Source organism: Cellulomonas edaphi (assembly GCF_030362815.1).
GTDB lineage: Bacteria > Actinomycetota > Actinomycetes > Actinomycetales > Cellulomonadaceae > Cellulomonas > Cellulomonas edaphi.
In genome coordinates this window covers 1236486-1294156 of record NZ_JAUCGR010000001.1, presented here as the reverse complement: position 1 = coordinate 1294156, position 57671 = coordinate 1236486, and the positions used below count along the sequence as shown (strand labels likewise).

Here is a 57671-nt window from a genome sequence, read left to right as displayed (position 1 = left end):
GGATGCGGCCCGAGGCCGGAGCCGCGAGGTTGTAGGCCCGCGAGAGGCGCGTCAGCGAGTCGAGCAGCACCACGACGTCCTGGCCCAGCTCGACCAGGCGCTTGGCCCGCTCGATGGCCAGCTCCGCGACCATCGTGTGGTCGGAGGCCGGGCGGTCGAAGGTCGAGGCGATGACCTCGCCCTTGACGGTGCGCTCCATGTCCGTGACCTCTTCGGGGCGCTCGTCGACGAGCACGACCATGAGGTGGACCTCGGGGTTGTTGATCGCGATGGCGTTGGCGATCTGCTGCATGATGATCGTCTTGCCCGCCTTGGGCGGCGCGACGATGAGGCCGCGCTGGCCCTTGCCGATGGGCGCGACGATGTCGATCACGCGCGGCGTCAGGCGAGTGGCCTCGGTCTCGAGCCGCAGGCGCTCCTGCGGGTAGAGCGGGGTCAGCTTGCTGAACTCCGGGCGCGTGCGCGCCTGCTCGGGGTCCAGGCCGTTCACCGAGTCGAGGCGCACGAGCGCGTTGACCTTGCTGGGACGGTTGCCCTGCTGCGCGAGGTCGCCCTCGCGCGGCTGGCGCACGGCGCCGGTGATGGCGTCGCCGCGGCGCAGGCCGGACTTCTTGACCTGGTTCAGCGAGACGTAGACGTCACCCGGGCCGGGCAGGTAGCCCGTGGTCCGGACGAACGCGTAGCTCTCGAGGATGTCGAGGATGCCGGCGACGGGCAGCAGCACGTCGTCGTCGGTGACCTCGATGTCGTCGAGCCCGGACAGGTCCGGGGCGCCCGTGCGGCTGCGGCCGCGCTTGCGGTCACGGTCGCGGTAGCGGTCGCGCGAACGACGACGGCGGCCGCCGGACTCCTCGTCCAGCTCGCTCTGCGGGTTCTGGCCGTTCTGGCCCGCCGGGTTCTGCTGCCGGTTCTGCTGGCGACCGCCGGCCTGGTTGCCCTGGCCCTGCTCGCCGCCCTGCCGGGGCTGACCGCCCTGCTGACGCTGACCGTCCTGCTGGCGCTGCTCACCCGAGCGCTGCGCGTCACCCTGCTCGTCGCCGGTCTGCGGCGCGCCCGAGCCGCGACCCGAACGGCGCGAGCGGCGCTCGCCCGTCACGGCGCCCACGGCCTCGGCCGCGCGGGCAGCGCGGTCGTCCTCGGTGCGGTGCTCGGACGCGCGGTTGTCGTGCCCCAGCTTCGCGTCCAGCGCGGCCTCGAGGCCGGCGAGCGCGTCGGGCTGACGGGCCGTCACGGCACCGTCGACGGGCGGGTTCTGCGCGGGCACCGTCGGCGCCAGGGGCGCGGAGGCCGGCACTGCCTCGGCGGCGACGCGCGTGGCGCGGCGACGGGCGGGAGCGGCCGCGGCCTCGGGCTGCTCGGCGACGGCGACGGCCTGCTCACGGCGGCTGTCGAGCGCGCGCGTCCGGCTTCCGCCCTTGGCGGCGGCGATCGCCTCCACCAGATCGCCCTTGCGCATCTTGGAGGTGCCCTTGACGCCGAGGCCGGCGGCCATCGCCTGGAGCTCGGGAAGGCGCAGCGCCGAGATCGACGACTGCGTGGATCCGCCGGAGGTGCTCACGGCGGGATCGATGGTGTCTGTCACGAAGGACCTTTCCCCTCGTCGGTGGCCGCGACCCGCGGTGCGGGTGTCGGCCGGTGTCCGGTCGAGCGACCGAGACGGAGATGGAAGCCTCGCGTGCGACGTACGACGACGTCCGTGACGTCCTGTGCACGCGGGCTGGGGTGCTCCCGGGTGACCGGATCTCGCGTGAGTCCGGCCGGCTGTCCCGGCACGGCGGCCGGAGGATGCGATCCGGGGAACTCGCCGATCTTACCACTGTCGACCTGCGCACCGACCCGCATGACCCCCATGTCCGCACTTCACCCGCTCGGGACGCGCACCACCTGAACACCGTCGGTGTCGACCGGCAGGACGAGCACGCGCCACCCGCCCATGCTCGGGCCGAACGCGGTCGCGATGGCCTCGTCGGCATCGGTGCCCTGCGCGGTCCGGCGTGCCAGGGCGAGGACCGTGGGCCCCGCGCCCGAGACGACCGCGGCCACCCCTGCCGCCCGCAGCGCGTCCACGAGGGCCAGCGAGTGCGGCATCACCGATCGCCGGTAGTCCTGGTGCAGGCGGTCGGCGGTCGCGTCGAGCAGCAGGTCCGGCCGTCGGCCCAGCGCCTCGACCAGGAGGGCCGCCCGGCCCGCCTGGAAGGCCGCGTCCTGGTGGGGCACGGTCGCCGGCAGCACGCCGCGGGCCGACGACGTCGACAGGCGCGTCGGCGGGACGATGGCCACGGGGACGATGTCGGGGTGGACGGCCAGCGGCGCGGCACCGGTGCGGGCGCCCGCGGTCCAGGCCACCGTCGCTCCTCCGTAGATGGCCGGGGCGGCATTGTCCGGGTGCCCCTCCATCTGGCTCGCGAGCCCGAGCGCGACGTCGTCGGACAGCGCCTCGGCGTCCGCGACGAGCCCGCGTGCGGCGGCGATCCCCGCGACCACGGCCGCCGCCGACGAGCCGAGACCGCGGCCGTGCGGGATGCGGTTGTGGCACACCAGGTGCAGGCCGGCCTGCGAGGCACCGACCAGGTCGAGCGCCGCACGCAGGGCCTGGACGACGAGATGGCTCTCGTCGCCGGGCACGTCGTCCGCGCCCTCACCGGTGACGTCCACACGCACCTCGGACGAGCCCACCAGCCGCACGTCGAGCTCGTCGTAGAGCCCGAGCGCGAGGCCGAGCGCGTCGAACCCCGGCCCGAGATTGGCGCTGGTGGCGGGCACGCGCACGCGGACGCGGTCCGCACCGAGGCGCACCGGGTCAGTCCAGGCCGAGCGCGGTGGCGATGGACACCACGTCCGCGGTGACCCGCACGGGCTGCACCTCGTCGCCCGCGGGCGTGCGCAGCGCCCACTGCGGGTCCTTGAGCCCGTGGCCCGTCACCGTGATGACGATGCGCGCACCGGACGGCACGCGCCCGGCCTCGGACAGCGCGAGCAGGCCCGCGACGCCCGCCGCGGAGGCGGGCTCGACGAACACGCCGACGTCCGCGGACAGCACGCGGTGAGCCACCAGGATCTGCTCGTCCGTCACGGCCTCGATCAGGCCGCCCGACTCGTCGCGCGCGCGCTCGGCCTGCGGCCACGAGGCCGGGTTGCCGATGCGGATGGCGGTGGCGATGGTCTCCGGCTCGTCGATCGGGAAGCCGCGCACGATGGGCGCGGCGCCCGCGGCCTGGAAGCCCCACACCACCGGGGTCCTGGTGGCGAGCCCCGCGGCCGCGTACTCCGTGAAGCCCTTCCAGTACGCCGTGATGTTGCCGGCGTTCCCGACGGGCAGCACGAAGATGTCCGGAGCGTCACCGAGTGCGTCGACGATCTCGAAGGCGCCGGTCTTCTGCCCCTCGATGCGGTCCGGGTTCACCGAGTTGACCAGCTCGACCGGGTAGGCCTCGGCGAGCTTGCGCGCAGCCACGAGGCAGTCGTCGAAGTTGCCGTCGACCTGCAGCAGCGTGGCGCCGTGCGCCACGGCCTGGCTGAGCTTGCCCATCGCGATCTTGCCGTCCGGCACCAGCACCGCGCACACCATGCCCGCGCGCGTCGCGTAGGCGGCCGCGGAGGCCGAGGTGTTGCCCGTCGACGCGCAGACGACCGCCTTGGCGCCGCGCGCGGCGGCCGCGGAGATGGCGGCCGTCATGCCACGGTCCTTGAACGACCCCGTCGGGTTCATGCCCTCGACCTTGACGTAGACGTCGGCACCGACGCGCTGCGAGAGCGCGGGCGCGGGCACGAGCGGCGTACCGCCCTCGCCCAGGGTGACGACGTGCGTCGTGAGGTGCTCGGGCAGGAAGTCGGCGTACTCGGTGATGACACCGCGCCACTGGTGGGCCATCAGGCTCCCTCGACTCGCAGGACGGACACGACGGCGCGCACCACGTCGAGGCCACCGATGGCCTCGACCGTGCCCGCGAGCGCCTGCTCGCTGGCGGCGTGCGTCGTGATGAGCAGGCGCGCGACGTCCGCGTCGGGCGCTGCGGTCTGGCGGACGGCCTCGATGGACACGCCGTGCTCGGCCAGCTCGGCGGCGACCTGGGCCAGGACACCCGGCTGGTCGCGCACCTCGAGCCGCACCTGGTAGCGCGTCCGGGCTGCCGCCGCGGGCAGCACCGGCAGGTCGGCGTAGGACGACTCCACGGGCCCGCGGCCGCCGAGCACCCGATGGCGGGCCACGGAGACGACGTCGCCCAGGATCGCCGACGCGGTCGGGGCGCCGCCCGCGCCGCGGCCGTAGAACATGAGCTCGCCCGCGGCCTCGGCCTCGACGAAGACCGCGTTGAACGCGCCGTGCACGCCGGCGAGCGGGTGGTCCGCCGGCACGAGCGCCGGGTGCACGCGCACCTGGATGCCCTCGGTGCCGTCGTCGGCGGTGTTGCGCTCGGCGATCGCGAGGAGCTTGATCACGTGCCCGGTGCCGGCCGCCCACGCGACGTCGTCGGCGGTGAGCGACGTGATGCCCTCGCGCTGCACGTCGTCGATCGAGACCCGGGTGTGGAACGCGAGCGAGGCGAGGATCGCGGCCTTGGCGGCGGCGTCGAACCCCTCGACGTCGGCCGTCGGGTCGGCCTCGGCGTAGCCGAGCGCCTGGGCCTCCTTGACCGCCTGGTCGAGATCGAGGCCGTCGGTGGCCATCCTGTCGAGCACGTAGTTGGTGGTGCCGTTGACGATGCCCAGCACGCGGCGGACGGTGTCCCCCGCCAGCGACTCGCGCACCGGCCGCACGATCGGGATGGCGCCGGCGACGGCCGCCTCGAAGTACAGGTCGACGCCCGCCGCGTCGGCCGCCGCGTAGAGCGTGGGTCCGTCCTGGGCGAGCAGCGCCTTGTTGGCGGTGACCACGGACGCCCCGTGCTCGATGGCCCGCAGGATCAGGGAGCGCGCGGGCTCGATGCCACCCATGACCTCGACGACCACGTCCGCCCCGGCGACCAGCGCCTCGGCGTTGGTGGTCAGCAGCGCGGGGTCCACGCCCTCGCGCGGGACCGACAGGTCGCGGACCGCGACGCCCACGAGGTCGAGCGGGGCGCCGACGCGGGCGCCGAGGTCGTCGGCCTGCTCGGTGAGCAGCCGGGCGACCTGGGTGCCGACCACGCCGCAGCCCAGCAGCGCGACCTTCAGCTTGTCGGGCACGAGCGAGACCTCCACGGACGATCAGGGGTTGACTGAGCCACAGGATAGGGGCGCAACGGGCCGCCGAGCGCGGGTGTCCGCCGCCGTGCGTCCGGCAGCCTCCAGACGCGGAGCGGGGCGCCCCGGGATCACCCGGAGCGCCCCGCTCGTCACGACGGCATGCGGACTGGGGCCGCCCGCGCTCAGCGCAGGTTCAGCGTCCGCACGTCCGACCGCGAGGACCTGACGTCCTTGGTGCCGAGGTACGTCACGGACACCTTGTACGCACCGGGCACGATGCGCGGCAGCACGAGCTTCGCCCTGCCCCCCGTGAGGGTGGCCGCCACCGTGAGAGTCTTGGCGCCCTTGGCGACCGGGTCCACGACCAGCCGCACGGTGCCGGTCTCCGACACGCCGGCGACCGAGACCTTCACGAGCACGGAGCGCTGCGCGCCGAGGACGTAGGTGACCTTCGAGGCCGCCTTGGCGACCTTGACCGTCCTGCTCGCCGAGGCCGACGCGATCTGCGACGTGCCGAGGTAGACGGCCGTCAGCCTGTGCGAGCCCGCCGCCAGCTTCTTCGGCAGCACAGCCGTCGCGGCGCCGTTGACGAGGGTCACCCGCTTGAGCACCGTGGCGCCCTCCCGGATCTCCACCTTCCCGGTCGCCTTCAGGCCGTTCGCCGCCAAGACCTTGACCGAGACGGTCGCGGACCGGCCGTACGTGGCCGACGCCGGCCAGGTCGCCGCGATCGTGGCGGCAGCCTTGGCCACGACCAGCTTCGCCGTCGTGGTGGAGCCCGCGACCGACGTGGTCGACGGCGTGAAGCGCACCGTCACCGCGTGCGTGCCCGCCGTGAGCGCGGGCAGCGTGACCGACGCCTTGCCGGACGTCAGGGTCGCCGTGGCGAGGACGCGCGCGCCCTCGGTGACGGTGACCGTGCCGGCCGCCGAGGCGCCCGGGACGATGACCTGCACTGGCAGGTTGCCGCTCTTGTTCGCCGAGCCCGTGGCGTCGGGGGCGAACACGTACGACGCGTACGTCACCACCGGGGGTACGGGCTTGGCCGTCACGACGACCTGGGCCGTGGTCGTCGCCTCCGCGACCTGGGCGTTGCCGGCGTAGGCGATGTCCAGGGTGCGGGTCCCGAGCGGCAGGCCCGACACGGGGACGGTGACCTGGCCGTCGACGATCTCGCCCTGACCGACGACCGTCGCGCCGTCCGTGACGGTCACGTGTCCCGCGGTGGAGCCGGCACCCGGCGCCATCACGACGACCGGGAGGGCGAAGGTGTCGCCCTGCTGGACCGTGCCACCCACCGCCGCGAGGAGTCCGACGTACTTGACGACCTCGACCGTCATGGTCGCGGTCGACGGCTTCGTGGCGTCGTCGCCGGTGTAGCTCAGCGTGACCACGTGGCTGCCGGCAGGCAGCGACGACGGGACCGTGAGCGTGGCGCGACCGGCGACCAGGTCGGCCGACGCGGTCCACGCGCCGGTGACCGTGACGGCACCCGTCGGGATCGAGGCGCCACCGTCGACGTGCACGGCGAGCTCGCCGGCGGTGCCGACGCGCACGGCGGGAGCCGATGCGCTGATGCTGGACGTGGCCGCCGCGGTGAACGCGTGCGTGACGCCGCCGAACGTGGCGCTGGCGATGACCGTCGAGGCCTCGACCGCGTTGGTGTAGAGGAGGCGGACCTTGGAGACCTGCAGGCCGGGGTTCGCGGTCACGAAGTCGTCGAGCGTCGCGAAGGACGGGTACCAGCTGCTGTCCACACCGAAGTCGGACGTGCTCCACCACTTGCCGGCGTAGGACGCGTCCTTCTCGAACGTGATCTCGCCCTTCGCCGTCAGCACGTGGAGGCCCACGAACTGCTCGGAGCTCGCGGCGAAGTCCACGACGTCACCCAGCGAGGCCAGGTCGCCGTCGTAGTCGTGCTCGATCCACGCCTCGGCCCAGTCGCCCGGGACGGACAGCTTGACGCCGCCGTCGACGTACTCGACCTGGCCGGCACCACCGGCGACCCACCCGCGGGTGTTCCGCTCCGTGGCAACGTCGGCGCGCGTGATCGGCTCGAAGGCGGTCGGGTACTTCTGCGCGCTGAAGGTGTACGTCGTGCAGCCCGCGGTGATCGAGTGGATCGTCGCGTCGCCGATGGCGTTCGCGCCGAGCGAGTACCCGACGGCGATGACGCGGATCTCGTGCCCCTGCGACCCGGCAAGGATCTCGTCGAGCGTCCCGAAGGCCTTCTGGTAGCCCGGGTTGGGACCCGCGGGGACCCCGGGGATGGCCCGGGTGCCCCACCACCTGTCGAACAGGGGCTCGTAGACGAGGTTGCCGTTCCAGGCGCCGTCGAGCGAGATCGTCATCTGGAGACCGGGGCGCTCGCCCGAGTGGGACGTGTAGTCCATCGTCGGCACGCCGGCGTCCTTGAGCGCGAAGCTCGTGGCGACGTAGCCGGCGGCCTTGCTCTGGCTGCCCTGCGGCGCGACGGTGGCGACCCGCAACCCGTCCGCCACGTACGTGCTGGAGCCCCCGGTGCCGGACTGCGAGAAGTCCCAGCCACGCGGCGACTTCTCGGTGGACACCAGGGCCCGGGCCGTCGTCGTGCACGGCTGGGTCGTCGGCAGGCGGAAGGTGTAGTCCACGTTCGCGACCGAGATCTTGCTGATCACGGCGTCACCGACGACGCCGGAGCCGAGGCTGTAGCCGAAGCTCGTGACGACGGCGTCCGGGTTCGCGGCGCTGAACTGCGCGAGCGTCCCGAAGCTGGTGTAGCCGGCACCGGAAGCGATGCCGAAGCTCTTCGAGGACCACCAGTTGCCGTCGCCGTACGCCCACGGCTCGCCGACGACGTAGCCGTCCCAGGTGCCGTTGCCGTCCTTGTCGACGCCCAGCTGGATGCTCGGACGGACGCCGCTGTAGCTCGCGAAGTCGATCGACGGCTCACCGAGGTCGGCGAGCGGCACCGAGATGGCGCGGTACGCGGCCGCCTTGGACTGCTGGTTGCCGTTGTCGCTCGGGTCGGTCCAGACGTGCAGACCGGCGCCGACGAGGACGTTGTGGCCGGCGCTGCGGGTCTCGCCGAGGTACCAGGACGACAGCGACTCGGAGACCACGGAGGTCGTCTCGTCCGCCAGCGCCGGCATGGCCGACAGGGTGGTCGCGCCGAGCGCGACGACGATCGATGCGGCGACGGTCGCCGCACGGCGACGGCCGGTGGCCGTCCGAGGTGCATGCATGAAGGGGCCTCTCCAGGTGGGACGAAGGTCCTGCTCAGTTAGCGGGAGCAACCTAGGGACGGCGGATCTCGCCGCGTCGGCCGATTTGGTCGAACTCTGAGGAAAGCGCTGTGTGATCTGGGTCACATCCCTGCCGGGGTTGGCCGCATTACGGAAGGACTCGGCACATTCGGGCACGCGGGCGCCGCGACGCGGCCCGTCGGCTTCACTCGAAAGCGCGCGCAGTCTCGGCGGGTGAGATGCCCAAAACGGGCGGGGTCACCCGATCGGCGGCACGCGGACCCCGCGGGCACCGGTGACCGGGGTCGACGAAGGGACGCTGCGCGAGCGCAGAGGCGTTGCGGGAGGGGCGGTTGGCCCCGGGCCGAGGCCCGGCGGGTCAGCCCTGGTCGAGCGCGAGCAGGTCCTCGACGGTCTCCCGGCGCAGCAGCACGCGGGAGGCGCCCGCGTTCACGGCGACCACCGGCGGGCGCGGCACCTGATTGTAGTTGGAGGCCATCGACCGCCCGTAGGCGCCGGTCGCCGCGACGGCGAGCAGATCGCCGGCGCGCACGTCACCGGGGAGCTGGACCTCGTGCACCACGATGTCGCCCGACTCGCAGTGCTTGCCGACCACGCGGGCCAGCACGGGCTCCGCGTCCGAGCGTCGGCCGACGATCTCCGCGTGGTACTGCGCGCCGTACAGCGCGGGCCGGATGTTGTCGCTCATGCCGCCGTCCACCGACACGTAGGTGCGCGTGCGGCCGTCGTCGATCCGGACCGGCTTGACCGTGCCGACGGTGTAGAGCGTCATGCCCGCCGGGCCGACGATGGCGCGGCCCGGCTCGATCGAGAAGCGCGGCAGCGGGGTGCCGACATCGGCGGCGCTGGCCGCGACGGAGGCGGCCACGTCCTTGGCGATCCGGTCGGGGTCGAGCGCCACCTCGCCGGGCAGGTAGGCGATGCCGTAGCCGCCGCCCAGGTCCACCTCGTCGACGAGCACGCCGGTGCGCTCGGCCAGCTGTGCGCGCAGGGTGAGCACCACGCGGGCCGCGACCTCGAACCCGGTGGGGTCCAGGATCTGCGAGCCGATGTGCGAGTGGATGCCGAGCAGGTGCAGCTCGGGACGCTCGACGGCCCGCAGCAGCGCGGTCATCGCCGGGCTGTCGGGCAGCGCGTCGCGCGCACCGGCGCGCCCGGCGGGCCGCTCGTCCGGCGCGACGTCCGCGGGCAGCGTTGTTCCCGCCGAGCGGGCGGAAGGCTGCCCAGCGGCGACCGAGAGCCCGAACTTCTGGTCCTCGTGGGCGGTCGAGATGTACTCGTGGCCGCCCGCGTGCACGCCGGTGGTCACGCGGACCATGACGGGCGCGACGAGCCCGCGCGCGCCGGCGAGGGCGGCGACCCGGTCGATCTCGACGAGCGAGTCGACGATGATCCGGCCGACGCCCGCCTCCAGCGCCGTGACGATCTCGTCGTCGGACTTGTTGTTGCCGTGCAGCCCGATGTGCGCCCCGGGCACGCCGGCGCGCAGCGCGATGGCGAGCTCGCCGCCCGTGGCGGTGTCCACGCGCAGCCCTTCCTCGTGCACCCAGCGGGCGACCGCCAGGGACAGGAACGCCTTGCCGGCGTAGTACACGTCGACGCCCGCGCCGATCTCGGCGAACGCCGACCCGAACGCGCGGCGGTAGCCCGCGGCGCGCTGGCGCAGGTCCGCCTCGTCGAGCACGTACGCCGGGGTGCCGTGCTGCGCCGCGAGGTCGTGCACGCCCACGCCCGCGACCGCCACCACGCCGGACTCGTCGCGGCTGACCCCGCGCGACCAGGGCTCGCCCAGCGTCACATCCGCTCCGGCGCGGACACGCCGAGCAGGCCGAGGCCGTTGGCGAGCACCTGCCGCGTGGCGTCGTTGAGCCACAGCCGGGTGCGGTGCACGTCGCTGACCTCCTCGTCGCCGAACGGCGTGACGCGGCGCTGGTCGTACCACTTGTGGTACGCCCCGGCCAGCTCCTCGAGGTAGCGCGCGACGCGGTGCGGCTCGCGCAGGTCGGCCGCCTGCGCCACGATCCGCGGCAGCTCCGCGATCTGGCCGAGCAGGACGGCCTCGGTCTCGTGGTCGAGCAGCGAGGCGTCGAAGCCATCCTCGCGCCGCACGCCGGCGTCGCCCGCGTTGCGGGCCACGTTGACGGTGCGGGCATGCGCGTACTGCACGTAGAACACGGGGTTCTCGTTGGTCGCCTTGGCCAGCAGGTCCAGGTCGAGGTCGATCTGGGAGTCGGCCGACGAGCGAGACAGGGCGTACCGGGCGGCGTCCACGCCCACGGCGTCGACGAGGTCCTCCATGGTCACCACGGTGCCGGCGCGCTTGGACATCCGGACGGGCTGGCCGTCCTTGACCAGGTTGACCAGCTGGCCGATGAGCAGCTCGAGGTTGACGTGCGGGATGTCGCCGAAGGCCGCGCAGACCGCCATCATGCGGCCGACGTACCCGTGGTGGTCGGCGCCGAGCATGATGAACACGCGGTCGAAGCCGCGCTCGCGCTTGTCCAGGTAGTAGGCGATGTCGCCCGCGATGTACGCGGCCTGACCGTCCGACTTGATGATGACGCGGTCCTTGTCGTCACCGAAGTCGGTGGTGCGCAGCCAGGTGGCGCCGTCGGCCTCGAAGATGTGGCCGAGCTCGCGCAGCCGGGCGACCGCGCGGTCCACCGCGCCGGACTCGTGCAGCGAGTCCTCGTGGAAGTACACGTCGAAGTCGACTCCGAACTCGTGCAGCGACTGCTTGACCTCGGCGAACATGAGCTCGACGCCGCGCGCGCGGAACGCCTCGGTCGCCTCGTCGTCGGGGAGCGTGCGCGGGTCGGGCTCGCCGGCGGCCGCGGCGTCCGCGATCACGCGGTCGGCGATCTCGGTGATGTACTCCCCGCCGTAGCCGTCCTCGGGCGCGGGGCGGCCCTGGGCGCGGGCGAGCAGCGAGCGCGCGAACCGGTCGATCTGCGCCCCGTGGTCGTTGAAGTAGTACTCGCGGGTGACGCTCGCGCCGGCCGCCTGCAGCACGCGGGCCAGGCTGTCGCCGACGGCCGCCCAGCGCACGCCGCCGATGTGCAGCGGGCCCGTGGGGTTGGCCGAGACGAACTCGAGGTTGATGTTCACGCCCGCGAGCGACTCGCCGTGACCGTAGTCGGTCCCGGCGACGACGACCGAGCGCGCCAGCTCACCGGCGGCGGCGGCGTCGAGCCGGATGTTGAGGAACCCGGGTCCGGCGATCTCCACCGCGGCGATCCCGTCGGTCGCGCCGAGCCGGCGCGCCAGCTCCTCGGCGAACGCGCGCGGGTTCATGCCGGCCTTCTTGCCCAGCTGGAGCGCCACGTTGGTGGCCCAGTCGCCGTGCTCACGCTGACGGGGTCGCTCCAGGTGCACCGTGGCCGGCACGTCGGCGGGCGCCAGCGCGAAGGTGCCGTCGTCGACGGCGGCGGTCAGGGCGGCCCGGAGGGCCTCGGCGAGCTGAGCGGGAGTCACGCGTCAAGGGTAGGGGACGTGCTCGTGCCGCCGAGCGCGCGCTCGGGGGCGGGCGGTGGGCCGATCATGGTCGGCTTGCACGCGAACCACGCCGCCACGAGAAGCACCACCAGGCAGCCGAGCAGCACGGCGATCGGCACGTGCCACCCGCCGGTCGCCTCGTAGAGCAGGCCGATGCCGATGGGGCCGACCCCGGCGATGACGTACCCGACGCCCTGCACCATGCCCGACAGCGCGACGGCGGTGGCGGCCGTCGAGCTGCGCAGGCCGATCAGCGCGAGCAGCACCGGGAACGACGAGGGCCCGATGCCCAGCAGGACCATCCACACGGCGGTGCCGTCGGCGGGGCTCGCCCACAGACCCAGGTACCCCAGGGCCCAGCAGGAGACGAACGCCACGACCAGCGGGTACGGGTTGCGCATGCGCTGCGCGAGCACGGGCCCGAACAGCGACATCGGCGCGCCGAGCACAGCGAAGACCGCGAGCCAGCGTCCGCCCTCGTCGGCCGGGAGCCCGGCGTCCGCGAGCAGCGTGGGCAGCCAGGCGAAACCCACGTAGGTGCCGAGAGAGTTCATGGCGAACATGACCGCCATCGCCCACGCCTGCCGCGAGCGCCACACCGCCCGCACCTCGCCCCCGCCGACCGGGCCCATCGCGCTCGCACCGGCGGGCGCAGGCGCGCGGCGCAGGATCGAGCGCAGGTGCGCGCGGGCCGCCGCGGAGCGGGCGATCACGACGACCCACGGGACCGCGGCCGCGAGGCCCACCACGGCCCACACCCCGACGGCCACGCGCCAGCTGGTCGCCTGCGCGAGCGGGAGGGCGAACAGCGGCGGCATCGCGGTGCTGACCGACAGCGCGACCGAGTACGCCGCGGTGACGGCACCGATCCGGTCGGGGAAGTAGCGCTTGACCAGCGGCGGGAGCAGCACGTTCCCCATGCCCATGCCCGCGAGCGCGATCATCGACCAGCCCAGGAACGCGGGGGCCGACGACGACAGCGCACGCGCCACCTCGCCGACGGCCGACAGCACGAGCGCCGCGACCATGACGGGCTCGAGCCCCCAGCGCCGTGCCAGCGGCGTCGCGAGCGAGCCGAACAGCGCGAACGAGATCACCGGGATCGCGCCGAGCACGCCCACCTCGGCGGCGGACATCGCGACGTCCTCGCGCACCAGGTCGAGGATGGGCGAGACCGAGGCGACCGCGATCCGGAGGTTGAGCCCCACCAGGACGATGCCGAGCAGGACCACGAGCCGCCCACGCCAGGGCGCGGGCACGACGGACGACACGAACGACACTCCCGATCCGGCACGCGCGGGAAAGAGACCTGGACGGGGTCTGGCGGTGGCCTGACCTGCCGGTGTTGACTGCACCGCATGCCTGGACAGGGAGCCTAACCCGCATGCCCCGACGCACCGGACTCATCGACTCGACCGTCAGCCGGCTGCGCGACCGCATCGCCGCGGGCGAGTGGGCCGTCGGCACGCGCATCCCGCCGGAGCCGCGCCTGGTCGAGCTGCTGGGCGTCGGGCGCAACACGGTGCGCGAGGCGGTCCAGTCGCTGGTGCACGCCGGGTTGCTGGAGCGCCGTCAGGGGTCCGGCACGTACGTGCTGTCGGCCTCCGAGCTCGCCGCGTCGATGGGCCGCCACATCGCCGACGCACGCCAGCGCGACGTCGTGGAGGTGCGCCGCGCGCTGGAGGTCGAGGCCGCCCGGCTGGCCGCCCGGCGGCGGACCGCGACCGACGCCTCGACCCTCCTGGCCCGGCGCGACGAGCGGTCCGCCGCCTACGTGGCCGCGGACCTGGACGCCATGGTCGCCACCGACCTGGCGCTGCACCGCACCATCGTGCGGACGGGCGGCAACCCCGTGCTGGTGTCCCTCTACGAGAACCTGCTGGATGCCATCGGCGAGAACATCCGCTTCAACTTCGTGACCGACGTGCACGGCCACGACTCGCACGACGCGCTGGTCGAGGCGATCGTGGCCGGCGACGACGACGGGGCCGCCCGCGAGACGTCGCTGTACCTGTCGGCGCTGCTCGGCAAGGGCTGAGCGCGTGGGCGCGGGCCCCTGAACGGCTGGTAATGTCGTCGCCGCACCGCACGCCGGTGCCCCGCGCCCGTAGCTCAGTGGATAGAGCGTCTGCCTCCGGAGCAGAAGGTCGAAGGTTCGAATCCTTTCGGGCGCACACCAGAAGGCCGCATCCGCGCTCGGCGCGATGCGGCCTTCGCCGTCTGTGCACGATCTGTGGCCCGCTGGCACGGTGCTGTCGGGACGAGCAGATGCGGCAGAGCGACACGTTCTGGATGCTGATCCCGGGAGAAGGGAGCACCGGTGCGCGTCAATGCTGAGCACGACGATCCGATCACGCTCGACCCAGCCCAGGACACCTCGGTCGTCTCGTGGGAGCGCCCATGACACCGATCGTCACCCCGATCGTCGTCGTGGCCGAGTACTTCCAGTACCGCCTCATCGGGAGCACCCGCGGCGAGGGGCCGCTCGAGACAGACGGGCCGATGAACGCCGCCGACGGGATCATCCTGGTGTCCACGATCCGCGAGTCCGGGCCCGTGTCCGTCTCCGCGCACGTGTTCTCGACCGAGCCCGCCGCGGTCCCGGACACCGAGTGGGACGTGACGGGCCAGGTACGCGTCACGTGCACCGACCCCCTGCAGGTCACGACCTGGGACGCCGACCCGCAGGGTGAGCCCCTGACCCCTGGCGCCGGCGCGTGGCACGTCCGCGTCTACATGCGTGAGCACGGCAGGACACATCAGGTCCCGTACCAGGTCGAACCTCCGGAGGAGCACCTGCTGCACCTGTGGCCCGCCTGAGCGCCCGTCACGCCGGGCGCGACTCCCCACTCAGACCGCGGGCTCCGCGCGGCGCACGGGCAAGGGCTCGTCGTCGAGGGGCCGCGCGGGCGACGGGATGAGAGCCGGGCCGCCCAGCAGCGCACCGATCTCAGACGCGGGCACCGGCCGGCTGAACAGGTACCCCTGCCCCTGCCGGCAGCCCAGCGCCCGCAGCGCGTCCGTCTCCTCGTCCGTCTCGATCTGCTCCGCGACCGCGTGCAGGTCGAGACTCGCGCACAGGTCGACGATCGCTCCGGCCAGCGCGCGGCGCCGGCGCGCCTCCTGGCCCGTGCCGGCCGAGAGCCGAGTGAAAGCCCCGTCGATCTTCACGATGTCGATCGGCAGCTCCTGCAGGTAGGCCAGCGAGGAGTAGCCGGTGCCGAAGTCGTCGATCGCGACGCGGACCCCGTGCCTGCGGAGGTCGGCGAGGTGCGCGATGACGAGCGCGGTCTCCGGTCGTCCCGAGCCGAGCAGCGTGGTCTCGGTGAGCTCCAGCACGAGTGCCCGCGGTGGCAGGCCCGCGTCCGCGAGCGCGTCGAGCACGGTGGGCACGATGTCGGGCCGGCGCAGCTGACGTCCGGAGACGTTGACGTGCAGCGCGACCCCGTGCTGCTCGTACCACGCGCGGGCGTCCCGGCAGGCGCGACGCAGCACGTGCTCGCCGATGGGCACGATGAGCCCGGTCTCCTCCGCGACGGGGATGAACTGGTCCGGCATGACCAGGCCGCTCGCAGGGTGCCAGCGCGCGAGCGCCTCGACCGCGATCACCTGGCGCGTGTCGAGCGCCACCACGGGCTGGAACTGCACGACGATCTCGTCCCGGCTGACCGCGTGCCCCAACCCCTCGGCGAGCTCGAGCCGGCCGACGTGGTCGGCCAGCAGGCCGGCGTGGAACACGCAGACCTGGTTCTTGCCCGCACCCTTGGCCGCGTACATCGCGAGGTCGGCCTCGCGGAGCACGTCCTCCGCGGTGGTGGCGCCCTCGAGGAGGCGGACGCCGATGCTCGCGGTGATGCGCAGCGGACGCCCGTCCACCAGGAACGGCTCGGCCAGGGCGTGCACGACGCGCCAGGCGAACGCGGTCGCCTCCTGCTCGCTGGTGCGCTCCAGCACGGCGGCGAACTCGTCCCCGCCCAGGCGCGCGATGGTGTCCGGCTGCGCGACCACCTGGCGCAGCCGGTCACCGACCTGCACGAGCAGCGCATCGCCGACCAGGTGCCCGTGGTCGTCGTTGGCGACCTTGAACCCGTCGAGGTCCACCATGAGGACCGCACGCGTGGTCCGGTCGCCGGGTGGGACCACCGCGAGCCGCTCGGTGAAGTACGCGCGGTTGCCCAGCCCGGTCAGGGGGTCGTGCAGCGCCTGGTGCATGAGGAGCTGCTGCAGGCCGCTCTGCTCGCGCAGCGCGCGCGACAGCTCCGCCTTCTGCCGGTCCAGCTGGATCGCGTGCCGCTGCGCCGTGCTGTTGCCGACCACCAGGCGCCCGACGAGGAACGCGGACAGCAGCGTGACCGTGAGCAGCGGCACCGCGAGGTCGGACCAGGCCATGGTGACGGTCGATCCCGGCCGGAACGTGAACAGGAACGTCACGGGGCCCACCGTCGAGATGACGACGAAGACCGCGCCCCGCGCGACCGTGAGCCCCACGCTCGGAAGCGCGTCGGGCGTTCCCCTGACGCCCGGGTGCAGCGCGGCCGTCCCGAAGAGCACGAACCAGACGAGCCAGCTCGCGCTGCCGATGCCCTCGGCGAGCGAAGTGTCGAGCAGCGAGATCCCCGGCCCGCCGTCGCCCAGGAGCGTGACGGTGTAGAGCACGTCCGCGAGGGTCGACGCCGCGACGCCGTAGCCCAGCAGCGCGTACGCACCATTCCGGTTGCCGTAGCGGAACCACAGCCGCGCGACCATGAGCAGCACGGCCAGGCCCATCGCCAGCGAGACGACGGCGATGAGACGACCGACGTCGGCGAGCACGTCCGTGCCGACGTACGTGCGGTACACCACCGCCCAGTACATGAGGGCCATGCCGACGACCACCACGAGGCCGTCCTTCGTGGCGCTCTCGTGCTTGCTGCGCAGCGAGTTCCGCGGCAGCCGGGCCAGGCCGATGGTCAGCAGCGGGTAGGTGAGCGCATAGCCCGCGTCGATCCACAGCGGGACGAGGTCGTCGTCGCCGACCACGACGTACCAGCCGGTCCAGAACACGTCGACCGCCGCCCACCACGCGGTTCCCGCGACGAGCCACCACCAGGCCGCGGCGCTCGCGGGCCGGCGGCGGCGGATCCCCACGATCATCGCGACGACCGCCAGCACCGCCACGACGTCCCACAGGATCTCGCCGCACCAGCCGGGCACCACCATGACCGCAGCGGTCAGCACGAGCCCGCCGGCGAGGAACGCCTTCCAGGGCGCCACCCGGAGACGAGGGACGCGCGGGCTCGGAGTCGCGGCCATGGGCACCTCCTGACGTCGTGAGCTCGGCGCGGGCACGGCTGTGCCCCCTTCGGCCGCTGCCCGGCCTGCCGTCCCATCGGTCACGCTCCCCCGGCCATGAGGGCCGCGGGGGGTGACACCTCCCGGGCGGACGGCCCTTCCGCTCAAGAACGGCTCGCACGGGCCGATCGGACGTGCGCGGACCCAGGCCGACGACGCCGCAGGCAACCACCCCCACCGAACGGACACCCATGCACGATCTCGCGCGATGCACCGTCACCGCCGGCGACGTGGTGCTCGACGGCTACGTCGCTGACTTCGACGGCGCGACGATGTCCGTCGGCACGGAGGCCGGACGGGTGGGCAGCTTCCGGGACGGCGACGACGTCACCGTCCTCGTGCTCGACGAGGTGCGCGGCGAGGTCCGATACAGCGGCTGGGTGGCCGCCGTACGAGGCACCGGGCTCCAGCTCGCGGGGCTCGAGCTCACGTCGATGCTGCAGAAGCGGAAGGTGGCGCGCGTCCGCATCGCGCAGATCTGCACGGGAACCGTCGGGGCCGACGAGGACTCCCGTCGGACGATGACGTTCACGGTGCTCGACATCGGTGCCCACGGGATGCGGATCTCCACGACGGAGCGGCTCGTGGTGGCCGAACGCATCGCTTTCCGCTTCCCGCTGGCCGACCGCACGCTGTCGCTCCAGGCGGAGGTGGTGCGCTCGCAACGGACCCCGAGCGGCGCGCACCAGTTCGGCTGCCGGTTCGTCGGGCTCGCGGCCGGCGACCTCGACGCCATGTTCCGGTACGTCATGCGGGCTCAGGGCGCCCAGCGCCGCGCCCGGCTGCAGTCCTGAGCCTCGATCCTCGGGCAGGTGTCGGGGGCGGGGTACAGGATGTGTGACCTCACCACACCCGCGTCCTGGAGGCACCCGTGAAGCTCCTGCTCACCTCGGGCGGCGTCACCAACCCGAGCATCCGTGCGGCGCTCGAGGAGCTCACCGGCAAGCCGGTCGAGCAGTGCCACGCGCTCGTCGTGCCGACCGCGCAGTGGGGTCACCCCCTCTGCGGACCGGCGTCCGTGCGCCGGCTCGTCGCGGCCGAGCACGACTCCCGGCACTTCACCGGGCTCGGCTGGGCGTCGCTGGGCGTGCTCGAGCTCACCGCGCTGCCCACCGTCGGACGGGCGCGCTGGGAGCCGTGGGTGCGCGACGCGGACGTCCTGCTCGTCGACGGCGGCGACGCGACGTACCTCGCCCACTGGGTGCGCGAGTCCGGGCTCGCCGACCTGCTCCCCTCGCTGACCAAGACGGTGTGGGTCGGGGTCAGCGCGGGCAGCATGGTCATGACGCCGCGGATCGGCCCCCTCTTCGTCGAGTGGCAAGGCGCACCCGACGACCGGGCCCTCGGAGTCGTCGACTTCTCGATCTTCCCGCACCTCAACGCGTTCCCGACGAACACCCCCAGTGCGGCCGAGCAGTGGGCGCGGGACCTCGACGGCCCGGCCTACGCCATCGACGAGCAGACGGCGATCTCCGTCGTCGACGGCGTGGTCGAGGTGGTCTCCGAGGGCGAGTGGACGCGGTACGGGTCCTGACGCTCAGGCGGCGGCGCGCTCCCGGTCCCGCTTCGCGACCTCCTCGCTCACGATCGGGATGACATAGCGGCCGAAGTCGATGGCGTCGTCGAGCAGGTCGTACCCGCGGGCCGACACGATCCGCACGCCGAGGTCGTAGTACGCGAGGAGCGCCTGCGCGACGGTCTCGGGCGTGCCCACGAGCGCGTTGGAGTTGCCGAGCCCGCCCGTGGCCTTGGTGGTCGCGGTCCACAGCGCGGTGTCGAACCGCTCGCCCTGCGCCGCGATCTCCAGCAGGCGCTGGGAGCCGGCGTTCTGCGGCGGCCCGGCCGGTGCGAAGCGAGCCAGGGCCGGCCCCGCGGCCGCCTTGCGCGCCTCGATGCGCTCGATCACGCGGTGCGCCTTCTCCCAGGCGAGCTCCTCCGTGGGCGCGATGATCGGGCGGAAGGCGGCGTGGATGCGCGGCGGCGTGGTGCGTCCGGCGGCAGCTGCCTCCGCGTGGATGCGCGCGATCTGCTCCGCGGTGTTGACCAGCGGCTCGCCCCAGACGGCGAAGATGTCGGCCTCGGCGGCACCCACCCGGTACGCCGCCTCCGACGAGCCGCCGAAGGAGATCGTCGGGCTGCGACCCTCGAACGGCTTGGCGTCGAGCACGAAGTCGTCGAAGTCGTAGAACTGGCCGTGGTGGTCGAACGGCTCGGCGCTGGTCCACGCCTGCTTGACGATCTGGATGTACTCCCGGGTGCGCGCGTACCGCTCGTCCTTGCTCAGCCGGTCGCCCTCGCGTGCCTGCTCGTGGTCGCTTCCGCCCGTGATGAAGTGCACCGACAGCCGCCCCCGCGACACCTGGTCGAGCGTGGCGAACGTCTTCGCGGCGAAGGTCGGGTAGGAGACGTTGGGTCGGTGCGCCAGCAGCAGCTCGACCGTGTCGAGCCGCCCAGCGATGTAGCCGGCCAGCGCGGACGGCTCCAGGCCGCCCGAGCCGTAGGCGAACAGCACCCGGGTCCAGCCGTTGTCCTCGTGCGCGCGCACGAGGCGCTCGAGGTAGCCGAGGTCGACGGGCGCCGTGGTGGGGGCGGTGGTCTCGGAGGCGTCGCTCGTGGTGGCGATGCCGAGGAACTCGACGGGCATGTCGAAGCCTTCCGGTCGGTGGTGCTGGGGAAGGTAGGAACCCGCCCGCACGGGGTCAACGGTTCGAGCGGACTGCTCACCATGCGGACCCCGGGCGCCGCCCCGCCGCGCGGGGTTGAATGAGAGCCGCCCACGACGAGAGGACCGCGTGCATCACATCGAGGTGTTCCTGCTGGTGGCGGGGGCCGTCCTGGTCGCCGCCGCGAGCCGCCGTCGCGGCTGGCCGGCGCCCCTGGTGGTCGCCGGCGTCGCGCTCGTCGTCTCGTTCGTGCCCTGGGTGCCGCGGTTCGAGATCGACTCCGACGTGCTGCTCGAGTTCGTGCTGCCGCCGCTGCTGTACTCGGCCGCGCTGTCGTCGTCGTACCGCGACTTCCGGGCGTCGCTGAACTCGATCACGCGCCTGGGCGTCGGGCTGGTGCTCGTCAGCGCGCTGGCGGTCGCGGCCGTGTTCTGGTGGCTCGAGCCCGCGGCCCCGTTCGCGGTGGCGCTGGTGCTCGGCGCCGTCGTCGCGCCGCCGGACGCGGTCGCCGCCTCGGCGGTCGGACGTCGCCTGGGGCTGCCGCGCCGCGTGATGACGCTGCTCTCGGGCGAGAGCCTGATCAACGACGCGACGTCCCTGACGCTGTACAAGGTGGCGCTCGCCGGGGTCGCGACCGGCGCCTGGGCGTGGGCGGACGGGTTCGCGACGTTCGGGATCGCGGTGCTCGGGGGTGTCGCCGTCGGCCTGGTGATCGGCTGGGCCGTGCACCGCGTCCGCATGCACCTCGACGACCCCGTCGTCGCCTCGGCCATCGGCCTGCTCGTGCCGTTCGGGGCGTACTGGAGCGCGGAGGCGATGCGCGGGTCCGGCGTGCTCGGCGTCGTCACGGCAGGCCTGTACCTGGGGCACACCGCGCCGCGGGCCGGCTACGCGACCCGGCTGTACGAAGGCCCCATCTGGTCGACGCTCGACATCCTGCTGGAGTCGTTCACGTTCGCCCTGATCGGCATCCAGCTCCCGTGGGTGGTGCGCGACGTGATCGCGTCGGACCAGGGGCTGGGCCACGGCGTGGTCCTTTCCCTCGCGGTGCTCGCCACCGCCATGCTCGTCCGCCCGCTCTACATCTTCGCGACGGCCCGCTTCGACCACCTGCGCCTGCGCGGTTCGCACCGCCCCGCGCACGACTCGCTGTCGGCGCGGGAGTCCGCGGTGGTGTCCTGGGCCGGCATGCGCGGCGTGGTCACGCTGGCCGCGGCGGCCGCCATCCCCGCGACGATCGACGGCGAGCCGTTCACCGACCGCGCGACCATCCAGCTCGCGGCGTACGTCGTCGCCATCGGAACCCTGCTGCTGCAGGGCCTGACGCTGCCCTGGGTCATCACGCGCCTGGGGGTGGGGTCCGCCTCCGAGATCGCGAACGACGCCGCGCAGGAGGCCGCGACCCGGGTCGCCACCGCCGAGGCGGTGCAGCGCGTGCTCGAGGATCAGCGGCCCGAGTGGACGGCCATCATGGGCGAGGAGGGCGCCGAGAAGGCGATCACCCGGCTCACCGGTCTGTGGCGGGGCCGGGCCGCTGCGGCCGCCGTCATGCTCGACCCCGACAACGCCGACGAGCTGCTCCCCGACGACGTAGACCCCCAGGAGAGCGTGCACGGCTTGGGGCCCGCCGGCCGGCCGGCGACGGGCGAGCTGCCCGGGGTCGAGGAGGCCAGCCGGGCGCAGCGCCTGCGGCGGGCCATCGTGGCGGCCCAGCGCGACGTGCTCATGGCGCGCCGCGACGCCGGCGAGCTCGACGAGGTGGTGATGCGCCGCATGCTGCGCGAGCTCGATCTCGAGGACGAGTCGCTCTCGTCGTCGTGGGTCGAGCGGATCGAGCAATGAGGGGACTTTTGCCCCATCAGAACGGCGTCGACGGTCCCTAGCGTGGTGTGTGTCGCAAGGGACCGGACTCCAGTCTCCGGCTCGAGCGGCCTCAGTCCACCGCTATCCGGGGAGCCCACGGTGACAACCACCGGCACGTCGTCCAGCACCACCTCACGCAAGAGCAAGAGCACCGCGAGCAGCGAGAAGGCCGTCGTGGCCACGCCCGTCGCGGCGACCAGCACCGCCGACGCGATCGACCAGCTCGTCGCCAACGCCACCAAGGCGCTCGCCGAGTACGCGCGCTTCACGCAGGAGGACGTCGACCAGCTGGTGAAGAAGGGCTCCGTCGCGGCGCTCGACCAGCACGGCAAGCTCGCGCAGCTCGCGGTGGCCGAGACCGGCCGCGGCGTGTTCGAGGACAAGGCCGTGAAGAACATCTTCGCGTGCGAGCACGTGACCAACTCGATGGCCGACCTCAAGACCGTCGGCGTCATCCGCCGCGACGAGCTCAACGGCATCACCGAGATCGCCGAGCCCGTCGGCGTCATCTGCGGCGTCACCCCGGTGACCAACCCGACCTCGACCGCGATCTTCAAGTCGCTCATCTCGCTCAAGACGCGCAACCCGATCATCTTCGCGTTCCACCCGAGCGCGCAGGAGTCCTCGGTGGCCGCGGCTCGCGTGGTGCGCGACGCGGCGGTGGCCGCGGGCGCCCCCGAGCACTGCATCCAGTGGGTCGAGAGCCCGTCCATCGAGGCGACGAACGCCCTGATGAACCACCCCGGCGTCTCCATGATCCTGGCCACCGGCGGCAACGCGATGGTGCGGGCCGCGTACTCGTGCGGCAAGCCGGCGCTCGGCGTCGGCGCGGGCAACGTCCCCGCGTACATCGAGAAGTCGGCCAAGCTCAAGCGGGCCGTGAACGACGTCGTGCTGTCCAAGGCGTTCGACAACGGCATGATCTGCGCCTCGGAGCAGGCCGTCATCCTGGACGACGAGATCTACGACGCAGCCCTGGCGGAGTTCGCCGTGCTGCACGCCTACCGCGCCACCCCGGCCGAGAAGGCCAAGCTCGAGAAGTTCATCTTCGGCGTCGAGGCGGGCAGCGAGAACTGCGCGGGCGCCAAGCTCAACGCGAGCGTCGTCGGCCAGTCCCCCGTGTGGATCGCCGAGCAGGCCGGATTCACCGTGCCGGCCGACACGTCGATCATCCTGGCCGAGGTCTCCGGCGTCGGACCCGACGAGCCGCTGACGCGCGAGAAGCTCGCGCCGGTGCTCGCGGTGCTGCGCGCGACGACCACCGAGCAGGGCATCTCGCTCGCCGAGAAGATGGTCGAGTTCGACGGTCTGGGCCACTCCGCCGCCATCCACACCCGCGACCACGCGCTCACGGAGCGCTTCGGCAGCCGGGTCAAGGCGATCCGCGTCATCGAGAACGCCCCGTCGTCGCTGGGCGGCATCGGCGACATCTACAACGCCTTCATCCCCTCCCTGACGCTGGGCTGCGGCTCCTACGGCCACAACTCCGTCTCCAACAACGTCTCGGCGGTGAACCTCATCAACATCAAGCGCGTCGGTCGCCGCAACAACAACCTGCAGTGGTTCAAGGTGCCGGCCAAGACCTACTTCGAGCCGAACGCGATCCGCTACCTCGCCGACATGGCCGACGTGCAGCGCGTCACCATCGTCACCGACGCGACCATGACGACGCTCGGCTTCGTCGACAAGATCATCGACGTGCTCAACCGGCGCGGCGACAAGGTCGCGCTGCAGATCATCGACCAGGTCGAGCCCGAGCCCTCGGTGCGCACGGTCCAGGCCGGCGCGGCGCAGATGCGCCACTTCCGCCCGGACACGATCATCGCGCTCGGTGGCGGCTCCCCCATGGACGCCGCGAAGGTCATGTGGCTGCTCTACGAGCACCCGGAGATCGACTTCTCGGACCTCAAGCAGAAGTTCTTCGACGTGCGCAAGCGCGCGTTCAAGTTCCCGGTGCTGGGCGAGCTCGCGCAGCTGGTCTGCATCCCGACGACGTCGGGCACGGGCGCCGAGGTCACGCCGTTCGCGGTCATCTCCGACCCCGACGCGGGCAAGAAGTACCCGCTGGCGGACTACGCGCTGACCCCGTCGGTCGCGATCATCGACCCGGTCCTTACCTCCAAGATGCCGGCCTCGCTGGCGGCGGACTCCGGCTTCGACGCCCTGACCCACGCCACCGAGGCGTACGTCAGCGTCTACGCCAACGACTTCACCGACGGCATGGCCCTGCAGGCGATCCGGCTCATCTTCGACAACCTCGCGGTGTCGGTGAACGGCGACCCCACCGACCCGGCCACGACCGACGCCCGGGAGAAGATGCACAACGCCGGGACCATCGCGGGGATGAGCTTCGGCAACGCGTTCCTCGGGATCGTGCACGCCATGGCCCACGTCACCGGCTCGACCTACCACCTGGTGCACGGCCGGACCAACGCGACCCTGCTGCCCCACGTGATCCGGTACAACGGCACGGTCCCGACCAAGCTGACCAGCTGGCCGAAGTACGAGAACTACGTGGCGCCCGAGCGCTTCCAGCAGATCGCGGCGATGCTCGGCCTGCCGGCCGAGACCCCCGAGCAGGGCGTCGAGTCCTACGCGCTCGCGGTCGAGGCGCTGCGCTCGAAGGTCGGCATCCCGTCGTCCTTCCAGGCGCAGGGCGTCGACGAGCAGGAGTTCCTGTCGCGGCTCGACGAGGTCGCGATGGGCGCCTACGAGGACCAGTGCGCACCCGCCAACCCCCGGATGCCGATGATCGACGACATGAAGGACCTGTTGACCGCGGCCTACTACGGCACGTCGCTGGAGGACGTCCGTAGCCGCGAGAGCGGGCGCGCCGAGGACTGACCTCCTCGGGCGGCCGGACCCCCCTCCCGCTGCCACGCACCCGCCCCGAAGCCCCGCCGGTCCCGACCGGCGGGGCTTCGGCCCGTCCGGGCTTGCTCTCGCGCGTGCGATGGTGGACGGTGGTGGCCCCGAACCTGGAGGTCACGCGTGCGCCGCCCGCCCCGTCTGCTCGCCCTCGCCGTCTCCGTCCCCCTCGCCGGCGTGCTCGTGCTGGCCGGGTGCTCGGACGACGCGATCGACGACGCCGCCCAGCGCGCCAAGGACGTGGCCGCGAGCGCGCGGTCGACCGTGCAGGACCTGCAGGATCGCGTGGACGACGCGAAGGCGGCGGCCGACGAGGCGCGGGCCACGCTGGACTCGGTGCACGACTCACTCGCGGGGACCGACGAGAAGGCAGCCGCCGCCGTCGAGGACGCGCGCACCGCCGTGACCGACGCGCAGGCCGCCCTCAAGCAGGCCGGCCAGGAGACCGGGGAGAAGGCGGACCTCGCCGTCGCCGAGGCCCAGGCCAAGGTGGACGCCGCCAAGCTGCGCCTGGCCGCCGCCAAGGACTCCGCTTCCGGTGCGGCCGCCGATGCCCTGCAGTCCGTCTCCGACCAGCTCGACGAGCTGGGCGCGAAGCTGGACGCCGCGCGCGACTGACGCGGTCGCTCGTTCGCCGGTTCTTGCACGCCGAACGGGTGAATTCGCGACTCGTCGGCGCGGGATGTTGTACCAGGCGCCGGCCGTGCCGATCTTGAAGGTATGGCCAGCCGCCGAGAGACCCGTCACCACCACCCCGAGTGGTGGGTCGTGAGCGCGTTCCTCTCCGTCGGCCTGATCGTCGTCGCCGGCCTGGCCGCGGCCACGGGGATGTACTGACCCCCACGCCCTAGCCTGTCCCGCATGACCTCTCGCTGGCGTGACGTCGCCGCTGCCACGGGCCTGCTCGGGACGGACGGCTCCGTGCGCGCCACCGTGTTCGCCGAGATGAGTGCGCTGGCCGCTCGGACCGGCGCGATCAACCTGGGCCAGGGCTTCCCCGACGTCGACGGGCCGCAGTCGGTGGCCCGCGCGGCGGCGGAGGCGATCGCGCACGGTGCCAACCAGTACCCGCCGGGCCCGGGCATCCCCGCGCTGCGCGCGGCCGTCGCGGCGCACCAGCGCCGGCACTACGGTATGGAGCTGGATCCCGACCGCGAGGTGCTGGTCACCACGGGCGCCACCGAGGCCCTGGCCTCCGCGGTGCTTGCGCTCGCCGGGCCGGGCGACGAGGTGCTCACGCTCGAGCCGTTCTACGACTCCTACGCCGCGGTGATCGCGATGTCCGGGGCGACGCACACCACGGCGGCGCTGCGCGCGACCCCGGACGGTTTCCGGGTCGACGAGGCCGCGCTGCGCTCGGCATTCACCGACCGGACGCGCATCGTGCTGCTCAACACGCCGCACAACCCCACCGGCACCGTGCTCACGCGCGCGGAGCTGGCCCTGGTGGCCGACCTTGCGCAGCAGCACGACGCCCTTGTGCTGACCGACGAGGTGTACGAGCACCTGACGCTCATCGGTCCCGCCGGACGGCCCGAGCACGTGCCGATCGCGACCCTGCCGGGCATGGCCGCCCGCACGCTCACGGTGTCGTCGGCCGGCAAGACCCTGTCGTTCACCGGCTGGAAGATCGGCTGGGTCACCGGCCCGGAGCACCTGGTGACCGCCGTGCGGACGGTCAAGCAGTTCCTCACCTACGTCTCGGGCGCGCCGTTCCAGCCGGCCGTCGCGTTCGCGCTCACCGACCCGGGCGTCGCCGCCTGGGTCGACGAGCTCGCCGCCTCGCTCACGGCGCGGCGCGACCTGCTGTGCGACGGGCTGACGGCCGCGGGGTTCGAGGTGGTCCGGCCGCAGGGCACGTACTTCGTGCTGGCCGACGCCGCGGGTCTCGGGTACGCCGACGGGGCGGCGCTGTGCCGTGAGCTCCCCGCGCTCGCCGGTGTGGTGGGCGTGCCCGTGACGGCCTTCACGCACGAGGGCTCGGCGGCGGACCGGGCTCTGCGGTCGTGGGTGCGGTTCACGTTCGTCAAGCGCGAGCCGGTGCTGCTCGAGGCCGTCGAGCGGCTGGCTGCCCTGCGTCGCTGAGACGCTCGCGAATCCCCTTCGTCGCGCACCCGGCCGGCTCTAGGGTGCCCTCGTGTCGACACAGGTGATCGTGCTCAACGGAGGCTCGAGCGCGGGCAAGTCCGGGATCCTGCGCTGCCTGCAGGCGATCCTGCCCGACCCGTGGGTGGCGGCGGCGGTCGACGCCTTCGTCGATGCGCTGCCCGCGTCCATGCGGGACTCGGACGCGGGGATCACGTTCGACGCGGACGGCGGCGTGGGCATCGGATCCGGCTTCCGCGAGCTCGAGGCGGCCTGGATGCGCGGGGTCGCGGCGATGGCCGCCGCCGGGGCGCACGTGGTGGTCGACGACGTGTTCCTCGGCGGGTCGCAGTCCCAGGGACGCTGGGCCGAGGCGCTGCAGGGGCTGGACGTGCTGTGGGTCGGCGTCCGGTGCGACGCGACGGTCGCCGCGGCACGCGAGCTGGCGCGCGGGGACCGGGCCGTCGGGATGGCCGCCGCCCAGGCGGACGCGGTCCACCGGGGCGTGCGCTACGACGTCGAGGTCGACACCACGCACGAGGAGGCGCTCGCGTGCGCGCGGGCGATCGCCGCGCGCCTCGATCAGCCCGTCCAGGCCCCGCCGCGACGGTAGGCCGGCGTGGCCAGCGCGAGCACCAGCAGCGCAGCCGTGGCCGAGCCGACCATGACCACCGCCATCGCGAGCGCGTCGCCGCCCAGGAGGCTGCTCAGCGGGCTGATCAGGCCGCCGATGGCCGCACCCGTCGCCCCGATGAACGCCGCCGCGGTCCCGGCGATCTCGCCATGTCGGGACAGCGCGATCGCCGAGGCGTTCGGCGGGGCGAAGTTCACCATCGCAAGGATGAGCCACAAGGTGACCAGCAGCGCGGCGAGCCCTCCGGCGCCGGTGAGGGCGAGCACCAGCAGGCCGAGGGTGAGCGCGAGCGAGACGGGCAGCACCACGCGCACGATGCGGATCGGTGCGACGCGCTTGACCAGCATCGCGTTGACCTGCGCGCCACCCACCAGACCGATCCCGTTGATCGCGAACAGCATCGCGAACTGGTGCGACGTCAGGCCGTAGCCCTCCATGAGCACGAACGGCGAGCCCACGACGTAGCTCATCAGGATCGCCGTGCTCAGGCCGGGCATGAGGGCGAGCGCGACGAAGTGCCGGTCGCGCAGCAGGGTCGCGTAGCCGCGTGCCGCGGTGCGCAGGCCGCCCTGACGGCGCCGGTGGGCGGGCAGCGTCTCGGGCAGGCGGCGCCACACGACGACCCAGAGCACGACGCCGAAGACGCCGAGGGCCGCGAACACCGAGCGCCACCCCCACTGGCCGGCGATGGCGCCACCCACGGACGGGGCGAACAGCGGCGCGATCCCGATCACGAGCATGAGCCGCGAGATCAGGCCGGAGGCGTCGGCGCCGACGAAGCGGTCGCGGATCACGGCCATGGCCACGACCGTCGCCGCGGCGTTGAAGAACCCCTGGGCCACGCGCAGCCCGATGAGCGTGCCGATCGCGGGAGCGATCGCGCAGAGCATGGACGTCACGACGTGCAGAGAGACGCCGATCAGCACGGGTCGCCGACGGCCGAAGCGGTCGGAGAGCGGTCCGATGACGAGCTGCCCGATCGCGCCCCCCACCATCATCGCGGTCATCGTCAGCTGCGCGGCGGTGGCCGACGTGTGCAGGTCCCGCGCGACGTCGGGCAGCGAGGGCAGGTAGATGTCGTTGGAGATCGCCGGCAGCGCGCACATCATGCCGAGCAGCAGCACGTACTTCGCGTTCGGCCGGAACTGCGTCCGCTGCGCCGTCGTCGAGGGCGTCTCGGGGTCGGTCCCGGCGCGTCGGGCGAAGGTGTCGGCAGTCATCGCCGTCCATGGTGACACTCGTCCACGCCTCAGGACGAATCGTTTCGACTTGACGTTCGCCACAGCCGTGCGCCGTGTGGGCGGGCCGTGCGACGCTGGGCGACATGTGCGGTCGATACGCCTCCTTCCGAGAGGACCAGGCCCTGGCCGACGAGTTCGCCATCGCGACCGTCGCCGACGACGTGCGGCTTCTGCCCCCTTCATGGAACGTCGCACCCACGGACGGGGTGCGGATCGTCGTCGAGCGGGCGGACGCGGACAGCGGTGAGAGCACGCGGCAGCTGCGGGTGGCCCGGTGGGGCCTGGTGCCGTCCTGGGCCAAGGACCCCTCGGGAGGAGCCAGGCTCATCAACGCACGAGTCGAGTCCCTGACGGAGAAGCCCTCGTTCCGCTCGGCGGCGGCACGGCGGCGCGCGATCGTCCCGATGGACGGCTACTTCGAGTGGCAGAAGGGCCCGGATGGCAAGACGCCGTACTACCTGACCTCCCCCGACCGCCGCCCGCTCGCCGCGGCCGGCCTGTACGAGCTGTGGCCGGACCCGCTCCGCGACCCGGACGACCCGGCGCGGTGGCTGTGGTCGGTCACGGTCGTCACGACGTCGGCGACCGACACCCTCGGCCACATCCACGACCGGTCACCGCTCGTACTTCCCGCGCACCTGTGGGACGACTGGCTTGATCCCACCCCGGTCCCCACCGAGCGGCTGCAGCACCTGCTCGCGTCGGTCCCCGAGCCCCACCTCGTCCCCACCGAGGTGGGTCCGGCCGTGGGCAACGTGCGCCACAACGGCCCGGAGCTGATCGAGCCCGCCCTCTCGGAATGAAGCCCGCGGTCAGTCCCCGAGCGAGGCGGCCGCGGCGAGGATCGCCTCGATCGAGCTCGTGGGCTGCGACACCAGCGACACGTGCGAGGCGGCCACCTCGGTGATGGTCGCATCCGCGCGCTCGGCCATCGAGCGCTGGGTCTCCGGCGTGATGACCTTGTCCTGCGTCCCGACGACCGCCCAGCTGGGGATCGACCGCCAGGCCGGGGGTCCGGACGGGGCCGTGTTCGCGCCGAGGCTGATCGGGCGCTGGCTCGCATGGATGAGCCAGCGGGCCGCCTCGGGCAGGTCCTGGGCGAACGCGTCGTGCACGGTCGAGGCCTTGAGGAACGCCTCCGCGTCCCCCTCCGGCGCGCCCGGGTAGCCGACGATGTCCAGCACGGTGGTCGGGTCGGGCACGTCGAGCGCCGAGCCCGAGCCGCCGAGGATCTGGAAGACGCTCTCGCCCTCGTCGGGGATGAACGCGTCCACGTAGACGAGAGCCCGCACGTCGCCCCCGGCGGCCGCGGCGTTCGTGATGACGAAGCCGCCGTAGGAGTGCCCGACGAGCACGACCGGGCCGGTCGTGCGCTGCGCGACGAACGACGACACGTACGCCGCGTCGCCCGCCACGCCGTGCAGCAGGTTCGGCGGCGTGAGCACCGTGAAGTCCTGAGCCTGCAGCTCGGACGCCACGGCGTCCCAGCTCGAGCCGTCGGCCCAGGCGCCGTGCACCAGGACGATCGTGGGCTTGGCCATGTGCGATCCGATCTACGCGGTCGTCCCGGGCGATATGTCCAGAACCTACGCAGGTCGGGTGCCGCAGCGCCAGACCTCTCCGGGATGTTCTCGCGGCGTCGGGCGGGCGTTCATCTGCCGCGGATCCTGCTGCCCGCGCGCGACCTGCTTCCCGCGCGCGACCGCTAGACGGCGGCGCGCAGCCTGACCGGCTGGACCGGGCCCAGCCCGTGCAGCTCGACGGGGTCGAGCGGCTCGAGCACCAGGCCCGGGTCCGTGGCGAGCACGCGCGCGGTCTCCGTGTCGACGAGCACCGTGCTGGGCTCGGCGATGTCGGTGAGCCGCGCCGCGAGGTTGACCGTGGGCCCGAACACGTCGCCGAACCGCGACAGGATCCGGCCCCACACCAGCCCGACGCGCACGGGGGTGACCCCGCGAGCGCCGTCGGCCAGGCCGGCCAGGCGTGCCGCGTCCGAGTCGAGCTCGCGCCCGAGGGCGTCGGCCAGGCCGAGCGCGACCCGCGCGCCGGTCGACGCGTCGTCCGCCACGAACAGCACGGCGTCGCCGATCGTCTTGACCACGCGACCGCCCGCGGCCGTGACCACGTCGCGCGCCGCCGCCTCGAACCGTTGCACGAACTGCGACAGGTCGGTGGACCCCAGGCCGGCGGTCCGGCGCGTGAACGAGACCATGTCCGCGAACCCGACCGCGCGGGCGAGCGGGAGCGCCGTGCGATCGGGACCGGGGTCCCCCAGCTCGGCGAACTCGGCGGCGTAGCGGCCCGCGATCGCGGCGAGCTGGCGGCGGTAGGAGTGCAGCAGCTGCGCCTCCAGCACGGGAGCGAGCTCGGCGAGGCGGTCGAGCACCAGCAGGCGGGCCGTCGCGTCGTCGAGCTCGTACCGCGTCGACATGTCCTCGACGAGGGCCTCGACCTGCCACAGGGCGAGGCGGTCGGAGGTGTGGCCCAGCGCGCGCGTCAGCGTGATGACGGTCCGCAGGTCCAGGCCGTTGTCGCGCACCAGCGAGACCGCGCGGTCCACGGCCTCGGCGTCGCGCTCGGTGTACACGTCGTCGTCGGCGTCGGCGTGCGGCAGCCCGAGCGTGCTCCAGAACCCACGCACGATGTCGAGCCCGATGCCGGCCCGGTCGGCCAGGTCCTGCGCGCTGTGCGTGCGGGGGCCGCCGAGCAGGGCGGCGTCGATCTCCTCGACCGTCGAGTCGACGGCCGCGCGCTCCGCAGCATCGGGGTCCGCGGATGCGGCGGTCGCGTCGTCGCGGGGGGTCGTCGCGCGGTCGTCGGGCACGCGTCGAGGGTAGTTCACCCCAGGTCTCGGACGTGGTGCACGTCACCCGCGAGGATCCGGTGAGTCTGGCCCGCCGCGTCCTCGACCAGCAGCGCACCGAGCTCGTCGAGCCCGGTCGCGACGCCCTCGAGGTCGGTCCCGCCGGGCAGGCTGACCCGCACCTGCGTGCCGAGGGTGCGGCACACCTCGGCCACGTCGCCCGCGAGGCCGGCCGCGACCGCGTCGCCGTCCGCGTCGCGCCAGCGGTCGGCGATCTCCGCGAGCGCCGCCACGAGGGCGACCAGCATGGCCTCCCGGTCCACGTGCTGCGCACCCGCGAGCGCGAGCGAGGTCGCGGACGGCACGGGCAGCTCGTCGGCCGTCTGCGAGACGTTCAGCCCGATGCCCACCACCACGGCCACGCCGTCGGGCGTCGGGACGGCCTGCGCCAGGATGCCGCCCACCTTGCGGACCGGCCCCCAGCCCTCGAGCGGGTCCTCGGCCGGGACGAGCAGGTCGTTGGGCCACTTGAGCAGGGCCGGCACCCCGGCGGTCGCGCGGATGGCGTTCACGGCTCCGAGCCCGGCCAGCAGCGGCAGCCACGCGAGCCGGTCGGCGGGGACCTGGGGGCGCACCACGAACGAGCACGTGAGCGACGTCCCGGCGGGCGTCTCCCAGGTGCGCCCCTCGCGCCCGCGGCCCGCGGTCTGATGGTCGGCGACCAGCACCCCCACGCCGGGCCACGCCGCGATGTCCGCCTCGAGGTCCGCGACGATGTCCGCGTTGGTCGACTCGGTGCTCTCGACGACCTCGAAGTGGTCGAGCGGTCCGTCCGGCGCCAGCAGCAGGGAGCGGAGCTCGTCGGCGTGCAGCGGGGTGCGTCGGGGATCGTCGTCGGCCATGCCTCATCGTCGCAAACCGCGTGCCGCGAAGGGAGGGCTTGGAGGAAACCTACGACGCGACACCCGCGAACCCGTCACCCGCCTGCAGGGTTCTGGGGGGTCTGCACAACTAGCCTCGGACGGGTGACGCAGACGACCCCCTCGACCGCCCGCACCACCGAAGGCAAGCTCGCGGACCTCGCCGACCGCGGCCGCGACGGCGAAGCCGCCGAGCGGATCGCCGCCGAGAAGCAGCACGCCCGCAGCAAGAAGACCGCGCGCGAGCGCATCGACGCGCTGCTCGACGAGGGCTCCTTCACGGAGATCGACGCGTTCGTCAAGCACCGGTCCGTGAACTTCGGGCTCGAGAAGAAGCGCATCGCGGGCGACGGCGTCGTCGTCGGGCACGGCACGGTGGACGGCCGCCCCGTGGCGATCTACTCCCAGGACTTCACGGTCTTCGGCGGGTCGCTGGGCGAGGTGCACGGGCAGAAGATCACCAAGGTGATGGACCTCGCCCTGCGCACCGGCGTCCCCCTCATCGGCATCAGCGACGGCGGCGGCGCGCGCATCCAGGAGGGCGTCGCGGGCCTGACCCAGTTCGCCGAGATCTTCCGGCGCAACGTGGCCGCCTCGGGCGTGATCCCCCAGATCAGCCTCATCCTGGGCCCGTCCGCCGGCGGCGCCGTGTACTCGCCCGCGCTCACGGACTTCATCGTCATGGCGGACGGCACGTCGAACATGTTCATCACGGGTCCGGACGTGATCCGGGCGGTCACGGGAGAGGACGTCGGCTTCGAGGAGCTGGGCGGTGCCTCGACGCACAACACCCGCTCGGGCGTCGCGCACTACATGGCGCACGACGAGGACGACGCCATCGACTACGTCCGCTCGCTGCTGGCCTACCTGCCCCAGAACAACCTGAGCGACCCGCCGCTGTTCGGCCACGAGTCCTCGCTCGAGGTGTCGGACACCGACGCGGCGCTCGACACGCTCGTGCCGGACTCCGACAGCCAGCCGTACGACATGCGGACCGTGGTGGAGACCGTGCTCGACGACGGCGTGCTGCTCGAGGTCCAGCCGCTGTACGCGGGCAACGTGATGGTCGGCTTCGGGCACGTCGAGGGCCACCCGGTGGGCATCGTCGCGAACCAGCCGCAGCAGATGGCCGGCACGCTCGACATCAACGCCGCGGAGAAGGCCGCCCGCTTCGTGCGGACCTGCGACGCGTTCAACATCCCGGTGCTCACGTTCGTGGACGTGCCCGGCTTCCTGCCCGGTACCGACCAGGAGTGGAACGGCATCATCCGGCGCGGAGCCAAGCTCATCTACGCCTACGCCGAGGCCACCGTGCCGCTCGTCACCGTCATCACGCGCAAGGCCTACGGCGGCGCGTACATCGTCATGGGCTCCAAGCAGCTGGGTGCCGACGTCAACCTCGCCTGGCCCACCGCGCAGATCGCCGTCATGGGCGCCGGCGGTGCCGTCAACATCCTGCAGCGCGGCGCCCTCAAGGCCGTCGCGGACGCGGGCGGCGACGTGGAGGCCGAGCGCCGGCGGCTCACGGCGGAGTACGAGGACGCCATCGTCAACCCGTGGGATGCCGCCGAGCGCGGCTACGTGGACGCGGTCATCCCGCCGTCCGCGACGCGCGCCGAGATCACCAAGGCGCTGCGCCTCCTGCGCACCAAGCGCGCGTCCCTGCCCCCCAAGAAGCACGGGAACATCCCGCTGTGACCCTTCTGCTCCGGATGCCTGCGAGGATCGGACGATGAGCGAGCACTCCCACACCACCGACGACGACCACGACGACGCGACGCACGGCACCGAGCCGCTCACCGGCGTCGACGCCACCGAGCTGCACGCCGCGGTCGAGGCCCTCGCCGCCGCGCTGCACTCCTACGTCGACACGGCCGTCGGCGTGCGCGCCGAGTTCGGTGCGCAGGAGGCCGACGAGGACCCGCGCATCCTGTCGCTCGAGTCGGAGATCGGCGCTCTGAACGCGACGCTGTACGACGGGCTCCACGCGACGCTGGGCCTGCACGCGGACCTCACCGGCATGTCGTGGGGCGACGAGGACGAGGGCGACGTCGACGCGGCCCCCGTCGAGCCCGACGTCGAGACGTTCCACGTGGGCTTCGTCGTGACACGCGGCTCGGCGGCGGGCGACCGGACGCTGGACTCGGTGCTCGACGTGGTCGAGGAAGGCGGCGCCACCATCGCGCAGGCCGTCGTGGACTCGGGCTTCGACGTGCACGAGTGGGGCGTCTCGCGCGGGGCTCCCGTGCTCTTCGACGAGGACGCCGACGACGATGAGTGACTCGCACGTCCAGGTGGTGCGCGGCGCGCCCGACGACCACGAGCTGGCCGCGCTCGTGGCGGGGCTCATCTCGCAGGCGGTCGCCGCGCCCGAGGACGAGCCCCTCGCGCACTCCGCTTGGGCCGACCGCCGCGCGGGCCTGCGTGGGTCGGCGACGTGGGGCGCCGGGGCGGATGCGTGGCGCTGGAGCCTGCGGGGCTGATCACCCCGCTGGGCGCGCCCAGGGGTCCACGGGATCCTCGTCGTGAGCAAAGCCGTCGTTGCCGGCTCCTAGCGCCATGCCGATGCGGTACAGCTCCTCGTGGACCTGCTCGCGTGAGAGCGGTTCGGGTGCGACCCACGGCGGGAGCTGCTCGACGAGCCACAGGTCCAGGTGAAACGTCTCCTGTGCGATCCCGACGACGCCGCCGTCGTGCTCGAGGTCGCGGCCGCGCGCCCAGCACCGCACCGCGTACCGCCCCGGGCGGTGCTCCACGAGCACCTCGTCGTCGGAGAACCCCCGCACCGCGAGGACACCGGAGGGTAGGGCGAGCATCGCTTCAGCGACGTCGTCCCAGCCCTGGCGATCTGCCGGCGGCGCCTCGTCGTGCAGGGCCCAGGTGAACTCGATCGTCCCCGTGTGGATGCCGGGCCAGACCATGACGGCCGACTCGTCCTCGTAGCTGCCGAGCAGGTCGGCGAACGCGAGCTCCCGGTCCCCGTCGGTCTCGGTCGACGCATCCGCGAGCCAGATCAGGCGGTGGTGGACCCAGACGCGCGCGGTGCCTTGCACGGTGCTCCTTCACGCTGGCGGGGGTCCGAGCCTAGGGCTGCGCCAACGACGGCAGAGGCGAATTCTGTCGTCCACATCCTGCTGCGCCCCCTTCCGTGGGGCATCCGATCGGCGTAGAATCGAACACATGTTCGAATCGTCCTCGACCGCGCCGGATCTCCCGCGGGCCATGGTGGAGGACTTCGATGCCATTCGAGCGACGTTGGGCCGGGTGTCAGCCGCGCTGGACTCCGGGATCGACTGGTCCGGGCCGGCACGGCGCGAGGTGCTCGCTCAGCTCGCGCGGATCGCGGGTGTGACCGCCACGACCAAGAGCCGGTGGCTTCGAGCGGAACGGGAGGCCGGTACGACGATGCGTCCCGGGGATCCTTCGTTCGAGGCGGCGCACTCGCGATCGTCGAGGTCGGGCCTGGGGGCCGCCTCGCGCGAGGTGCGGCAGGCCGATGCGCTCGGCTCGATGCCGGACCTCGCCGCAGCCGTCGACGACGGCGAGGTGCCCCTCGGTCACGTCGAACCCATCGCCCGGGCGTTGGCGACCGCGTCGCCCGACGTCGAGGCACTGCTGCGGTCGCCCGGCGTGCAGCGCCGGCTCGTCGACCTCGGCCGGCGGCTCGACGCGCCGACGTTCGCGCGCAAGGTGGCCGGCATCGTCGCCGAGTTCTCGCCGGGCCAGCTGCAGCGTGACCACGACGCGCAGCGGCGAGCGAGGTACCTGCGCCTGACCGATTCGCCCGACGGCACCAGGATCAGCGGGCTCCTCGACCGGATCTCGGGGCACACGCTGCGGCTCGCGCTCGAGGCGACGGGCAATCGACCGGGCCCCGACCGCGAGCCCGAGCAAGCCCGCGCCGATGCACTGGTCGATGTCGCCAGGGCTGCACTCGATTCCCCCACGACGTCCCCCGGCGCGGCCGTGCGCCCGCACGTGTCGCTGATCCTGCGCGAGGAGACACTCGCAGGGCTGCGCCGCTACGAGCGCGAGGCCGCGGACCGGCGCAGCGCGCGTGGCGAGGCGACCGAGGACCGCGAGGGCCACGCACGCCGCGAGGGCCACGAGGGCGGCGACAACGATCAGGAGCACGGGAAGCACCAGGACCGCGAGCGATGCGACTCCCGCGTGACGCCCATGGGCGACGGCGGTCTGGCGGCGAGCCTTGACGCGGCGGACGGGTTCCCCGCCGCGACGCTCGAGGACGGGACGGTGGTGCCGGCCTCGGAGACAGTGCGCATCCTGTGCGACTGCGAGATCACGCGTGTCGCGCTGTCCGCCGACGGGCTCCCGCTCGACCTCGGCCGGACGAAGCGCCGCTATACGGGCGCTCACCGTCGGGCGGTCATCGCGCGTGACGGGGGCTGCGCGTGGCCCGGCTGCGAGCGGCAGGTGCGATGGACGGAGATCCACCACATCCGCTGGTGGGATCGCGACGGCGGGTCCACCTCGCTCGACAACGCGGCTGCTCTCTGCAGCTTCCACCACCACGTCGTCCACGCGCGCGACCTGACGCTCGAGCGCGTGCCGGTGCGGATCCGTGGCGTTGACGGTGGGGCTCGCGGGGGTCCGCCCCCACCAGCGAGCCCGCCGCAGTACATCCTTCGCGACTCCCTCGGTCGCGTGGTGGCCGAGCCTGGCGCGCCACGCGATCGCGGGACCGAACCTGAGGCGCGAAGTGCGTAGGTCCGCGCCTTCGCGCAGCTGGGGCGCCTGCCCCACGGTGTCGAAGCGTGGGCGCAGCGGGCCGATCGGCACGGGCCGACCGCACCGGGCAACGAGCTCCGATGGTCGGGAAAACGTGGCGGTACGGGCAACCTACTCGCGGGTAATGTCGGTGCGATGACGACGACGACGCCGCGCGCGACGACCGGGATCGACCAGGTCGCCGAGGACCACATCAGCATCTACGCCACGCTGGACCCCCTGGCTGCCACCGAGATGGGCATCGCGGGGCACGACCACGAGATGACCGACCTCTCCCCCGCCGGTCACGAGGCACGGGCCGACGCCGCCCGGGCCACGCTCTCGCAGCTGGACCAGCAGACGCCTCAGGACGAGACCGACCACATCACCCTCGCCGCGATGCGCGAGCGCCTCGGGCTCGAGCTCGAGCTCCACGAGGCGGGCGAGCAGCTGCGCTACCTCAACAACATCGCCTCGCCCGTGCAGGCGCTGCGCGACGTGTTCGACATCATGCCGACGGCCACCCTGCAGGACTGGGAGAACGTCGCGGCCCGGCTGAACGCCCTCCCGGGCGCCGTGGACGGCTACATCGAGTCGCTGCGGCTCGGCGCCTCGCGCGGCGGGGTCGCCGCGATCCGGCAGGTGGAGCAGGGCATCGAGCAGTCGGCCGAGCTGGCCGGCGCCGACTCGTTCTTCGTCTCGTTCGTCGCGGGCGCGGAGCTCGACGACTCCGCGGCCTGCTCGCTGGTGCGCGCCGAGCTGGAGCGTGGAGCGACCGCAGCGCGCCAGGCGTACAGCACGCTGCACGACTTCCTCCGTGACGAGCTCGCGCCCCAGGCGCCGAGCCAGGACGCTGCTGGGCGCGAGCGGTACGCGCTGTGGTCGCGCGAGTTCCTCGGCGCGACGGTGGACCTCGAGGAGACCTACCAGTGGGGCCTCGAGGAGCTCGCCCGTGTGGTCGCCGAGCAGGAGGCGGTGGCCGCCGAGATCGCGGGGCCGGGCGCCTCGGTCCAGGACGCCGTCGCGGTGCTCGACGCCGACCCGAGCCTCACGCTGCACGGCACCGACGAGCTGCGCGCGTGGATGCAGGAGACCTCGGACGCCGCGATCGAGGCGCTCGCGGGTGTGCACTTCGACATCCCCGACCCCGTGCGCACCCTCGAGTGCCGGATCGCGCCGACCCAGAACGGTGGCATCTACTACACGGGCCCGTCGGACGACTTCACGCGTCCGGGCCGCATGTGGTGGTCCGTCCCGCCGTCGGTCACCACGTTCAACACCTGGCGCGAGAAGACGACGGTCTACCACGAGGGCGTGCCGGGACATCACCTGCAGATCGGCCAGGCGGTGTTCGAGCGCGCGACGCTCAACACGTGGCGCCGGCTGGCGTGCTGGACCTCGGGCTACGGCGAGGGCTGGGCGCTGTACGCCGAGCGGCTCATGGCGGACCTCGGGTTCCTCGACAACCCCGGCGACCGCCTCGGCATGCTCGACGGGCAGCGGATGCGTGCCGCCCGCGTCGTGTTCGACATCGGCGTCCACCTCGGCCTGGCCGCCCCGGAGCGATGGGGCGGCGGCACGTGGGACGCCGACAAGGGCTGGGAGTTCCTGTACGCCAACGTCAACATGCCCGAGGCGTTCATCCGCTTCGAGTGGAACCGCTACCTGGGCTGGCCCGGGCAGGCGCCGTCCTACAAGATCGGTCAGCGACTCTGGGAGCAGACGCGCGACAAGGCCGCCGCGCAGGGCATGGGGCTGCGTGACTTCCACGCCCGCGCGCTCGGCATGGGGTCGCTCCCGCTGGACGTGCTGACGAAGTTCGCGGTGTGAGCACGACGAAGGGGGCGTCCCGGCGGGGGCGCCCCCTTCGTCATGCTGGTAGTCACGCGACGCGTGGCTGCAGTGCCGTCTTCGTGCCGGCCAGCCCCGGCAGGCCTGCCGCCGCGCTAGGCCGCAGTGGGCTCAGGACAAGATCGAGCCGCCGTAGTTGACGAGGATGATGATCACGAGGACCACGAGCAGGCCGATGGTCACGAACCAGTCGTAGCCGGACGCCACGAACCGGCGCGCCCACGGTCCGGCCCGGCCGGGGAGCACCAGGTGCCCCTCGCGCACGTTGAGCCGCGTCAGGCCCGCCCACACCAGGGTCGTCGTGGCCGTGATCATCAGGCACCACGGGCACAGCGCGTGGATCTCGGTGATGGACTCGTAGAAGAGCCAGTACGCGAACAGGAAGCCCACCGTGTAGACGGCCTGCGCGGCCAGCATGTACCAGCGCGGGAAGAACACGCCGCCGATGATGGCGACCGCCACGGTGATGACGACGGCTTCGGCCGCGATGCCGAAGAACGCGTTGGGGATGTCGCCGATGACCGTGGCCTGCCACTGCTTGGCCACCGTCGCGCAGTTGAGCACGGCGTTGAAGCTGCACGACAGCTCGGCGTCCGGGTTCTTGGCGAGCTTGAGCGCGTCGACCGAGAGCACGAACGAGGCGATGAGGCCGAGGAAGCCGGAGATCACCATCTCGATGCCGGTGCGTGCCCGCCAGGCCTTCGTCGGCGGTCGCAGCGCGTCGGGGTCGGTGTCGAGGCCGTCGAACTCCTCGACGTCGTCCTCGGGCGATCTCACGTCACTCACGCCGGTCTCCTCGTCGTTGGCGGCGGCCTGGTGCCGCGGTCGGCGCCGAGCACCACGGTCGGCACGGCACATTGTGCCCCGTCCGGCGCGGTCACCGTTGCCCCTTGGTCCCACCCTCCCCGGCGCGGATGGCCACCGACACCCAGGTCCGCCACGGCCGCCAACTCTGCGCGAGCTCGGCGTACTCGCCGGGCGACAAGGGCGGGCGACCGAGGAGGCGACCCGCCGCCCCCAGGACGTGGGGCTCGTCGGTCGGGGCGACGTCCGTGTGCCCGAGCGCCCGCACGGTGGCGAGCATCGCGTAGAAGGGTCCGATGCCCTCGAGCTTCTGCAGCTCCGCCGAGACCTCCGTGGGGTCGCGGTCACGCAGGGCCGCGGTGTCGAGCCTGCCCTCGAGCGCCGCGCGCGCCACGCCGTGCATGCGCCTGACCTTGATCTCGGGCAGGCCCTCGATCGCGTCGAGCTCGAGGATCCTGGACGGCAGCGGCACGGCCGCCAGCTGCCCGCCGGCGACGTCGAAGACTGCCCCCTCCGTGCGGGCGAGCGCCGCGCGCACCTGCGCCATCTGCCGCTCGGGCCGCCGGGCGGACAGCACCGCCCACAGCAGCGCCTCGTAGGCCGAGTAGAACAGCACCGGGCGCAACCCCGGCGCGCGTTGCTGCACCCGGCCGACCAGCGCGTCCCGCGCCCCCAGCTCGTCGTAGCCCGAACCATCCACGTCCACGGACAGCACCCGCGCGACGTGGGCCGCCACCGCCGTGGGCTCGGCGCCGCCGATCACCTCGCAACGCAGGACGCCCGCCGACGGCTGCGTCACGGCCGCAGCGGCGTGCTCGCGGTACCCGTCGAGGCAGAACGCGAGCCGCATGACGTCGCCCACGCCGGCGTCCCGCTGGCCGAAGCCGAAGGCGATCGATCGGCGCAGGTCGAACACCCCTCGCACCGGGATGTCCATGATCGTCGTCACGCGGCGACGCTACGCCCGCGCTCCGACACGGCGCCCCCGACTAGGCTCACGCGACGTGACCCGCCTGCTGCTCGCCTCCGCGTCCCCCGCCCGTCGCGCCACCCTGATCGCCGCGGGCATCGAGCCCCTCGTCGCGGTCTCCGGGGTCGACGAGGAGGCGACGCTGGCCGCGGCCCGCGAGCGCTTCGGCGACCTCGAGCCCGCCGACGCGGTGCTGGTGCTGGCGCAGGCGAAGGCCCAGGACGTCGCCGAGAACCTCCCCGACGAGCTCGCCGACGCCGGGGACCTCGTGGTGGTCGGCTGCGACTCGATGCTCGAGATCGACGGCCAGATCCTCGGCAAGCCGTCCGACGCCGACGACGCGGTCGCGCGCTGGCGCGCGATGCGCGGCCGGGTCGGCGTGCTGCACACCGGCCACTGGCTCATGGACGAGCGCGAGGCCTCGGCCGACGCCCCGGCGCCGGGCCGGCTCGGCGCCGGGCACGGAGCCGTGCTGGGCGCGACCTCGTCGACCGTCGTGCACTTCGCCGACCTGTCCGACGCGGAGATCGCCGCCTACGTCGCGACCGGCGAGCCCCTCGCCGTGGCGGGGGCGTTCACCATCGACGGGCTCGGCGGCCCGTTCGTCGAGCGGATCGAGGGCGACCACCACGGCGTCGTCGGCATCAGCCTGCCGCTGCTGCGCTCCCTGCTGGCCGAGATCGACGTCACCATCCCCGAGCTCTGGGCCCGCTGAGCGCGACGCGACGAGCGCAAGGCGCGCGCAGGTTGTCGTGAACCGACATCCATGGGCCCCCAAAAGCGCAAGGATCGCGGAACGTCGTCGTCGGGAACCTACAAAGGCCATGCGCGGGGCCTTGGCCGGTTCCCCAATCTTGTCCGGACGTCCCTGCGCCGCGCAGACCTACAGGAGCACGCGCGTTACCGTGAGCCGTGCCCGCCATCTCCAAGGTCCTCATCGCGAACCGCGGTGAGATCGCCGTCCGCATCGCCCGCGCCTGCCGGGACGCCCGGATCGGCTCCGTCGCCGTCTATGCCGACTCCGACCGGGAGGCCCTGCACGTCCGGGTCGCCGACGAGGCCTTCGCCCTCGACGGCGCCCGTGCCGCGGAGACCTACCTGGACATCGCCAAGCTGCTCGACGTCGCCAAGCGCTCCGGCGCCGACGCCGTGCACCCCGGCTACGGCTTCCTCGCCGAGAACGCCGGCTTCGCGCAGGCGGTGATCGACGCCGGTCTCGTCTGGATCGGCCCCTCGCCCGCGGCGATCGACGCGCTGGGCGACAAGGTCAGCGCGCGGCACATCGCGCAGCGCGCCGGTGCCCCGCTCGTGGCCGGCACGCCGGACCCCGTGGCCGGCGTCGAGGAGATCCACGCGTTCGTCGCCGAGCACGGCCTGCCGGTCGCCATCAAGGCGGCGTTCGGGGGCGGTGGCCGCGGGCTCAAGGTGGTGCGCGAGGAGCACGAGATCGACGAGCTGTTCGAGTCCGCCGTGCGCGAGGCGGTTGCCGCCTTCGGTCGCGGCGAGTGCTTCGTCGAGCGGTACCTCGACAAGCCGCGTCACGTCGAGACGCAGTGCCTCGCCGACGAGCACGGCACCGTCGTGGTGGTGAGCACGCGCGACTGCTCGCTGCAGCGCCGTCACCAGAAGCTGGTCGAGGAGGCACCCGCGCCCTTCCTCACCGACGCGCAGCGCACCCAGCTGGTCGAGTCGAGCAAGGCGATCCTGCGCGAGGCGAAGTACGTCGGCGCCGGGACGTGCGAGTTCCTCGTCGGGGTCGACGGGACGGTCTCCTTCCTCGAGGTCAACACCCGTCTCCAGGTCGAGCACCCGGTCACCGAGGAGATCAGCGGCATCGACCTCGTGCGCGAGCAGCTGCGCATCGCCGCCGGCGAGCCCCTCGGCTACGACCACGTCGAGACGCGCGGCCACTCGCTCGAGTTCCGCATCAACGGCGAGGACCCGGCCGCCAACTTCCTGCCCGCGCCCGGCCGGATCAGCACCCTGCGCCTGCCCTCGGGGCCTGGCGTCCGCGTCGACTCCGGCGTGGTGGAGGGCGACAGCGTCTCGGGCCTGTTCGACTCCATGATCGCGAAGCTCGTGGTCACGGGCGCCACGCGCACGCAGGCCATCGAGCGCGCGCGCCGCGCCCTGGCCGAGCTCGAGGTGGTGGGCATCCCCACCGTCGTGCCGTTCCACCGGGCCGTCCTCGAGGACGAGGCGTTCGCGCCGGCCGACCCCGACCAGCCGTTCGGCGTGTACACGCGGTGGATCGAGACCGAGTTCACGGACACCCTCGCGACACTGGGACGCGCACCCGCCAGCCCTGACGCGGAGGCGGAGGAGCCTGCCGCCCTGGAGCGCGTCGTGGTCGAGGTGGGGGGCAAGCGCATCGAGGTCGTGCTGCCCGCCGCGCTCGCGCTGGCCCGCGGCGGTCGCCCGGGCCCGGCCCGCCGACCGGCCGCCCGGCGCAGCGGCCCCGCGCGCTCGTCGTCCAACGGCACCACGCTGGCGTCGCCCATGCAGGGCACGATCGTGAAGGTCGCCGTCGCCGAGGGAGCGCAGGTGGCGGAGGGCGACCTCGTGGTGGTGCTCGAGGCGATGAAGATGGAGCAGCCGCTGCTCGCGCACAGGGCCGGGACCGTCACGGGCCTGACGGCCGGGGTCGGGGCGAGCGTGAGCGCCGGCACCGCCATCTGCGAGATCGTCGGCTGACGCACCGCACCGTGCTGCCGAAGCATCCGCACCAACCCGGCGACGGCTGGGTGGACTGCGCCTGCGGGCACCGCCACTGGGGGCTGCACGGCGCCGCGGGACTGCTCCTGGTCCGCCGCGACCCCGACGGCCGCGCCGAGGCGGTGGTGCTGCAGCACCGTGCCGAGTGGAGCCACCACGGCGGCACGTGGGGCATCCCGGGCGGCGCCCGGCAGCCCGACGAGAGCGCCGAGAGCGCCGCGCTGCGGGAGGCCCACGAGGAGGCCGGCATCGACGCCGCCTCCGTGGCCGTGCGCAGCTCGTCGGTGCTCGAGCACCCGGACTGGTCATACACGACCGTCCTGGCCGACGAGCTCGTGCCGGTGCACCCCGTCGTGACCGACGCCGAGAGCGACGAGATCCGCTGGGTCCCGCTCGGCGAGGTCGCCGCCCTCCCCCTGCTTCCCGCGTTCGCCGAGGCCTGGCCGAAGCTGCGCGCCGGGCTCTGAGCGCGGGACTCTGCGGGCGCCTGAGCGCCGCGTGGCGCGTGTCACACGATCCACCTGACGGCCGGGGTCGTCAGCGGCGGGCTCCTCGGAGTATCGTCCCGGTTCGGTGAGGCTAACCTTCCCTCACAGCGCCCCGCACGGGGCCTCGGCCCGGGATCCCCCGTACCGGCTCGCTCGTCGGAAAGTCCAGCATGGTTGCCAACTACCTGATCGGCCTGCGCGAGGGCCTCGAGGCCGCGCTCGTCGTGAGCATCCTCGTGGCATACCTCGTCAAGATCGAGCGTCGCGAGCTGCTGCCCGCACTGTGGCTGGGCGTCGGCATCGCGACCACGGTGTCGCTCACGTTCGGCGCGCTGCTGACGTACGGCCCGCAGGGGCTGTCGTTCACCGCGCAGGAGGCGATCGGGGGCACGCTGTCCATCGTCGCCGTCGGCCTCATCACGTGGATGATCTTCTGGATGGCCAAGACGGCCCGGCACCTCAAGGGCGACCTGCAGCACAAGCTCGACGACGCGATCGCGGCGGGCCGGGTGGCCGTGGTGGTCATGGCGCTGCTCGCCGTGGGCCGTGAGGGGCTCGAGACCGCCCTCTTCCTGTGGGCCGGTGCGCAGGCGACGAGCGCGACGACGCGACCCCTGGCCGGCGCGGGGCTCGGCATCGCGACGGCGATCCTCCTGGCCTGGCTCATGTACCGCGGCGCAGTGAAGCTCAACCTGCGCGTGTTCTTCGCCTGGACCGGGCTGTTCCTCATCTTCGTCGCCGCGGGCGTGCTGTCCTACGGCGTGCACGACCTGCAGGAGGCGGGCGTCCTGCCCGGTCTGAGCAACCTCGCGTTCGACGTCTCCGCGACGGTCCCGCCGACCAGCTGGTACGGCACGTTGCTCAAGGGCGTCTTCAACTTCACGCCCGCCACGACCTGGCTCCAGCTCGTCGCCTGGGTCGCGTACGTCGTGCCCGTCCTCACGATCTTCGTCCGCACCACCTGGGGTCACCACACCCCGGTCACCGCCGCGCCCGCACCGGCGCCGGCCACCGTCTGAGAAGGAGTCCGATGTCCCGCTCCACCGTCGGCGCGCTCGCGCTCGCCGCCCTCGTCCTGCCGCTCGCCGCCGGCTGCGTCTCGAACGACGACACGCCCTCGGCCGCCGGCACCGGTGCTCCCGGGCGGCTGACCGTCAGCTCGACGGCCGACGCGTGCGCGGTCTCCGCGACCACCGCGCCCAGCGGCACGCTCACCTTCACGGTGAAGAACGACGGCACCGACGTCACGGAGTTCTACCTGCTGGCCGAGGACGGCCTGCGGGTCATCTCCGAGGTGGAGAACGTGGGCCCCGGGATCTCGCGCGACCTGGTGGTCCAGGCCCGGCCCGGCTCGTACTTCACGGCCTGCAAGCCGGGCATGGTCGGCGACGGCATCCGCGCCCCGTTCACAGTCACGGACTCCGGCACCGAGGTGGGACCCACGGGCGACACCGCCGCACAGCTCAAGGCCGCCGAGACCCAGTACGTCGCCTACGTCAAGGACCAGGTGGGCGCCCTCATCGCCGGCACCAAGGCGTTCGCCGAGGCCTACAAGGCGGGCGACGACGACACGGCCCGCGCGCTGTACGCGCCGACTCGCGCGCACTGGGAGCGCGTCGAGCCCGTCGCCGAGTCGTTCGGCGACCTCGACCCCCTGACCGATGCGCGCGAGGCGGACCTCGAGGACGGCCAGGCCTGGAGCGGCTGGCACTACATCGAGAAGGACCTCTGGCAGCCCACGGCTGAGGCCAACGGCGGCAAGGAGTACACGCCGCTGACCGACGCCCAGCGCGTGGTCGCCGCCGACGACCTGGTGAAGTACACGCAGCAGCTGGTCGACGAGGTCAACAAGCCCGGCTTCACGTTCGAGGCGTTCCAGATCGCCAACGGCTCGAAGGCGCTGCTCGACGAGGTCGCCAACGGCAAGGTCACCGGCGAGGAAGAGATCTGGTCGCACACCGACCTGTGGGACTTCCAGGCGAACGTCGACGGCGCGCGCGTCGCGTACGACGGGCTTGCCGACGTCGTGGAGGCGGCCGACCCGGAGCTCGCGGCCGAGCTCGAGTCGCGGTTCACCGAGATCGACGCGCTGCTCGCCGAGCAGGGCTCCATCGAGAAGGGCTTCACGTTCTACGACAAGCTGTCGCAGGACCAGGTCAAGGCGCTCGCGACGGCCGTCGACGCCCTCTCCGAGCCCCTCTCGCGGCTGACCGCCACGGTCACCGGCGCCTGACGCCCCCGTGTCCGCCCCCACGGACCCCGCGCACGACCTGCCGGACACCCCGCCCGACGCCTCGCCCGCGCCGGGCGGGCTGTCCCGCCGCGCCGTCCTCGGCCTCGGCGGCGGCCTCGCCGTCGTCGGTGCGGCCGTGGGCCTCGGCGTCGGCCGGCTGACCGCGCCCGAACCGGCATCCACCTCGTCGGGCACGCGCACCTACCCGTTCACCGGAGCCCACCAGGCAGGCATCGCCACGCCCGCGCAGGACCGCCTCTACCTGGCCGCGTTCGACCTCACGACGAGCTCGCGCGACGAGGTCGTCGCGCTCCTGCAGCGCTGGACGACGATCGCCGCCCGCCTTACGCAGGGCCTCTCGGCGGGCCCGTACGGACCGGCGTCCGGCCCGTACGACGCACCACCGGACGACACCGGCGAGGCCGCCGACCTTCCTCCCGCCGGCCTCACCATCACGTTCGGCTTCGGGCGCTCGATGTTCGTCGGGAGCGACGGCGCCGACCGCTACGGCCTGGCGTCCCGGCTCCCGGGCGCGCTCGTCGACCTGCCCCACTTCCCCGCCGACAACCTCGACCCGGCACGGACCGGTGGCGACCTGGTGGTGCAGGCGTGCGCGGACGACCCTCAGATCGCCGTGCACGCGATCCGCAACCTGTCGCGCGCGGCGTTCGGCTCGGCCACCATCCGCTGGACCCAGCTCGGGTACGGCCGCACGTCGTCGACATCCACCGCGCAGCGCACGCCGCGCAACCTGTTCGGCTTCAAGGACGGCACCGCCAACGTCAAGGCGGAGGAGACGAGCGCGCTCGACGAGCACGTCTGGGTCCCCGCCTCGGCGGCGAGCGCCGACTCGACCGACTCCCGGTGGATGACAGGCGGCTCCTACCTCGTCGCGCGGCGCATCCGCATGCGCATCGAGCCGTGGGACCGCACGTCGCTGCGCGAGCAGGAGAACCTCGTGGGGCGCAACAAGGGTGAGGGAGCACCCCTGTCCGGCGGGACCGAGTTCACCGAGCCCGACTTCACCGCGAGCGGGCGCGGGGGTCAGCCCCTGATCGCCACGAACGCCCACGTCCGGCTCGCGCACCCGGACTTCAACGCGGGCGTGCGCATGCTGCGTCGCGGCTACAACTTCACCGACGGGAACGACTCGCTGGGACGGCTCGACGCCGGCCTGTTCTTCATCGCGTTCGTCACCGACCCGCGCACGCACTACATCCCGATGCAGAACCAGCTGTCGAAGTCGGACGGGCTCATGGAGTACCTGGAGCACACGGGATCGGGGCTCTTCGCGGTGCCGCCCGGCATCGAGGACGGGCACTTCGTGCTCGGTGCCGACGGGACGCCGCTCACGACGCGGCACTCGCCCTTCGTGGGCCAGGACCTGTTCGCCTGACCGCCACGCGCGCGCGTGACCTCGGGCGACGTGGGCGAGCGCCCCGGCGGGCGCCGGCCGGGGCACCCGGAGTAGCGTCGCGAGCGTGACGCAGCAGCTTCCCGAGGTCCGGCCGCCGGTGACGCCACCGGATGCGGGCACCCCCACCCGGGTGTGGCTGGTGGCCACGCTCACGGTCGCCGCGATCGAGATGATCCGGGCCAGCGGTCCGCTGCTCGACCGCGCGTTCGCGACGAGCGCGCTGGCCGCGGGCGTGACGGCGGCGGGAACCTACGCCGCGGCCGGTCTGGTCGCCATGGTGCTGCTCGTGGCCACCGCGGCCCGGTCGGGCATCCCCGCGCCACGCACGGTCCTGACCGGCGCCGGGGCGCTCGCCGTCGGCCGCCTCGTCGCGCAGTCCCTCGAGGGCGACGCCCTGTTCTGGGTGGGGCTCGTGACCGTCGCACTCGCCGTCGCGGCGCTGACGCTTGCAGTCGCGTTCGTCGCCGGCCGGCCCGCGGGCGGGCGCCAGGCGGCCACCGGCCTGCTGCTCGGGTGCGGCCTCTCGGTGGGCCTGCAGATGACCCTCGGCACGTGGGACGCGCTGTGGCGCAGCGGCTGGTCGGGCTGGGTGCTCGCCGTCGTGATCGCCGTCGCGCCGCTGCTCACGGCGCGCTCGCTCGCCACGGGGCACGGTGGTGCGGTGGTGGCGACCGGTCGGCCGCGCCGGCTGTGGGCGCTCGGCCCGTTCCTCGCGCTCGCGGCGATGATCGTCGCCAACCCGGCCTTCGTCGCGTCGCAGACGGGCGTCGCTCTCGGCATCGCCGGGCTCGTGCTGGTGCTGGCGAGCGCCACCGGCGTCTGGGTCCTGCTGCGCCCGCAGACCGTACCGGGGGCGCTGCGGGTGGCCGCCGCGGCCCTCGTCGTCCTCGGGGCCGCGGGCACCATGTGGTACACCGGCGCGCTGGCGCTGGTGGCGATCGTCGTCCTGTCCGTCGCGGTGTCGGTGGTGCTCACCGGAGCGCTGACGCTGCACGTGCCCGCCGCCCGCGGCGTGCTCCGCACGGGCGGCGCCACCGCGGTCGCCGGCCTTGGCACCGTGCTGCCGCTCGTGCTCTACATGCTCGACTACGACGTGCCGCTGCCCGTGGACAACGCCTGGGTGGTGGTCGTCGTCGCGCTGGTCCTGGCCTTGACCGGCCTGCGCCGGCGCACGCCCGCCACCACCGCCGCGGCCGCCGCCACCGAGGACTACGCCCCGACCGAGCGCATCCCCGCGCGCGTCAACACCGTGCGGCTGCTGCTGGGCCCCGCCGTGCTGCTGGCCCTCGTCGGGCTCGTGCCCTACGGGACGTCGACCACGGGACCGGACATGCCGGCGCGCGCGGGCTCGGACACTCTCACGGTGGTCACCTGGAACCTGCACTACGGCGTCTCGCCGTCGACGGCCGTGGACCTGGAGGGCATCGCACGCACGATCGCCTCGGAGCACCCCGACGTCGTCGCGCTGCAGGAGGTGGAGCGCGGCTGGATCCTCGGCGGCGGCACCGACATGGCCACCTGGATGTCGCACCGGCTCGGCATGACCATCCGCTTCGCGCCCGCGGCGGACCGGCAGTTCGGCAACGCCGTGCTGTCCAGCTCCGCGGTCGCGGACACCGCGATCCACCAGCTCCCGTACGGCGCGGGACCCCAGGCGCGCTCCGCACTGTCCACCACGGTGGTCACGCGCGACGGCACCCCGGTGCGGGTCACGTCCGTGCACCTGCAGCACCGCGAGGAGAACACCCCGACGCGGCTCGACCAGCTGCGTGCGCTGCTCGCGGCCGAGCCGGTCGACGGACCGTCCCTGCTGGCGGGCGACCTCAACGCCGAGCCGGGCTCGCCCGAGATCGGCCTGCTCGAGGACGCGGGCTGGGTCTCCGCGGTCGACAGCGCCGGGGACCCGGCCGCGCTGACGTCGCCGAGCGACGACCCCGACGCGCGCATCGACTGGGTCTTCGGCCAGCGGGAGACGTTCGACGACGCCGTGGTGCCGACCGAGCCGCGCGAGTCCGACCACCTGCCGGTGGTCACACGGGCGACCCGCGCCGGGTAGTCCCTAGTCCTCCGACCGGTGGTGCAGCATCCGGGCCACCTCGGCGATGGTGCCGGACATCGACGGGTACACGGTCACGGCCTCGGCCACCTGGTCCGTGGTCATCCGGTGCGTGACGGCCAGGGTCAGCGGGAACACCGACTCGGACGCACGCGGTCCCACCAGCACCGCGCCCAGGACGGTTCCCGAGCCGGGGTGCGCGAAGATCTTGATGAACCCCTCGCGCACGCCCAGCATCTTGGCGCGGGGGTTGCGCGCGATCGGCAGCATGCTCACCGTGTACTGCGTGCCCGTGGACTGCAGGCGGGACTCCGAGAGCCCCACGGTCGCGATCTCCGGTGCGGTGAAGATGTTCGCCGAGACCCCGCGCAGCGAGAGCGGCTTGACCGCGTCGCCCAGCGCGTGCGACATCGCGATCCGGCCCTGTGTCGCCGCGACCGACGCGAGCGGGAGCACCCCGGTCACGTCGCCCGCCGCGTAGATGCCCCGCGCGCTGGTGCGCGAGACCTTGTCCACCTGGATGTGCCCGGACGGCGCGAGCCGCACGCCCGCCTCCTCGAGGCCCAGCCCGGCCGTCGTCGGGATGGAGCCCACCGCGAACAGCACGTGCGAGCCCTCGACCTCCCGGCCGTCGGACAGGGTCACGACGACGCCGTCGGCAGTGCGGCGCGCGCCCTCGGCCCGCGAGCGCGACAGCACGTGCATGCCGCGCGCCTTGAACACGCCCTCGAGCAGCTCGGCGGCGTCGGCGTCCTCACCCGGCAGGACGCGGTCCCGGCTGGAGACGAGCGTGACGTCGGCACCGAGCGAGGTGTAGGCGCCGGCGAACTCGGCGCCGGTGACACCGGAGCCGACGACGATGAGCTTCTCGGGCAGCGACGTGAGGTCGTACAGCTGCGTCCACGTGAGGATGCGCTCGCCGTCGGGCCGCGCGGTCGGCAGCTCGCGGGGCGTCGCGCCGGTGGCGACCAGCACGACGTCCGCCTCGAGCGCCTCGTCGTCGACGCCGCCGGGCGTGCGCACGAGCACGCGCTGCGGTCCGTCCAGCCGACCCTCGCCGAGCACGATGCGCACGCCCTCGCGCTCGAGCCGCGCCCGGATGTCCGCGCTCTGGGCGGCGGCGAGCGCCTTGACGCGCGTGTTCACGGCGGCCAGGTCGATGTGGTGGCGCGCCTCGGCACCCGAGAGCGCGAAGCCGTCCGCGCGGATGCCGAGCTCGGGCGCGCGGTCGGCGATGGTGAGCCACTCCGCGGTCGCGATGAGCGTCTTCGACGGCATGACGTCGGTGAGCACCGCGGCGCCACCCATGCCGGCGCGCTCCACCACGGTGACGTCCGCGCCGAGCCGTCGTGCGACGAGCGCCGCCTCGTACCCCCCGGGACCGCCTCCGACCACGACGACGCGGCTGGCGGAGCTGAGGGACTCGTCGGGCACAGGTGTGGTCACGAGAACCCATTGTGCCGTCCGATCGACCGGCCGCGCGGACGCTAGCCTCGGACCATGAGCGACGTCACAGACCTGGACGACCCGACCACCGACCCCTTCGACGTGGCCCGCACCGCGGCGGCCTACCTCGCGGAGGCGACGGGCGTGCCGCGCCACGACGTCGCGCTCGTGCTCGGCTCGGGCTGGGGCGGCGCCGCCGACCTGCTGGGCGAGACGGTCGCCGAGATCCCGAGCACCGACGTCCCCGGGTTCTCCGCCGCCGCCGTGGTGGGCCACAGCGGGATCATCCGCTCCGTGCGCATCGAGGCCACCGGCAAGCACGCGCTCGTGCTCGGCTCGCGCACGCACCTCTACGAGGGCCGGGGTGTGCGCCGCGTGGTGCACGGCGTGCGCACGGCGGCCGCGGCGGGTGCGACCACCCTCGTGCTGACCAACGGCTGCGGCGGACTCAACCCGCAGTGGGGCCCGGGCACTCCCGTGCTGATCCGCGACCACATCAACCTCACTGCCACCTCCCCGCTGGAGGGCGCGACCTTCGTCGACCTGACCGACCTGTACTCCGCCCGCCTGCGCGCCATCGCGCACGAGGTCGATCCGACCCTGGGCGAGGGCGTCTACGTCCAGTTCCCCGGGCCGCACTACGAGACCCCGGCCGAGGTGCGCATGGCCGGTGTCCTGGGCGGCGACCTCGTGGGCATGTCGACGACGCTCGAGGCGATCGCCGCGCGGCACGCCGGGCTGGAGGTGCTGGGCGTCTCGCTCGTCACCAACTTCGGCGCGGGCATCAGCGAGACGCCGCTGGCCCACGCCGAGGTGCTCGAGGCCGGCCAGGCGGCCGGCCCGCGCATCAGCGCGCTGCTCGCGGAGGTCGTCAAGCGCGTCTGAGCCTCGGATAGTGGCTGCGTCGCCGGGCCAGTACGTTGGGGTCCATGGACGACGCCCGGTCGACGCAGATCACGTGGTCAGAGCTCAAGGAGCAGGTGCGGACGTGGGTCGCCGACGACCCCGACCGAGACACCGCCGACGAGCTGCGCGAGCTCCTGGAGCAGGCCGACCGTCAGCCGGACGGTCTGCGCGAGGGCGCCGAGCCGGACCCCACGCAGCGACAGGTGATCGACACGGCCCGCCGCGCGCGCGAGGAGCTGGCCGACCGCTTCACCGGGCTCCTGCAGTTCGGCACCGCGGGCCTGCGCGGGCGGCTGGGTGGTGGGCCGCACCGGATGAACCGGGCCGTCGTGATCCGGGCGGCCGCGGGCATCGCCGACTACCTGCTCGGCGAGCTCGACGGGGTCACGCCGTCCCCACGCGTGGTGGTCGGCTACGACGCCCGGCACAAGTCCACCGACTTCGCGCTCGACACCGCCGCGGTGCTCACGGCCGTCGGCATCGACGTCCACCTCATGCCGTCCGCGCTGCCCACGCCCGTGCTGGCGTTCGCGGTGCGCCACCTCGAGGCCGACGCCGGGATCATGGTCACCGCGTCGCACAACCCGCCCCAGGACAACGGCTACAAGGTGTACCTGGGCGGGCGCGTCGTCACCGACGCGGGACAGGGCTCGCAGATCGTCGCGCCCGTGGACGCGGCCATCGCGCACGAGATCGCGCGCGTCCCCTCGGTCGCGTCGGTGCCCCGCGCGCAGAGCGGCTGGAGCGTGCTGGACGCGAGCATCGTCGACGCGTACGTCGCCCACACCGTGTCGCTCGCTGACCCGGCGCAGCGAGCGGCCGCCGCTGACGTGCGGATCGTGCTCACACCCCTGCACGGGGTCGGCGGCGAGGTCGCCCAGCGCGTGCTGGCGGAGGCAGGGTTCACCGACGTGCTGGTGGTCCCCGAGCAGGCCGAGCCCGACGGCGACTTCCCGAGCGTCGCGTTCCCCAACCCCGAGGAGCCCGGCGCGATCGACCTGGCGATCGGGCTGGCCAGCGACGAGGGCGCCGACCTGGTGCTCGCCCTCGACCCCGACGCCGACCGGTGCGCCGTCGCCGTCCAGGACAGGCGCGCGCGCTCCTACCGGGGACCCGACACCGCCGCCGCCGAGGGCTGGCGGATGCTGCACGGCGATGAGACCGGGGCGCTGCTGGGCGCGACCGTCGCGGCGCGCATCGGCGCCGACCCGGGGCCCGTGGACCCGACGGCGACGTTCGCGAGCTCGATCGTCTCCTCCCGCCAGCTCGCGCGGATCGCGGCGTCGGCCGGCGTGCGGCACGCGCAGACCCTGACCGGCTTCAAGTGGATCTCGCGCGTCGAGGGGCTGGTCTTCGGCTACGAGGAGGCGCTCGGCTACTGCGTCGACCCGCTGCACGTGCGGGACAAGGACGGCATCAGCGCGGCCCTGCTGGTGGCCGGGCTCGCGGCGCGCGTCAAGGCCGCGGGGCGCACGCTCGTCGACGAGCTCGACGACCTCGCCCGCGCGCACGGGCTGCACCTCAGCGACCAGGTGTCCGCGCGGTTCACCGACCTCGGCGCGATCGGTGCGACGGTCGACCGGCTGCGCACCGCGCCGCCCACCACGCTGGCCGGCTCGCGCGTCACGAGCGTCGTCGACCTCGCGGCGGGGACCGACGACGACCGCGGCGGCCTGCCGCCCACGGACGGCCTGCGGCTCCTGACGGCCGACGACACCCGGGTCGTCGTCCGGCCGAGCGGCACGGAGCCCAAGGTCAAGGTGTACCTCGAGGTCATCGAGCCGGTCCGGCCGGACGCCGACGACGAGGCGGTCGGCGCAGCGAGGCACGGCGCCCGCGCGCGGCTCGACGCGGTCGCCGCCGACATGCGTGCGGCGCTGGGCCTGGAGCCCGCGCGGGCCTAGTAGCCCGCGTCCGCCTCGAGCCCGGCCAGCACGGCAGCGGTCCCGGACAGGCCGAGCCGGGTCGCGCCCGCCTCGACCATGTCGAGCGCGTCCTGGGCGGTGCGGACGCCGCCCGACGCCTTGATCCCGAGGCGGCCGCCCACGGTGTCGTGCATGATCCGCACGGCGTGCACGGACGCGCCGCCTGCCGGGTGGAAGCCCGTCGAGGTCTTGACGAAGTCGGCACCCGCGGCCTCCGCCGCGCGGCACACGCCGACGATCTCGTCGTCCGAGAGCGCAGCAGACTCGATGATCACCTTGAGCACGGTGGGCGCCGGAGCAGCGGCGCGCACGGCCGCGATGTCGGCCTGCACGGCGTCGAAGCGGCCCTCCTTCGCGGCGCCGACGTCGATCACCATGTCGACCTCGTCGGCGCCGTCCCGCACCGACCGGGCGGCCTCGGCGGCCTTCACCTCGCTGTGGTGCTTGCCCGACGGGAACCCGCAGACCGTGGCGACCTTGAGGCCCGCCGGCACCTCGACGGGCAGGAACGACGGCGAGATGCACACCGAGTACGCGCCGAGCCGGGCGCCCTCGGCCACGAGCGCGTCGACGTCGGCACGCGTGGCCTCGGGCTTGAGCAGCGTGTGGTCGACGAGCTGGGCGAGCGAGCGGGGATCGGTGGTCATGCGCGGTGCCTTCCTCCCCGGGCCGCCGCGTAGGCGGGCCGGATCACGGTGTCGATGAGCACGGCGCGCTCGTCGTGGTGGGCGAACGAGAACGCTGCGGCCGTGACCGTGACGTCCTCGATGTCCGTCAGCGTCCAGCCCGCCTCTCGCACCAGGAGCGTCAGCTCACGGGACAGGGAGGTGCCCGACTGGAGCCGGTTGTCGGTGTTGACGGTGACCTCCATGCCCAGCTGGCGAAGCCGGGTGACGGGGTGCTCGGCGATGGACGGCGCGCCGCCCGTCTGCACGTTGGAGGAGGGGCAGAGCTCGAGCGGGATCCGGCGGTCGCGCACCCAGTGGGCGATCAGGCCCAGCCGGTCGCCCAGCTCGTCCCTGCCGGTGTCGGCCACGAGCTGGACGCCGTGCCCCAGCCGGCAGGCGCCGGCCACGTGCAGCGCCTCCGCGATCGAGTCCAGACCGTCCGCCTCGCCGGCGTGCACCGTGGTGGGGAAGCTGGCACGGCGCAGCGTCTCGAACGCGCTCGCGAGGCGCGAGGGCGGGAAGCCCGCCTCGGGGCCGGCGATGTCGAAGCCGACCACGCCCGCGTCCCGGTTGGCCAGCGCGAGCTCGGCGATCTCGTCGGCGCGGTCCAAGTGGCGCATCGCGGACAGGATCGTGCCCACGCGGATCGCGCCCGCGGCGTCGGCGAACCCCGCCTGCACCGCGTCGACCACCTCCTGCAGCGACAGCCCGGCGCTCACGTGCTGCTCGGGGGCGTAGCGCACCTCGGCGTACACGATCCCGTCGGCGGCGAGGTCCTCGGCCGCCTCCCGGGCCACCCGGCGCAGCGCGTCCGCGCTCTGCATCACCGCGACGGTGTGCGCGAACGTCTCGAGGTAGAGCTCGAGCGTGCCCGCGCCGGCCGCCTCGACGAACCACCGGCCGAGCTCCTCGGGGTCCGTGGTGGGCAGCTCGTGGCCCGCCTCCGCGGCGAGCTCGACGATCGTGGCGGGCCGCAGCCCCCCGTCCAGGTGGTCGTGCAGGAGCACCTTGGGCAGCGAGGGGATGAGCGCGACGAGGTCCTCGTCGGTCACGCTCACGCGTCGCCCCCGTCGTCGTCCAGCGCGACCTCGCTGTCCTGCTCCACCACGTCGGCCTCGTCGGCGCCGCCGTCGAGGTCGGGGCGCGGGAAGCCGGGCACGTACTCGTCGGGGTCCGGCGGGGCGAGGTCGTCGGTCAGCCTCGTCGGCTCGTCGGTGGTCACGGGCTCGAGCCCTGCGTCGCGCCAGGCGTCCGATCCGGGGACGGTGCTCATCGCTCCTCCTTGGTCCGTTCCGTGGGTCAGAGCACGTCCATCGTGCTCCGAAGGGGACTCACGCCGCCACGCCTCAGCCGATGCGGTCGATGACCAGCGGCCGCCGGGTGACCGTCGTGCCGGGCGCGCCCACGACCACGCCCGAGGCGAGCGCCTCGCGCGCGCGTCCGAACCGCTCGGGGGTGTCGGTGTGCAGCGTGAGCAGCGGCTGTCCCGCGCGCACCGTGTCTCCCGGACGGGCGTGGATCTCGACGCCGGCGCCCGCCTGGACGGGGTCCTCCTTGCGCGCGCGGCCCGCGCCGAGACGCCATGCGGCGATCCCCACGGCGTAGGCGTCGAGGGTGGTCAGCACGCCGTCGGACTCCGCCACGACCTGCTCGGTCTCGTTCGCGACGGGCAGCTCCGCGTCCGGGTCGCCGCCCTGCGCCGTGATCATCGCGCGCCAGGCGTCCATCGCGCGGCCGTCCTGCAGCGCGGCCTCGACGTCTACGTCGGGCTTGCCGGCGGCCGCCAGCATCTCGCGCGCCAGGGCCACCGTGAGCTCGACGACGTCCGCCGGTCCCCCGCCGGCCAGCACCTCGACGGACTCGCGCACCTCCAGGGCGTTGCCCGCGGTCAGGCCCAGCGGCACGTCCATGTCGGTGAGGAGCGCGACGGTGCTCACGCCCGCGTCCGTGCCGAGCTCCACCATGGTGCGAGCCAGCTCCGCGGCGCGGTCCAGGTCCTTCATGAAGGCGCCCGACCCCACCTTGACGTCGAGCACGAGCGCACCGGTGCCCTCGGCGATCTTCTTGCTCATGATCGAGCTCGCGATCAGGGGGATCGCCTCGACCGTCCCGGTCACGTCCCGCAGCGCGTAGAGCTTGCGGTCGGCCGGCGCGAGGCCGGAGCCGGCCTGGCAGATGACGGCGCCGACGTCCTCCAGCTGGCGCATCATCTCGTCGTTGGTCAGCGCGGCCCGCCAGCCGGGGATCGACTCGAGCTTGTCGAGCGTGCCACCGGTGTGGCCGAGCCCGCGGCCCGACAGCTGCGGGACCGCGACGCCGAACACGGCGACCAGCGGCGCCAGCGGCAGCGTGATCTTGTCGCCGACGCCGCCCGTCGAGTGCTTGTCCGCCGTCGGGCGGCTCAGGTGCGCGAAGGACATGCGCTCGCCGGACGCGATCATCGCGGCGGTCCACCGCGCGATCTCCGCACGGTCCATCCCGTTGAGCAGGATCGCCATGGTGAGCGCCGACATCTGCTCCTCGGCCACGTCGCCCCGCGTGTAGGCGTCGATGACCCAGTCGATCTGCGCGTCCGAGAGGCGGTGGCCGTCACGCTTGGCGACGATCACCTCGACCGCGTCGAAGCTGTCCCGGCTCATGCGCGTTCCTCCAGGTCGGTGGGCCCGAACGCGTCGGGCAGCACCTCGGTCATCGGTCGGACGCCGCTGACGGTCTCGACCTGGAGCCGTGCCCCGCCGTGCTCCCACAGCAGCTGCCGGCACCGGCCGCACGGCATGAGCACGTTGCCGTGCCCGTCGACGCAGGTGAAAGCCACCAGGCGTCCGCCGCCGCCGACCACCAGGGCCGACACGAGCGAGCACTCGGCGCACAGCGTGACGCCGTAGCTCGCGTTCTCCACGTTGCAGCCGGCCACCACGCGCCCGTCGTCGACGAGCGCGGCCGCCCCCACCGGGAAGTGCGAGTAGGGCACGTAGGCCTTGCGCATGACGTCCCGCGCGGCGTCCCGCAGAGCGTCCCAGTCGATGTCCGTCACGGCACTCACTTCACGTAGGGGATGCCCTCGGCGGCGGGCGGGCGCACGCGCCCGACGAGACCGGCGACGGCGAAGATCGTCACGACGTACGGCGTCATGAGCATGATCTGGCTCGG

49 protein-coding genes and 1 tRNA gene (2 of these 50 cut by a window edge) are annotated in these 57671 nt (G+C 73.4%); 26 read left to right on the top strand and 24 right to left on the bottom strand.

Annotated elements, in window-relative coordinates:
• The 8 genes from rho to QRT05_RS06000 form a co-directional block, all read right to left on the bottom strand.
• On the bottom strand, positions 1-1582 hold the 5' portion of the coding sequence (gene rho / locus QRT05_RS06035; RefSeq protein ID WP_289446039.1) for a transcription termination factor Rho. 449 nt of this gene lie to the left of the window's left edge; the window shows 1582 of its 2031 coding nt (coding positions 1-1582); it begins with the start codon at positions 1580-1582; the stop codon falls past the left edge of the window.
• 278 nt (positions 1583-1860) lie between these two features.
• Positions 1861-2796 (bottom strand): homoserine kinase, encoded by a 936-nt coding sequence (thrB, locus tag QRT05_RS06030; RefSeq protein ID WP_289446038.1) that lies wholly within the window; start codon positions 2794-2796, stop codon positions 1861-1863.
• A gap of 4 nt (positions 2797-2800) precedes the next feature.
• Positions 2801-3871, bottom strand: a complete 1071-nt coding sequence (thrC, locus tag QRT05_RS06025) for a threonine synthase (RefSeq protein WP_289446037.1) — start codon at positions 3869-3871, stop codon at positions 2801-2803.
• Complete coding sequence (locus tag QRT05_RS06020) at positions 3871-5166, bottom strand: homoserine dehydrogenase (protein ID WP_289446036.1); 1296 nt, start codon at positions 5164-5166, stop codon at positions 3871-3873. Before QRT05_RS06020 ends, thrC begins: the two co-directional genes overlap by 1 nt.
• Positions 5167-5348: 182 nt before the next feature.
• The gene (locus QRT05_RS06015; protein ID WP_289446035.1) at positions 5349-8390 is read right to left on the bottom strand and encodes an Ig-like domain-containing protein; all 3042 of its coding nucleotides are present in this window, start codon (positions 8388-8390) and stop codon (positions 5349-5351) included.
• Positions 8391-8769: 379 nt separating this feature from the next.
• The gene (locus QRT05_RS06010) at positions 8770-10209 is read right to left on the bottom strand and encodes a diaminopimelate decarboxylase family protein (protein WP_289446034.1); all 1440 of its coding nucleotides are present in this window, start codon (positions 10207-10209) and stop codon (positions 8770-8772) included.
• Complete coding sequence (gene argS, locus QRT05_RS06005) at positions 10206-11885, bottom strand: arginine--tRNA ligase (RefSeq protein ID WP_289446033.1); 1680 nt, start codon at positions 11883-11885, stop codon at positions 10206-10208. The genes QRT05_RS06010 and argS overlap by 4 nt, the downstream gene beginning before the upstream one ends.
• Entirely contained in the window at positions 11882-13177 is a 1296-nt protein-coding gene (locus QRT05_RS06000; RefSeq protein ID WP_289446032.1) for an MFS transporter, read from the bottom strand. Before QRT05_RS06000 ends, argS begins: the two co-directional genes overlap by 4 nt.
• Positions 13178-13290: 113 nt before the next feature.
• Here QRT05_RS06000 and QRT05_RS05995 point away from each other — a divergent pair, with 113 nt between their 5' ends.
• The 3 genes from QRT05_RS05995 (at position 13291) to QRT05_RS05985 (ending at position 14726) form a co-directional block, all read left to right on the top strand.
• On the top strand, positions 13291-13944 hold the full coding sequence (locus QRT05_RS05995; protein WP_289446031.1) for a FadR/GntR family transcriptional regulator: 654 nt from the start codon (positions 13291-13293) through the stop codon (positions 13942-13944).
• Positions 13945-14007: 63 nt separating this feature from the next.
• Positions 14008-14080: transfer RNA gene (locus QRT05_RS05990), tRNA-Arg, on the top strand.
• 226 nt (positions 14081-14306) lie between these two features.
• A complete protein-coding gene (locus QRT05_RS05985; protein WP_289446030.1) occupies positions 14307-14726 on the top strand; it encodes a hypothetical protein in 420 nt (139 codons plus the stop codon).
• Between the two features lie 30 nt (positions 14727-14756).
• Here the strand turns inward: QRT05_RS05985 and QRT05_RS05980 are convergent, their stop codons facing one another.
• Complete coding sequence (locus QRT05_RS05980; RefSeq protein WP_289446029.1) at positions 14757-17198, bottom strand: putative bifunctional diguanylate cyclase/phosphodiesterase; 2442 nt, start codon at positions 17196-17198, stop codon at positions 14757-14759.
• A gap of 230 nt (positions 17199-17428) precedes the next feature.
• Here QRT05_RS05980 and QRT05_RS05975 point away from each other — a divergent pair, with 230 nt between their 5' ends.
• The gene (locus tag QRT05_RS05975; protein WP_289446028.1) at positions 17429-18031 is read left to right on the top strand and encodes a PilZ domain-containing protein; all 603 of its coding nucleotides are present in this window, start codon (positions 17429-17431) and stop codon (positions 18029-18031) included.
• A gap of 77 nt (positions 18032-18108) precedes the next feature.
• On the top strand, positions 18109-18771 hold the full coding sequence (locus tag QRT05_RS05970; protein ID WP_289446027.1) for a Type 1 glutamine amidotransferase-like domain-containing protein: 663 nt from the start codon (positions 18109-18111) through the stop codon (positions 18769-18771).
• 3 nt (positions 18772-18774) lie between these two features.
• Here the strand turns inward: QRT05_RS05970 and QRT05_RS05965 are convergent, their stop codons facing one another.
• Entirely contained in the window at positions 18775-19881 is a 1107-nt protein-coding gene (locus QRT05_RS05965; RefSeq protein WP_289446026.1) for an LLM class flavin-dependent oxidoreductase, read from the bottom strand.
• A gap of 148 nt (positions 19882-20029) precedes the next feature.
• Between QRT05_RS05965 and QRT05_RS05960 the strand changes: the two genes are divergently transcribed.
• The 6 genes from QRT05_RS05960 to cpt all read left to right on the top strand — a co-directional run bounded on the left by QRT05_RS05960 (position 20030) and on the right by cpt (position 27329).
• On the top strand, positions 20030-21742 hold the full coding sequence (locus tag QRT05_RS05960; RefSeq protein WP_289446025.1) for a cation:proton antiporter: 1713 nt from the start codon (positions 20030-20032) through the stop codon (positions 21740-21742).
• A gap of 120 nt (positions 21743-21862) precedes the next feature.
• On the top strand, positions 21863-24607 hold the full coding sequence (adhE, locus tag QRT05_RS05955; protein WP_289446024.1) for a bifunctional acetaldehyde-CoA/alcohol dehydrogenase: 2745 nt from the start codon (positions 21863-21865) through the stop codon (positions 24605-24607).
• Between the two features lie 147 nt (positions 24608-24754).
• Complete coding sequence (locus tag QRT05_RS05950) at positions 24755-25249, top strand: hypothetical protein (protein WP_289446023.1); 495 nt, start codon at positions 24755-24757, stop codon at positions 25247-25249.
• Between the two features lie 102 nt (positions 25250-25351).
• A complete protein-coding gene (locus QRT05_RS05945) occupies positions 25352-25468 on the top strand; it encodes a molybdopterin oxidoreductase (RefSeq protein WP_289446022.1) in 117 nt (38 codons plus the stop codon).
• A gap of 24 nt (positions 25469-25492) precedes the next feature.
• Positions 25493-26716, top strand: a complete 1224-nt coding sequence (locus tag QRT05_RS05940) for a pyridoxal phosphate-dependent aminotransferase (RefSeq protein WP_289446021.1) — start codon at positions 25493-25495, stop codon at positions 26714-26716.
• A 52-nt stretch (positions 26717-26768) separates the two neighbouring features.
• Positions 26769-27329 (top strand): chloramphenicol phosphotransferase CPT, encoded by a 561-nt coding sequence (cpt, locus tag QRT05_RS05935; RefSeq protein WP_289446020.1) that lies wholly within the window; start codon positions 26769-26771, stop codon positions 27327-27329.
• Here the strand turns inward: cpt and QRT05_RS05930 are convergent.
• On the bottom strand, positions 27299-28570 hold the full coding sequence (locus QRT05_RS05930) for a multidrug effflux MFS transporter (protein ID WP_289446019.1): 1272 nt from the start codon (positions 28568-28570) through the stop codon (positions 27299-27301). The genes cpt and QRT05_RS05930 overlap by 31 nt on opposite strands.
• A 104-nt stretch (positions 28571-28674) precedes the next feature.
• Here QRT05_RS05930 and QRT05_RS05925 point away from each other — a divergent pair, with 104 nt between their 5' ends.
• Positions 28675-29394 carry an SOS response-associated peptidase gene (locus QRT05_RS05925; RefSeq protein ID WP_289446018.1) on the top strand — a complete coding sequence of 240 codons (720 nt, stop codon included), beginning with the start codon at positions 28675-28677 and terminating at the stop codon, positions 29392-29394.
• Between the two features lie 9 nt (positions 29395-29403).
• On the opposite strand, the gene QRT05_RS05920 is transcribed toward QRT05_RS05925, so the two are convergent.
• The 3 genes from QRT05_RS05920 to QRT05_RS05910 all read right to left on the bottom strand — a co-directional run bounded on the left by QRT05_RS05920 (position 29404) and on the right by QRT05_RS05910 (position 32296).
• Positions 29404-30132, bottom strand: coding sequence for an alpha/beta fold hydrolase (locus QRT05_RS05920; RefSeq protein WP_289446017.1), 729 nt, complete (start codon positions 30130-30132; stop codon positions 29404-29406).
• 164 nt (positions 30133-30296) lie between these two features.
• On the bottom strand, positions 30297-31415 hold the full coding sequence (locus QRT05_RS05915; RefSeq protein ID WP_289446016.1) for an adenylate/guanylate cyclase domain-containing protein: 1119 nt from the start codon (positions 31413-31415) through the stop codon (positions 30297-30299).
• Between the two features lie 14 nt (positions 31416-31429).
• A complete protein-coding gene (locus QRT05_RS05910; RefSeq protein ID WP_289446015.1) occupies positions 31430-32296 on the bottom strand; it encodes a biotin--[acetyl-CoA-carboxylase] ligase in 867 nt (288 codons plus the stop codon).
• A gap of 123 nt (positions 32297-32419) precedes the next feature.
• Here QRT05_RS05910 and QRT05_RS05905 point away from each other — a divergent pair, with 123 nt between their 5' ends.
• Genes QRT05_RS05905 through QRT05_RS05895 form a run of 3 tightly spaced genes read left to right on the top strand, consistent with a single transcriptional unit; the run spans position 32420 to position 34797 of the window.
• Positions 32420-34012, top strand: a complete 1593-nt coding sequence (locus tag QRT05_RS05905; RefSeq protein WP_289446014.1) for an acyl-CoA carboxylase subunit beta — start codon at positions 32420-32422, stop codon at positions 34010-34012.
• Positions 34013-34046: 34 nt separating this feature from the next.
• The gene (locus tag QRT05_RS05900; protein ID WP_289446013.1) at positions 34047-34595 is read left to right on the top strand and encodes a hypothetical protein; all 549 of its coding nucleotides are present in this window, start codon (positions 34047-34049) and stop codon (positions 34593-34595) included.
• A complete protein-coding gene (locus QRT05_RS05895) occupies positions 34588-34797 on the top strand; it encodes an acyl-CoA carboxylase subunit epsilon (protein ID WP_289446012.1) in 210 nt (69 codons plus the stop codon). The genes QRT05_RS05900 and QRT05_RS05895 overlap by 8 nt, the downstream gene beginning before the upstream one ends.
• Here the strand turns inward: QRT05_RS05895 and QRT05_RS05890 are convergent, their stop codons facing one another.
• A complete protein-coding gene (locus tag QRT05_RS05890; protein ID WP_289446011.1) occupies positions 34798-35367 on the bottom strand; it encodes a hypothetical protein in 570 nt (189 codons plus the stop codon).
• 127 nt (positions 35368-35494) lie between these two features.
• Between QRT05_RS05890 and QRT05_RS05885 the strand changes: the two genes are divergently transcribed.
• Positions 35495-37042, top strand: coding sequence for an HNH endonuclease signature motif containing protein (locus QRT05_RS05885; RefSeq protein ID WP_289446010.1), 1548 nt, complete (start codon positions 35495-35497; stop codon positions 37040-37042).
• A gap of 156 nt (positions 37043-37198) precedes the next feature.
• On the top strand, positions 37199-38872 hold the full coding sequence (locus tag QRT05_RS05880; RefSeq protein ID WP_289446009.1) for a DUF885 domain-containing protein: 1674 nt from the start codon (positions 37199-37201) through the stop codon (positions 38870-38872).
• Between the two features lie 132 nt (positions 38873-39004).
• On the opposite strand, the gene QRT05_RS05875 is transcribed toward QRT05_RS05880, so the two are convergent.
• Together QRT05_RS05875 and QRT05_RS05870 are read right to left on the bottom strand one after the other, a co-directional pair.
• The gene (locus tag QRT05_RS05875) at positions 39005-39679 is read right to left on the bottom strand and encodes a vitamin K epoxide reductase family protein (protein WP_289446008.1); all 675 of its coding nucleotides are present in this window, start codon (positions 39677-39679) and stop codon (positions 39005-39007) included.
• Positions 39680-39770: 91 nt separating this feature from the next.
• Complete coding sequence (locus QRT05_RS05870) at positions 39771-40646, bottom strand: DNA-3-methyladenine glycosylase family protein (RefSeq protein ID WP_289446007.1); 876 nt, start codon at positions 40644-40646, stop codon at positions 39771-39773.
• 55 nt (positions 40647-40701) lie between these two features.
• Here QRT05_RS05870 and QRT05_RS05865 point away from each other — a divergent pair, with 55 nt between their 5' ends.
• The 7 genes from QRT05_RS05865 (at position 40702) to QRT05_RS05835 (ending at position 49576) form a co-directional block, all read left to right on the top strand.
• Complete coding sequence (locus QRT05_RS05865; protein WP_289446006.1) at positions 40702-41382, top strand: Maf family protein; 681 nt, start codon at positions 40702-40704, stop codon at positions 41380-41382.
• Positions 41383-41579: 197 nt separating this feature from the next.
• The gene (locus QRT05_RS05860; protein ID WP_289446005.1) at positions 41580-43361 is read left to right on the top strand and encodes an ATP-binding protein; all 1782 of its coding nucleotides are present in this window, start codon (positions 41580-41582) and stop codon (positions 43359-43361) included.
• Between the two features lie 11 nt (positions 43362-43372).
• The gene (locus QRT05_RS05855; RefSeq protein ID WP_289446004.1) at positions 43373-43849 is read left to right on the top strand and encodes an NUDIX hydrolase; all 477 of its coding nucleotides are present in this window, start codon (positions 43373-43375) and stop codon (positions 43847-43849) included.
• A 191-nt stretch (positions 43850-44040) separates the two neighbouring features.
• Positions 44041-44889, top strand: coding sequence for an iron uptake transporter permease EfeU (gene efeU / locus QRT05_RS05850; RefSeq protein WP_289446003.1), 849 nt, complete (start codon positions 44041-44043; stop codon positions 44887-44889).
• A gap of 11 nt (positions 44890-44900) precedes the next feature.
• Positions 44901-46103, top strand: coding sequence for an iron uptake system protein EfeO (gene efeO / locus QRT05_RS05845; RefSeq protein ID WP_289446002.1), 1203 nt, complete (start codon positions 44901-44903; stop codon positions 46101-46103).
• 7 nt (positions 46104-46110) lie between these two features.
• Positions 46111-47499, top strand: a complete 1389-nt coding sequence (efeB, locus tag QRT05_RS05840) for an iron uptake transporter deferrochelatase/peroxidase subunit (protein WP_407650299.1) — start codon at positions 46111-46113, stop codon at positions 47497-47499.
• An 85-nt stretch (positions 47500-47584) separates the two neighbouring features.
• Complete coding sequence (locus QRT05_RS05835; RefSeq protein ID WP_289446001.1) at positions 47585-49576, top strand: endonuclease/exonuclease/phosphatase family protein; 1992 nt, start codon at positions 47585-47587, stop codon at positions 49574-49576.
• 3 nt (positions 49577-49579) lie between these two features.
• Here QRT05_RS05835 and QRT05_RS05830 read toward each other — a convergent pair whose 3' ends face one another.
• Entirely contained in the window at positions 49580-51022 is a 1443-nt protein-coding gene (locus QRT05_RS05830; protein ID WP_289446000.1) for an NAD(P)H-quinone dehydrogenase, read from the bottom strand.
• Positions 51023-51076: 54 nt separating this feature from the next.
• Here QRT05_RS05830 and QRT05_RS05825 point away from each other — a divergent pair, with 54 nt between their 5' ends.
• Positions 51077-51907: a purine-nucleoside phosphorylase gene (locus QRT05_RS05825; RefSeq protein WP_289445999.1), complete on the top strand. Its 831-nt coding sequence runs from the start codon at positions 51077-51079 to the stop codon at positions 51905-51907.
• A gap of 44 nt (positions 51908-51951) precedes the next feature.
• Positions 51952-53832 carry a phospho-sugar mutase gene (locus QRT05_RS05820; protein ID WP_289445998.1) on the top strand — a complete coding sequence of 627 codons (1881 nt, stop codon included), beginning with the start codon at positions 51952-51954 and terminating at the stop codon, positions 53830-53832.
• Here the strand turns inward: QRT05_RS05820 and deoC are convergent.
• The 6 genes from deoC to QRT05_RS05790 form a co-directional block, all read right to left on the bottom strand.
• Complete coding sequence (gene deoC, locus QRT05_RS05815) at positions 53829-54500, bottom strand: deoxyribose-phosphate aldolase (RefSeq protein WP_289445997.1); 672 nt, start codon at positions 54498-54500, stop codon at positions 53829-53831. The genes QRT05_RS05820 and deoC overlap by 4 nt on opposite strands.
• Positions 54497-55579: an adenosine deaminase gene (locus tag QRT05_RS05810; RefSeq protein ID WP_289445996.1), complete on the bottom strand. Its 1083-nt coding sequence runs from the start codon at positions 55577-55579 to the stop codon at positions 54497-54499. The genes deoC and QRT05_RS05810 overlap by 4 nt, the downstream gene beginning before the upstream one ends.
• Positions 55576-55794, bottom strand: a complete 219-nt coding sequence (locus QRT05_RS05805; protein ID WP_289445995.1) for a hypothetical protein — start codon at positions 55792-55794, stop codon at positions 55576-55578. The genes QRT05_RS05810 and QRT05_RS05805 overlap by 4 nt, the downstream gene beginning before the upstream one ends.
• A gap of 73 nt (positions 55795-55867) precedes the next feature.
• A complete protein-coding gene (locus QRT05_RS05800; protein ID WP_289445994.1) occupies positions 55868-57160 on the bottom strand; it encodes a thymidine phosphorylase in 1293 nt (430 codons plus the stop codon).
• Entirely contained in the window at positions 57157-57555 is a 399-nt protein-coding gene (locus QRT05_RS05795) for a cytidine deaminase (RefSeq protein ID WP_289445993.1), read from the bottom strand. Before QRT05_RS05795 ends, QRT05_RS05800 begins: the two co-directional genes overlap by 4 nt.
• A gap of 5 nt (positions 57556-57560) precedes the next feature.
• Positions 57561-57671, bottom strand: partial view of an ABC transporter permease gene (locus QRT05_RS05790; RefSeq protein WP_289445992.1) — the 3' portion only. Its footprint extends 1182 nt past the window's final position; only the last 111 of its 1293 coding nucleotides appear in the window; its start codon lies beyond the right edge, outside the window — the gene reads right to left on this strand; its stop codon occupies positions 57561-57563.

Excerpts from the sequence above, each read along its gene's own strand:
- thrC (WP_289446037.1), bottom strand. The coding sequence starts at position 3,871 with ATGGCCCACCAGTGGCGCGGTGTCATCACCGAGTACGCCGACTTCCTG.
- QRT05_RS06015 (WP_289446035.1), bottom strand. The coding sequence starts at position 8,390 with ATGCATGCACCTCGGACGGCCACCGGCCGTCGCCGTGCGGCGACCGTC.
- QRT05_RS05995 (WP_289446031.1), top strand. The coding sequence starts at position 13,291 with ATGCCCCGACGCACCGGACTCATCGACTCGACCGTCAGCCGGCTGCGC.
- QRT05_RS05985 (WP_289446030.1), top strand. The coding sequence starts at position 14,307 with ATGACACCGATCGTCACCCCGATCGTCGTCGTGGCCGAGTACTTCCAG.
- QRT05_RS05980 (WP_289446029.1), bottom strand. The coding sequence starts at position 17,198 with ATGGCCGCGACTCCGAGCCCGCGCGTCCCTCGTCTCCGGGTGGCGCCC.
- QRT05_RS05975 (WP_289446028.1), top strand. The coding sequence starts at position 17,429 with ATGCACGATCTCGCGCGATGCACCGTCACCGCCGGCGACGTGGTGCTC.
- QRT05_RS05965 (WP_289446026.1), bottom strand. The coding sequence starts at position 19,881 with ATGCCCGTCGAGTTCCTCGGCATCGCCACCACGAGCGACGCCTCCGAG.
- QRT05_RS05945 (WP_289446022.1), top strand. The coding sequence starts at position 25,352 with ATGGCCAGCCGCCGAGAGACCCGTCACCACCACCCCGAGTGGTGGGTC.
- QRT05_RS05940 (WP_289446021.1), top strand. The coding sequence starts at position 25,493 with ATGACCTCTCGCTGGCGTGACGTCGCCGCTGCCACGGGCCTGCTCGGG.
- QRT05_RS05930 (WP_289446019.1), bottom strand. The coding sequence starts at position 28,570 with ATGACTGCCGACACCTTCGCCCGACGCGCCGGGACCGACCCCGAGACG.
- QRT05_RS05925 (WP_289446018.1), top strand. The coding sequence starts at position 28,675 with ATGTGCGGTCGATACGCCTCCTTCCGAGAGGACCAGGCCCTGGCCGAC.
- QRT05_RS05920 (WP_289446017.1), bottom strand. The coding sequence starts at position 30,132 with ATGGCCAAGCCCACGATCGTCCTGGTGCACGGCGCCTGGGCCGACGGC.
- QRT05_RS05910 (WP_289446015.1), bottom strand. The coding sequence starts at position 32,296 with ATGGCCGACGACGATCCCCGACGCACCCCGCTGCACGCCGACGAGCTC.
- QRT05_RS05900 (WP_289446013.1), top strand. The coding sequence starts at position 34,047 with ATGAGCGAGCACTCCCACACCACCGACGACGACCACGACGACGCGACG.
- QRT05_RS05895 (WP_289446012.1), top strand. The coding sequence starts at position 34,588 with ATGAGTGACTCGCACGTCCAGGTGGTGCGCGGCGCGCCCGACGACCAC.
- QRT05_RS05885 (WP_289446010.1), top strand. The coding sequence starts at position 35,495 with ATGTTCGAATCGTCCTCGACCGCGCCGGATCTCCCGCGGGCCATGGTG.
- QRT05_RS05880 (WP_289446009.1), top strand. The coding sequence starts at position 37,199 with ATGACGACGACGACGCCGCGCGCGACGACCGGGATCGACCAGGTCGCC.
- efeU (WP_289446003.1), top strand. The coding sequence starts at position 44,041 with ATGGTTGCCAACTACCTGATCGGCCTGCGCGAGGGCCTCGAGGCCGCG.
- efeO (WP_289446002.1), top strand. The coding sequence starts at position 44,901 with ATGTCCCGCTCCACCGTCGGCGCGCTCGCGCTCGCCGCCCTCGTCCTG.
- QRT05_RS05825 (WP_289445999.1), top strand. The coding sequence starts at position 51,077 with ATGAGCGACGTCACAGACCTGGACGACCCGACCACCGACCCCTTCGAC.
- QRT05_RS05820 (WP_289445998.1), top strand. The coding sequence starts at position 51,952 with ATGGACGACGCCCGGTCGACGCAGATCACGTGGTCAGAGCTCAAGGAG.
- deoC (WP_289445997.1), bottom strand. The coding sequence starts at position 54,500 with ATGACCACCGATCCCCGCTCGCTCGCCCAGCTCGTCGACCACACGCTG.
- QRT05_RS05805 (WP_289445995.1), bottom strand. The coding sequence starts at position 55,794 with ATGAGCACCGTCCCCGGATCGGACGCCTGGCGCGACGCAGGGCTCGAG.
- QRT05_RS05800 (WP_289445994.1), bottom strand. The coding sequence starts at position 57,160 with ATGAGCCGGGACAGCTTCGACGCGGTCGAGGTGATCGTCGCCAAGCGT.